General features: G+C 47.1%; 33 protein-coding genes and 1 pseudogene. 9 read left to right on the top strand and 25 right to left on the bottom strand.

Features of this window, described 5'->3' with window-relative positions; translation table 11 throughout:
- The 3 genes from MHH60_RS29515 to MHH60_RS29505 all read right to left on the bottom strand — a co-directional run.
- On the bottom strand, nucleotides 1-1,864 hold a 1,864-nt coding region (locus MHH60_RS29515), incomplete at its 3' end, for a transglutaminase family protein (RefSeq protein WP_341161190.1).
- Entirely contained in the window at nucleotides 1,833-3,191 is a 1,359-nt protein-coding gene (locus MHH60_RS29510) for a DUF58 domain-containing protein (protein WP_076138428.1), read from the bottom strand. The genes MHH60_RS29515 and MHH60_RS29510, both read right to left, overlap by 32 nt.
- A gap of 132 nt (nucleotides 3,192-3,323) precedes the next feature.
- Nucleotides 3,324-4,697, bottom strand: coding sequence for a polysaccharide deacetylase (locus tag MHH60_RS29505; protein ID WP_076138427.1), 1,374 nt, complete (start codon nucleotides 4,695-4,697; stop codon nucleotides 3,324-3,326).
- 107 nt (nucleotides 4,698-4,804) lie between these two features.
- On the opposite strand from MHH60_RS29505, the gene MHH60_RS29500 reads away from it, so the two are divergent.
- Nucleotides 4,805-5,473 (top strand): DedA family protein, encoded by a 669-nt coding sequence (locus tag MHH60_RS29500; protein WP_076106058.1) that lies wholly within the window; start codon nucleotides 4,805-4,807, stop codon nucleotides 5,471-5,473.
- A gap of 14 nt (nucleotides 5,474-5,487) precedes the next feature.
- Here MHH60_RS29500 and MHH60_RS29495 read toward each other — a convergent pair whose 3' ends face one another.
- On the bottom strand, nucleotides 5,488-6,750 hold the full coding sequence (locus MHH60_RS29495) for an MFS transporter (protein WP_076138426.1): 1,263 nt from the start codon (nucleotides 6,748-6,750) through the stop codon (nucleotides 5,488-5,490).
- Nucleotides 6,751-6,900: 150 nt separating this feature from the next.
- On the opposite strand from MHH60_RS29495, the gene MHH60_RS29490 reads away from it, so the two are divergent.
- Both MHH60_RS29490 and MHH60_RS29485 read left to right on the top strand, forming a co-directional pair.
- Nucleotides 6,901-7,842, top strand: coding sequence for a helix-turn-helix transcriptional regulator (locus MHH60_RS29490; protein WP_076138425.1), 942 nt, complete (start codon nucleotides 6,901-6,903; stop codon nucleotides 7,840-7,842).
- Nucleotides 7,843-7,937: 95 nt separating this feature from the next.
- Nucleotides 7,938-8,243, top strand: coding sequence for a zinc ribbon domain-containing protein (locus tag MHH60_RS29485; protein WP_052096752.1), 306 nt, complete (start codon nucleotides 7,938-7,940; stop codon nucleotides 8,241-8,243).
- Nucleotides 8,244-8,329: 86 nt separating this feature from the next.
- On the opposite strand, the gene MHH60_RS29480 is transcribed toward MHH60_RS29485, so the two are convergent.
- The 4 genes from MHH60_RS29480 to bcp all read right to left on the bottom strand — a co-directional run bounded on the left by MHH60_RS29480 (nucleotide 8,330) and on the right by bcp (nucleotide 15,383).
- A complete protein-coding gene (locus tag MHH60_RS29480; RefSeq protein ID WP_076138424.1) occupies nucleotides 8,330-9,841 on the bottom strand; it encodes a DHA2 family efflux MFS transporter permease subunit in 1,512 nt (503 codons plus the stop codon).
- Entirely contained in the window at nucleotides 9,838-10,290 is a 453-nt protein-coding gene (locus tag MHH60_RS29475; protein WP_076138423.1) for a MarR family winged helix-turn-helix transcriptional regulator, read from the bottom strand. Before MHH60_RS29475 ends, MHH60_RS29480 begins: the two co-directional genes overlap by 4 nt.
- 218 nt (nucleotides 10,291-10,508) lie before the next feature.
- Entirely contained in the window at nucleotides 10,509-14,792 is a 4,284-nt protein-coding gene (locus MHH60_RS29470) for a 2-hydroxyacyl-CoA dehydratase (protein WP_081389171.1), read from the bottom strand.
- 123 nt (nucleotides 14,793-14,915) lie between these two features.
- A complete protein-coding gene (gene bcp, locus MHH60_RS29465; protein WP_081389170.1) occupies nucleotides 14,916-15,383 on the bottom strand; it encodes a thioredoxin-dependent thiol peroxidase in 468 nt (155 codons plus the stop codon).
- Between the two features lie 105 nt (nucleotides 15,384-15,488).
- Here bcp and MHH60_RS29460 point away from each other — a divergent pair, with 105 nt between their 5' ends.
- Both MHH60_RS29460 and MHH60_RS29455 read left to right on the top strand, forming a co-directional pair.
- The gene (locus MHH60_RS29460) at nucleotides 15,489-16,535 is read left to right on the top strand and encodes an LCP family protein (protein ID WP_076138422.1); all 1,047 of its coding nucleotides are present in this window, start codon (nucleotides 15,489-15,491) and stop codon (nucleotides 16,533-16,535) included.
- A 124-nt stretch (nucleotides 16,536-16,659) separates the two neighbouring features.
- Nucleotides 16,660-17,976 (top strand): glutamate-1-semialdehyde 2,1-aminomutase, encoded by a 1,317-nt coding sequence (locus MHH60_RS29455; protein WP_076138421.1) that lies wholly within the window; start codon nucleotides 16,660-16,662, stop codon nucleotides 17,974-17,976.
- 552 nt (nucleotides 17,977-18,528) lie between these two features.
- On the opposite strand, the gene MHH60_RS29450 is transcribed toward MHH60_RS29455, so the two are convergent.
- From MHH60_RS29450 to MHH60_RS29410, 9 genes are all read right to left on the bottom strand, one after another.
- Nucleotides 18,529-19,149, bottom strand: coding sequence for a hypothetical protein (locus MHH60_RS29450; protein ID WP_076106047.1), 621 nt, complete (start codon nucleotides 19,147-19,149; stop codon nucleotides 18,529-18,531).
- Between the two features lie 169 nt (nucleotides 19,150-19,318).
- A complete protein-coding gene (def, locus tag MHH60_RS29445; protein ID WP_036679906.1) occupies nucleotides 19,319-19,870 on the bottom strand; it encodes a peptide deformylase in 552 nt (183 codons plus the stop codon).
- Nucleotides 19,871-19,971: 101 nt separating this feature from the next.
- Nucleotides 19,972-21,264: a stalk domain-containing protein gene (locus tag MHH60_RS29440; RefSeq protein ID WP_076138435.1), complete on the bottom strand. Its 1,293-nt coding sequence runs from the start codon at nucleotides 21,262-21,264 to the stop codon at nucleotides 19,972-19,974.
- Between the two features lie 108 nt (nucleotides 21,265-21,372).
- Nucleotides 21,373-21,630, bottom strand: coding sequence for a hypothetical protein (locus MHH60_RS29435; protein ID WP_036679858.1), 258 nt, complete (start codon nucleotides 21,628-21,630; stop codon nucleotides 21,373-21,375).
- 15 nt (nucleotides 21,631-21,645) lie between these two features.
- Nucleotides 21,646-22,530, bottom strand: coding sequence for an inositol monophosphatase family protein (locus MHH60_RS29430; protein WP_036679857.1), 885 nt, complete (start codon nucleotides 22,528-22,530; stop codon nucleotides 21,646-21,648).
- A 268-nt stretch (nucleotides 22,531-22,798) separates the two neighbouring features.
- Nucleotides 22,799-23,806: a UV DNA damage repair endonuclease UvsE gene (gene uvsE / locus MHH60_RS29425; RefSeq protein ID WP_076138420.1), complete on the bottom strand. Its 1,008-nt coding sequence runs from the start codon at nucleotides 23,804-23,806 to the stop codon at nucleotides 22,799-22,801.
- A complete protein-coding gene (locus tag MHH60_RS29420) occupies nucleotides 23,803-24,120 on the bottom strand; it encodes a hypothetical protein (protein ID WP_036679853.1) in 318 nt (105 codons plus the stop codon). Before MHH60_RS29420 ends, uvsE begins: the two co-directional genes overlap by 4 nt.
- A 45-nt stretch (nucleotides 24,121-24,165) precedes the next feature.
- Nucleotides 24,166-25,257 carry a D-alanine--D-alanine ligase gene (locus MHH60_RS29415; RefSeq protein WP_076138419.1) on the bottom strand — a complete coding sequence of 364 codons (1,092 nt, stop codon included), beginning with the start codon at nucleotides 25,255-25,257 and terminating at the stop codon, nucleotides 24,166-24,168.
- A 20-nt stretch (nucleotides 25,258-25,277) separates the two neighbouring features.
- On the bottom strand, nucleotides 25,278-26,309 hold the full coding sequence (locus MHH60_RS29410; protein ID WP_081389169.1) for an amidase domain-containing protein: 1,032 nt from the start codon (nucleotides 26,307-26,309) through the stop codon (nucleotides 25,278-25,280).
- 452 nt (nucleotides 26,310-26,761) lie between these two features.
- Between MHH60_RS29410 and acnA the strand changes: the two genes are divergently transcribed.
- Entirely contained in the window at nucleotides 26,762-29,503 is a 2,742-nt protein-coding gene (gene acnA / locus MHH60_RS29405) for an aconitate hydratase AcnA (RefSeq protein WP_038568617.1), read from the top strand.
- Between the two features lie 1,361 nt (nucleotides 29,504-30,864).
- On the opposite strand, the gene MHH60_RS29400 is transcribed toward acnA, so the two are convergent.
- The gene (locus tag MHH60_RS29400; RefSeq protein WP_036676839.1) at nucleotides 30,865-31,608 is read right to left on the bottom strand and encodes an IclR family transcriptional regulator; all 744 of its coding nucleotides are present in this window, start codon (nucleotides 31,606-31,608) and stop codon (nucleotides 30,865-30,867) included.
- Nucleotides 31,609-31,904: 296 nt separating this feature from the next.
- On the opposite strand from MHH60_RS29400, the gene MHH60_RS29395 reads away from it, so the two are divergent.
- Nucleotides 31,905-32,945: an alpha/beta hydrolase gene (locus MHH60_RS29395; RefSeq protein WP_139329954.1), complete on the top strand. Its 1,041-nt coding sequence runs from the start codon at nucleotides 31,905-31,907 to the stop codon at nucleotides 32,943-32,945.
- On the opposite strand, the gene MHH60_RS29390 is transcribed toward MHH60_RS29395, so the two are convergent.
- On the bottom strand, nucleotides 32,946-33,623 hold the full coding sequence (locus tag MHH60_RS29390; protein WP_256715240.1) for an MATE family efflux transporter: 678 nt from the start codon (nucleotides 33,621-33,623) through the stop codon (nucleotides 32,946-32,948).
- A gap of 400 nt (nucleotides 33,624-34,023) precedes the next feature.
- Between MHH60_RS29390 and MHH60_RS29385 the strand changes: the two genes are divergently transcribed.
- On the top strand, nucleotides 34,024-35,202 hold the full coding sequence (locus MHH60_RS29385; RefSeq protein WP_076138416.1) for a Fe-Mn family superoxide dismutase: 1,179 nt from the start codon (nucleotides 34,024-34,026) through the stop codon (nucleotides 35,200-35,202).
- 118 nt (nucleotides 35,203-35,320) lie between these two features.
- Here MHH60_RS29385 and folE read toward each other — a convergent pair whose 3' ends face one another.
- The 5 genes and pseudogenes from folE to MHH60_RS29360 all read right to left on the bottom strand — a co-directional run bounded on the left by folE (nucleotide 35,321) and on the right by MHH60_RS29360 (nucleotide 38,792).
- A complete protein-coding gene (folE, locus tag MHH60_RS29380) occupies nucleotides 35,321-35,914 on the bottom strand; it encodes a GTP cyclohydrolase I FolE (protein WP_036676830.1) in 594 nt (197 codons plus the stop codon).
- Nucleotides 35,915-35,959: 45 nt separating this feature from the next.
- On the bottom strand, nucleotides 35,960-36,211 hold the full coding sequence (locus MHH60_RS29375) for a YneF family protein (protein ID WP_036676828.1): 252 nt from the start codon (nucleotides 36,209-36,211) through the stop codon (nucleotides 35,960-35,962).
- Between the two features lie 129 nt (nucleotides 36,212-36,340).
- Nucleotides 36,341-37,537 (bottom strand): annotated as a pseudogene (queG, locus tag MHH60_RS29370) (tRNA epoxyqueuosine(34) reductase QueG); the annotation flags it as partial.
- A 35-nt stretch (nucleotides 37,538-37,572) separates the two neighbouring features.
- A complete protein-coding gene (gene lepB / locus MHH60_RS29365; RefSeq protein ID WP_076138414.1) occupies nucleotides 37,573-38,181 on the bottom strand; it encodes a signal peptidase I in 609 nt (202 codons plus the stop codon).
- A gap of 191 nt (nucleotides 38,182-38,372) precedes the next feature.
- Complete coding sequence (locus MHH60_RS29360) at nucleotides 38,373-38,792, bottom strand: GNAT family N-acetyltransferase (RefSeq protein WP_036676822.1); 420 nt, start codon at nucleotides 38,790-38,792, stop codon at nucleotides 38,373-38,375.
- 482 nt (nucleotides 38,793-39,274) lie between these two features.
- Here MHH60_RS29360 and MHH60_RS29355 point away from each other — a divergent pair, with 482 nt between their 5' ends.
- Nucleotides 39,275-39,883 (top strand): superoxide dismutase, encoded by a 609-nt coding sequence (locus tag MHH60_RS29355; RefSeq protein ID WP_076138413.1) that lies wholly within the window; start codon nucleotides 39,275-39,277, stop codon nucleotides 39,881-39,883.
- An 899-nt stretch (nucleotides 39,884-40,782) separates the two neighbouring features.
- On the opposite strand, the gene MHH60_RS29350 is transcribed toward MHH60_RS29355, so the two are convergent.
- Nucleotides 40,783-41,155 (bottom strand): NUDIX domain-containing protein (locus tag MHH60_RS29350; RefSeq protein ID WP_341161189.1); only part of this gene is annotated, 373 nt, incomplete at its 5' end.

Genomic DNA, 41,155 nt, shown 5'->3' with positions numbered 1-41,155 from the left:
GTGCAATCGCCGCGGCCGCAGGCCGTGCCGGCGCGGGGAAGCCAGCCGCAAGCGCAGGACCCGGCGTCGGATCGAAAGGAACCCAACCTGCGCCGGCAAAATAAACCTCTACCCAAGCATGCGCATCCCCTTGGGTGACTAAATACTTCGCCGGCATGGCTTCCTCCTGCTGGGTTCCAGGTCCGTAGCCTTGAACATACCGCGCTGGAATACCTGTGCTTCGCAGTAATACGGTCATCGCTGTGGCAAAATGCACACAGTAACCTTGTTTGGTCTCAAACAGGAAATAATCCACAAAATCAGCCCCAGCTGGCGGAACCATGGTATCCAGCGTGTAAGAATATCCGTTTTGCAAATAATCCCGAATGGCGGTTGCGGAGTCATATCGGTTGCCCGAGGAAGCTGTGAGCTTCTCTGCCAGAGCTTTCACTCGCTCAGGTAATAAATCAGGCAGCTGCAAATATTTGTTCTTTATCTCTTGAGGATCAGCATCACCCAACCCGCGCAGCAGTACTGGATTACTCTCGGGAAGTATAGAATCAACTATATACTCAGTGATCCGAGTTGACCCCACCGAATCTGGCAGACGAAAGGTATCCCTGTCCTTATTCGCCAGAACATAACCAAGCTGGCTGCCATTGGATAGTTGAACTGTCTCAACATCCGTTATGGTGCCCGCATTGAATACAGGAATTCCGCCGGAAGAGGGGCTGACAAATTGTATCCGCTGTTGCAAAGTCCGCCCCCCATTAGTAGTGGTTACCGTCGCCGGAATCTGAGGCAGGCTGGACAAGTTAAGCGGAGTAAATTCCTCACCCCCTCTGATCCAACGGCGTCCGTCATAATAGGCGATGCTCTCCCCGCGCCAATAGGTACGCTGGCTGGTCAATGCTGTGAAGACTGGCTCGGTATTGCGTGATAATGGAGCCCCCAGTTCTCCATCATTTGTACTATACCCTGTTGTTCCTGCAGGTATAGCCTCATTATCTTCCGGCATATGGCCCGAAGCCCATTCCTGCAGCTTTTCAAAGGTGGACTGGAGTGTAGTTTGGTTAGGCGGTCGTACTTCATATACCTGCCCACCAAACCATGCTGTCATCATGACGAATATAGCAGCCGCTAATGCCAAAACTCCCCATCGGGCATACGGCAGGTGAATGCTGCCCACCCGTTCCCGCAGACGGAGCAAACCACTCATTGCTTGCATCCATACAATAAGCCCCACTGATATTACAACATCCGTTGTCGTATTAACGCCAAAGCCAATATCCAGAACCAATAGATAAATGAGGGTCACCGCCGTAAACAGCAGCGTGCTTCCTCTGAAAAGTGCAAGCTGCTGCACCGAAGATACCAGCAGCCCCCAGCCAACTATCAAAATCAAAAGTCTGCTGATCTCGCTTAGCTGAGAGACATGCCCGGAAAAGAGCAAAATCAGATCATTTGGAATTTCTACTGCATAAATGCCCAGCCATCCTGTCCCTACGCTCTCGCTGCATAGATGTAGCCAAGCCGTGCCGATCATCAAACATTGGATACTTAGCAATAGCCACCCGGGAATCTGAAGGATTCCCCACATCAACAGCACGGCAGCAGAAATCATCAGAATCTGCAGCAATCTAGCAGTATCTTCCAATGAAGTCGTTCTATATAAAGGGAGCAGCCATTCTAAAAACAGCCCCAAAACAGCCAAAGAGAACAGCATACGATAATACAGAGGTATTTTTCTCTGTTTACCGGCATGACTGTTCTCCAGTTTTTCCAAATGGAGCTGCTTGGGTTCCTTTCCACTGTGCCCATTCATAGAGAAGCTTGTGTCAACCGGTAACCGCTTACCGTAGCGTTGGTTTTCCGGATGATTCATGGTACTCTACCTCCCTGAGCCTGTAAGCTGGCAATGCATCATCCAGACAAAACATCCGTGCTCCCAGACGACCCAGACTATCCCCGACCGTTCCCCGCACAGGCTGGCGGATCTCCTGCAGCATTACCTCCGCAGGCACCGGAGCTGGCTGATCCCAAGCATAATAGAGCTCAACTTTTACACCTTGCACTAAGAACTTAGCGATAACCTTGGCGGATTGTTCCTCTAACTTTCCTGTCACAATAGCAACCGTCATTCCCGGAATCCAGCCTCTAGAAGCATCCTCCAAAAGCTCGGACAGGGTTCTTGTTCCATTCGGAGAAATATCAGTTAGAATATCCAGCACTCTCCCTGGGATTTTGCCCAGTCCTTCATGCCTAGCCATACCTTCCGGCCAGCCTCCGCTGAATAACTGGACATACGCACCTGACTGCTCAGCAAAGAGCATCAGCCCCATCGCCGTTGACACCGCCTTCTCAAATACCGGAGGCTGCTCCTCCCGACTGCCACGAGGTGTAAGTGCATTGGCTGGAATCTCATAGCTTTTGGGATCATTAGCCAACACGATACAGCTCATTCTTGCCTTTTCACGTTCTGGAACTTTGCTCTGCAGATTCCCTAGCCGGGCGCTGTTCTTCCAATGAATTCGGCTAAGCGGATCACCGGGCTCATATTCCCGCGATTCCATCGTCTCATCATTGCTGCTTCTTCCCCTTCTGGAATAGAGCGAATCACCGCTAATATAGCCGCTGTCCGGGGCTGCTCCGCCATAATATAGGGGGGCTGGCAGCACTTTAACGCTATGCTCTTCAGCAGGCTCAGATCGGCCTGTGAACCAGCCGGGCAAATCTCCCCAGGTTACTCTACAGCCCTGCAAATGATGATGTCCCCGCGGCATATTCTCAAGAAGGTAGGTGTATTCAAAAGAGCGTCTGAATCCCGGAAACAGTAGCTTGTGATGTCCTCTGTCCCCCCAAAAATCAGCGATAGTCAGCCATGGCAGTGGAAGCCGGGCAGAGAAATTCACCCGCACCTTCACAAGCAGTGTACTTCCAGCTATCGGTCTTACTGGAGTGATTGTCCGTTCAATCTTTATCGCCCGTGGACCTGAAAGTTGAACAATCAGTCCGCCAACCATGATAACGCCTACAGCGATCAGCAGAAATAAGAGTGATGCGCCTCCGCGCCATGCATATAAAACACCTATAATTCCAGCCACAGCCAGCATCCGCAACCATTCACCCAACGCACTACGGCTACGCGGATAGCTTCTAACTCTTTCAGTCTTGTTATTTAATTTGTGTTCTACTTTTTTTGAAGAGGACAATGGAACGAACACCCTTCCTTTGGGTCTAGACTTGTTCCCAGCTGAGGAACTTATTACTATCTATTCTTCCCATGAAAAAGGGTGCCCAGACATTGTTTTTTTCTTTTAAAAAAACTGCCTGAGCGCTAAATCTCAGAAGGCTATTACCCGGCGCTCACCTTCCGTCACGCTTATATTTAAAGGAGGATGATCGGCTGTCTCCAGCAGCTCACGCAGCGATACCCAGATAGAACCGCCAATCATCTCCACACTTGCACCGTTTATCTTTTGAACATGATCAGGAAGATTTAACAGGAGTTCCTTGTTCGCCACATCCGCGATGATATCTTTGCCGTTCCAGGCAATCTTCCCACTGCGACTGCCCGCATCCCAGCTAATCTGCCCTCCCAGCCGTTCGATCACAGCGCGGAGTGGCACCATATATTTTCCTTTTTGCAGAGTATATTCACCTGGCGCCAGCTTCGTCTCCAGCTTTCCAACCTCCAGCACCAAAGGTTTGCCGGGCGCAAACAGCTCTGCATTCGGTATGATATTCGAGGTGATCCAAGCTTCGGAAGGTTTCACTCTGCCTAAGCTGTTTGCTTTCGAGGAGACTCTGAATTGTACAGGCTCCACCGTCTCATCTAAAAGGCCAAAGCTGTATCCAGCAGCCTTATAACGCGCAATAATATCAGGCAGTGCTTTAACACTCTCCTGATGGCCGCCGCCATCATGCAGCAGCAGAATAACCCGAGAGGACTTCAGATCCGCGGTTGACTCTTTTAAGATTTCAGACGCCGGTACCCCTTTGCGTTTGGAGTCCCCGCTGTCCACCGTCCAATCCGTAACGATATAACCGGCTTGCTTCAACAAATTGAAGTAGGTATTATCAAAGTGATCAAAGGTTCCGCCCGGGGCGCGGATAAGTTGCGGGCGAATCCCTGTAATGCCCCGAACAATTTCTTCGGTCTTTTTAATCTGGCTCCAAAATTCAGTGAATCCACTATATAAATCATGGTAATTATGATTATAGGTATGATTGCCAATAGCATGTCCCTGTTCCCATATGGCATTAATTAGCTCTGGATGGCTTTTCGCTTGATTACCAAGGACAAAAAAGGTCGCCTTCACACCTTGCTGCTGTAAAATTTTAAGAACGTTGAAGGTATTGTCACTCGGTCCGTCGTCAAATGTAATATAGACCGTTTTTGAAGCTTTCTTTGCGGCCGTAATTGCTGAATATGTTGTCGACACCTTGGATACTTGTGCCGTACCGGAATTCAATTTAACTTCTGGAGAAGCAGTCACAATGGACTCTGCTTTAGGAGGCAATTCTTGCATCGCCACTAACGGGAGATTATTCTTAACAGAGACAGACTCCGCACTTGCGGACTGTAATGAACGATTCATCCAAGAATCTACACTCTCCCCTGCGTTCCATCCCAGCATTACGATGACGATTACAACCATAACAAGCAATCCGCTTATCAAGTTTCGGCGGCCGTGAGTGTTTTTGTTACCTTTCATCTTCTCTACCTCCAGCATTCTATTGGCTCAAAAGCCATTTGGTAGATTGTATGAAGACAAGCTTCAAAATAGAATAAGGCAACTGCCCCTTGGAGAGTGAGAAGCTTATGGAAATGCTGAACTTTATACAAGAATTATTCAGCAAATATGGATATAGCGTATTGTTTTTTGGATTGCTGCTCGAATTCGTTGCCTTGCCGTTTCCCGGAGAAACTACCATGGCTTTTGCAGGTTTTCTTTCCTATACGGGAAGACTTGATTTCATAACGTTGATTCTAGTGGCCTTTGCAGGGACCACAGCCGGGATGACCCTCACCTATTTTGTCGGGCTAAAAGCCGGAATGCCCTTCATCCAGCGATACGGCAAGTGGCTGCTGTTCTCCCCTGCCAAGCTGGATAAAACGCAAAAATGGTTCGAGAAATACGGCAGTATCCTTATTTCCATCGGATATTTTATTCCAGGCGTTCGTCACTTTACCGGCTATTTTGCTGGTATAGTTGCGCTGCCCTTCCGTAAATTCGCCCTCTACGCTTATAGTGGAGCATTATTCTGGGTAGTGCTGTTTCTTGGCATAGGACGGGTATTTGGTCCGCAGTGGATGGGTATTTTCCATTTATTCGAGTTATATGCACTATGGATTATCTCTGGCGGTGTAGCTATAGCTGCCCTTGTAATCCTGTATCGCTACCGCAAAAAGATAAGCATCCGCCTGTTCCCGCGCAAAGCTGCCATAAAGCTACAGACTCAGGTTAAAAAAACTTCCAAAGGACGGTGAAGCCACCGCCCTTTTTAAATGCGTTTTTTCTTGCTGCGTACCCCCGCATATCCTGCAAGCAAAAGCGCAACTATGGCAAATCCCGCTCCCCCAGCAAACCCTACCATTCTTGGTTCCACCCCTTCTAATAGCCACCCGGCGAACAGCATAGATAACCCCAGCAGCGTATTTCCTACTGCAGACAGGAGTCCAAACACAAAGGGCTGCATAGCAGATGGCGTTTCCCGCATAACAAGCGTATCCAGACAGGCATTCCCCGTTCCCCCGGCAAATGACAGCAGAATATATAACATAAATGCTGCCGCAAAATGATTGCTGACACTGATGCCCATCAATAATACACCTTCAAGTAAAAGCCCTCCGATGGCTACAATCAGCAGCCCCTTTTTTAAATAACGTGAGGTGAAAAAACTAAGGCTAAGACCGATGCCAAGCGCCGCATAAAATGCCCCCACTCCAATATCCCCCGCGTGAAATACCTGTATCGCATAGACACTGATCAGTACATTATCCAGACCATTTAGCAACGGCACCAACAGCTCATAACCGAAAATGACCTGCAATGTTAGACTTCCGCCAATTACCATTCCCAGAGCACGCAGTTGACCGTATTGTGCTTCTTTATCGGATTTTTCTAAGTCCCCCTCAGGAGAATATGTAGCCTTCTTAGCCACCGTCGCCAATTCCGTATGTTGTGGAAAATCGATACCGTAAATTAACATCGCCGCGATTAAAAAAGACACTGCATTCATAATGAACGCTGCCTCCGGACCAAACCACATCGACACCACCCCTCCACTGAACGCTCCAAGGATCAGCACGCAGCCGCTCATTAACTGCTCTAGTCCGTTGACGGTCAGCAGAGAATCTTTGGTGACGAGCAAGGGGATAGTGGACTTACGAACAGGACTGTAAATGGCTTCGCCAGCTGCCAGCAAAAAACTTGCCATATATAACAACCACAACTTCTCCTCCCCATCCACCCATAAAAAGGCTAAGGCTACCGGGACCCTCAACATATCAGTAGCTATCATGATATATTTGCGTGGAACTTTGCTGCTAAGTATGCCTCCAAGCGGGGCCAGAAATAAATAAGGAAGCAGTCTCACCCCTAACGAAATCCCTACCGCCATGCCTGATCCCGTCAACTGCAGAACCAGCGCCAGTACTGCAACGCTAGTAAAACGATCACCAATTCCATTGATCAAGCCGGCTGTGAACAATCGTGAATATCCCTTATGACTCCTAAACATCGCAACAGCTGAGTAATTATCCATAAAATAAACCTCATTTCATCTATTTATACATGTATCTAATTAGATATTAATCGAATCATTAATTTATGACAATGCTTTATTTTCAAGGATTTGCTAAAATGAAATACAGCATTACTTCACGGAAATCTCCGGGAAAGAAGGAATTATCATTTGAAAATAGATCGATTGCTCTCTATCGTTATCCTGCTAATGAACCGCCGCCTAATTCAGGCGAAGGAGCTAGCCGATATGTTCGAGGTATCTGTGCGCACGATTTATCGTGATATTGAAAGCATTAACGGGGCCGGAATTCCTATCGTCACCTATCAGGGAGCTAACGGTGGGATCGGGCTTATGGAAGGATACCGGCTGGACCGCAATGTTTTGACGGATCGTGAGCTGGCGGATATTTTCACGGCTCTGCAGAGCGTCTCATCTTATGGAGGAAATGAACATAGGCTGCTCATGGAAAAGATCAGCAGCGTAATCCCGCCCTCCCAATCCGCCGCCTTCCGCAGCAAAACGACTCAGCTCATCATCGACTTCTCCCCATGGGGTCTTCAACGTATTCTCGAAGAAAAGCTTGCCACTCTAAAAGAAGCACTTGAGGAAAGCGTGACCGTAAACTTTGATTATGTGGATGCTGCGGGTCAGACTAGCCAGCGTTCGGTAGAGCCGTATACTTTAGTGCTGAAGGGGCAAGCATGGTACTTATATGGATTTTGTCTGAATCGTCAGGATTTCCGTCTGTTTAAGCTGTTGCGCATGAAAGAGCTTGTTAAGAATACCCAAGTTTTTATTGCAAAAGATGTGGATGCAAGCGAGCTGCCTTGGAGCAACGATTATCAGAGATCAACCGTAACAACAGCAACACCCATCGTTTTGCAGTTTAAGGCTGAGAGCAAACATCTAGCGGAAGAGCGGTTTGATTCTACCGAGCTACTGCCCGACGGTAATGGAGGTTACAAGGTTACCATCAACTATCCTGAGGATGGATGGCTGTATGGTTTCCTGCTAAGCTTCGGGATGCATGTAGAGGTTTTAGAGCCACCGCATATTCGGCAAAAGCTGGGGCAGCTTGCAGCAGGCATAGCAGCAAAATATACAACCTAACAATAAACCTGACGGAATGCCGTCAGGTTTATTGTTCTATACTGAACTTAAAGCGGGCGCTCGAGAGCTTGCATACCTTTAAAGGAGTGTTAAATATGGGACATGAACATGTAGAGCAAGGAGATCTTAAAATTTGTCAAAGCTGTGGGATGCCAATGCCTACGGCGGAATTGCTTGGAACGGACCAGAATGGCAACAAGATCGAAGATTACTGCGTGTACTGCTATGAGAATGGCGCATTCAAACAGCCTAATATCACGTTGCAAGAAATGGCTGACATTTGTACAGGCTATATGGTCGAAGAAGGAATGGATGAGAATGTTGCCCGTAAACTTCTCGCCGAGCAGCTGCCACATTTGAAACGTTGGAGCGATCCTGCAGCTGTGTCTCCAGCTAACTAATAGCAGCACAACAAAAAGAAGCGCCCTACGGAACCATAACGGTTCTTAGGACGCTCCTTTTTCCATTCTTTTTTTGCCCAGTTTTTTTATTGATTATTCTGCTGTGGCTGCACTTCTTCCGTCTTCAGGAAGTCTGGCTGCGGTGAAGTCTTTTTAATAAAGAAAGCCAATACCAAAGCAATTACAGTGATCCAGGTAGCAATGTTAAAGGCATGCGTAACCCCGCTAATTGTAGCCTCTTGCGTAAGCTTAAGCATCGCTGCTTTATCGTTTAACGAAACCGTTCCGCTCATAAGCGTATCAGTGATTGTGCTCTTCGTCTTATTGGTCATTAGACTGACGAACAACGCCATTCCCAGCGCGCCCCCGACCGTCCGCAACGTATTCGACATTGCTGTACCATGCGAGCTTAAACGCTGTGGAAGCTGATTAAGTCCAGCCGTTACAATCGGCATCGATAACATCGACATGCCTAACATCCGAACCGTGTAAGTAATAATCATATGCGTATACGTCGTACTGTCTGTAAGCTGGCTGAATTGCCAAGTCGTAATTACTGTAATAATCAGGCCTACCACAGACAGCCATCTTGCCCCGATTTTATCAAATATAATCCCCGTGATTGGAGACATAATTCCCATTAGAATGGCTCCCGGCAAAAGCATAAGACCAGACTCCATTGGCGTAAAGCCACGGATCGTCTGCAAATAAATCGGCAGCAAAATCATACCCGAATATAAAGCCATCGTAATGATGATATTGATTAATGTCGTGAGTGAATACATATTGTATCTGAAAATCCGGAACTCAAGCAGTGGTGTCTCAGCCTTGAGCTCTCTCCATACGAATAAAGCCAGTGCAATCACACCCACAATGAGGCAGGTAATGACTGTTGCACTTCCCCAACCATCGGTTCCAGCATCACTGAAGCCGTACAACAATCCCCCAAAACCAATAGTAGACAGGATAACACCCGTTTTATCCAGTTTCGGAGAGGTTGTTTGCCCTACGTTTTGCATTGTTTTCATACCTAGCAAGGTAGAAAGAATAGCCAGCGGAAGAACGATAAAGAACAATACGCGCCAAGAATAGTTCTGAACTACCCACCCTGACAACGTTGGACCTACAGCTGGAGCAAAAATCATGGCTACCGCCATTAGCCCCATCGCTTTTCCCCGCTCTTCAATTGGGAAGATGCGAAGAAACACAATATTCATTAACGGCATCAAAATCCCTGCGCCAACCGCCTGAATGACTCTGCCGACCATGATCATTTCAAAGCCTGTTCCGATTCCACAGACAAGTGTACCTAACGAAAAAAGTGACATCGCGGTGATGAATAACTGGCGGGTTGTAAACTTTTCCACCAGAAACGCACTAATCGGTATCAGCACACCGTTCACGAGCATAAATCCCGTTGTTAGCCACTGTGCCGTATTCGTAGCGATTTTTAGATCGTCCATTATGCTCGGCAATGCCACATTAAGAAGTGTTTGGTTCAAAAGTGCGACAAATGCGCCTATTAAGAGCGCTGCAATAATCGGCCCTCTACGTATTCCCTTAGTTGCCGCTGCAGCGTTACCTGTAATTGTACTCATAAATTCTGTTTGTCTCTCCCCTGCTCTAAGATCTGAATGATTTCGGTATGAATCCTAAGTAATTCGCCTGCATCCTCGGCAGGTATATTGGATAGTGGAAGTAAGTGTCTTCTGAGCGATTGCTTACTTCTTTCCCTGATCTCTTTGCCCTTTTCAGTAATCGCCAAGTTGTATATACGCCGATCTACCTCAGAACGCTGTCTTGTGATCAAATCGGCTTTCACCATCCGGTCCACTACTCCGCTCGCTGCACTGTTCCCCAAATGTAATAGCTCGGCAAGATCTGTAATGCCAATATCGGGATTTGCAGATATTTTGCGGAGAACCATCAACTGTGTTGGTGTAATGTCCAGCTCTTCGGCATCCTTCCACAGCAGCTGCTGGAAGGCATGGCTAATCCGGCGAAAAGAGGAGAAAATATCATCTAATTGCTGCTCCTTATCTTCCAAATCTTCACCTCCAAAGAATTAATTAGTTAGACCATCTAATAGTTCGCATGCGTACTATTTTACACCTTAACTAAATTTCGGTCAATATTTTGCTGTAACTTTCTGAAAGATAATTTTATATTGCAGGAAAAACATGAAAATCATACATAAGTGCACAAAGCATAAAAAAAAAGCGAGCCAAGGTAGGTCCTTGGTCCGCTTTTTTGTCTGAACAATGCTCAGGTTAAGCTGTATGAACTTTCAGGTAAAGTCTGCTGCTGAGGCTTATCCTGCAGTTTTAAATTAGATGGCTTAGTCTCTTCCTGGCTGCTGGCAATTGACATCATCAGCTTAATCCGATTCGCTTGGTTGACTACGCTAACTCCAGCATCATAGTCAATCGCCACGATATTTGCACCCGGATATAATTCCTTAAGACCTTTAATCATCCCACGCCCGGTGATATGGTTGGGCAGGCACGCGAACGGTTGAATACAGGCGATGTTGTTCACACCATTATCCAACAAATCCATCATTTCTGCGGTTAAAAACCAGCCCTCACCCATCTGATTCCCTACGGACACCAGTCGGCTGGCCTTCTCGGCAAGACCATAAATATTCTCCCGTCCTTTAGCCAGCCCCGCATCCTCAAGGGCAACCTTAATCGGCTTACGGTAAATTTCCAGATAAGAGATCAGCATGGGATTGATATAGCCGAGCCGTTTGCTTTTGCCGAATTGCTCAGCTTTATAGATCGGATTATATACACAATAGAAAATGAAATCCAGGAAGTCCGGCATTACCGCTTCCCCGCCCTCTGCCTCGATCATCTCTATAATGCGGTTATTGGCATCCGGATGGAATTTGATCAGGATCTCACCGACAATGCCTACTCTTGGTTTAGTAACACCTGTAACAGGCAGCTTGCAGAACTCTGCAACAATCTCACGAATCAGGCGTTTGTATTCTCGGAATGAAAAGTTGGATAAGCTTGCCTTGCAACGCTCCATCCCTTTGCGGAATAGATCTTCGGCACTTCCTGGAACAACCTCATGCGGCCTAAAGTGATTTAACATCCGCATCATAAGATCACCATAACAAGCGGCAGCTATCAACCGATTCGCCAGCTTAAGACTGATACGGAAACCCGGCTGATTTTCCATCCCTGAAGCATTGAGTGAAATCACCGGAATTTGTTCAAGGTCTGAATCCTTTAAGGCTTTGCGCAGCAAAGAAATATAATTCGTAGCCCGGCAGCCGCCACCCGTCTGTGACATAATCACAGCAGTACGATCCGGATCGTATTCCCCACTTTTCAGCGCCGACAGAATCTGGCCAATCGTCACAATTGCCGGATAACACGCATCATTATTAACGTATCTCAGACCTTCTTCTGTCTCTTCGGGTCCGGTCGTCTCAAGTATCTTCAGACGGTATCCGGCATCGCGAAACACCTGTTCAAACAATTCAAAATGAATAGGCGACATCTGTGGTGCAAGAATGGTATAGGTCTCTTTCATTTCCTTCGTAAATAACACATTAGCCTGCACTTTTGGCGGCTTTTGCGGCACTACCTTACCTTTTTCACGCTCACGCATTGCCGCCAGCAATGAACGAAGCCGAATGCGCGCTGCACCAAGATTGCTGATCTCATCGATTTTGATCAATGTATATACCTTGTTATGTCTTTCCATAATATCCTGTACGGCATCACAAGTGATCGCATCGATCCCACAGCCGAAGGAAGTCAATTGAACAAGCTCCAGATCCGAGCGGACTGCAGCAAGGCGGGCTGCACGGTACATCCGGGCATGGTAGGTCCACTGATTAACAACAGCCACATCCCCTTCGCTGTGGTCCAGATGGCAGACAGAATCTTCTGTCAGCACGGCGAGTCCCATCCCGGTTATCATATCCGCTATCCCGTGATTAATCTCAGGATCGGCATGATAAGGGTGCCCGCAGAGCAGGATTCCTTTGGTTCCAGTATCAGCTAGGTACACAAGGGTCTCTTCCCCTTTGGTACGCACATCACCTTTGGCGTTATCAGCCTCTGTAAGTCCCGCCTGCACCGCGGACGCAATCTCTTCTCGCGGAATGCTGGTAAATGTCTTCACCAGCCCTTTGGTCAGCGCAGAAATATCATCAAAGGTCAGGAATGGGCTGACAAGCTTGATTCCATTGTCCTTTAACCCATCCATATTGTTGCGAATGACTTCGGGGTAAGAGGCGACCACTGGACAATTGAAGTGATTATCCGCGGCTTCATCTTCTTTTTTCTCATACACCACCGCTGGATAAAAAATAAAATCGACACCTTTACCGATCAGGCTTTGCACATGTCCATGCGCCATCTTCGCAGGATAACATATCGATTCTGACGGAATCGTATCCATTCCGCTTTCGAAAAGCTTCTTGCTGGATTTAGGGGAAAGAATCACCCGATAGCCCAGTTTGGTGAAAAAAGTGTGCCAGAACGGGTAATTCTCAAACATATTCATGGTACGCGGAATCCCGACGGTCCCCCGCCATGCCCCTGTTTCCGGTAAACTCTCGTATTCAAAAAACCGTTCATATTTATACTGCATCAGATTCGGCAGGACATTTTTCTCTTTTTTGACTCCTGCGCCACGTTCGCAGCGATTGCCGGTCACATAAAAGCTCTTATCCGGAAAACGGCTGATCGTCAGCGCACAGTTGTTCCCACAGCGGCCACAGCGGCCTGAGGAGACCTCATATTTAAAGCTGGCAAGCTCCTCTGGTCCAAGCAGCGTACTGGATCCGTTACCCCCTGCTTGCTCACGCGCAATCAGTGCACAGCCGTAAGCCCCCATTACACCAGCTATATCCGGTCTAACCACCGTCCGCCCCGTCAAGGACTCAAAGGCGCGCAATACAGCTTCATTATAGAAGGTACCGCCCTGAACGATGATATTTCGCCCTAAGTCCTCCGGATTGCGGATTTTAATTACTTTTTGCAGAGCATTTTTGATCACAGAGTAGGCAAGACCCGCCGATAAATCCGCTAATGATGCGCCTTCCTTCTGAACCTGCTTGACCTTAGAGTTCATGAACACCGTGCAGCGCGAGCCCAAATTAACAGGCTGAGTCGCTTCGAGTGCAGTTTTGGCAAATTCCTCGATTCCAAGTCCGAGGGCAGAGGCAAAGCTCTCCAGAAAAGAGCCACAACCGGCTGAACAAGCTTCATTGAGCATAAGGCTGTCTATAGCACCGCCACGGATCTTGATGCACTTCATGTCCTGACCACCGATATCCAGTATGAAATCTACTTCTGGCATGAACTTTGAGGCTGCCTTGTAGTGTGCAACAGTCTCTACTTCTCCGCCATCCGTCCGCAGAGCGGCCTTGATTAACCCCTCACCGTACCCTGTCACATATGAGCCTGCGATATGGCAGCCTTCAGGCAGAACCCGGTAGATTTCCTTCAGCGCATCACTGACCGACTGCAGCGGATTACCTTTGTTGCTGCCATAAAAAGTATAGAGAATTTCGTCAGCGGAGCCGGTCAACACGAGTTTAGTTGTGGTTGAGCCGGCATCAATCCCTAGATAACAGGGCCCACGATATAAGGCTAAATCTGATCTCGCTGCAGAGGCTTTACCGTGACGAAGCCGAAATTCTGCAAGCTCAGCGGCATTCTCAAAAAGCGGAGGCAATTCAGCATCCGCAGCTCGATCCGCAGTAAAATCAACTGCCGCAATTCGCGTGATCCAGCTCGAAAGTGGCAATACGACTGGATCAGCTTCGGAGAGCGCAGCTCCAATTGCCACGAAATACTGTGAGCGTTCCGGGAACAGGATATCCTCCTCCGCCAGCTCCAGCGTTTCCGCAAACCGCTGCCGCAAGGCAGGCAGGAAGGTCAGCGGTCCGCCAAGAAAAGCCACCCGCCCTCGAATCGGACGTCCACAAGCAAGACCGCTAATCGTCTGATTAACGATACTCTGAAAGATAGAAGCCGCCACATCCTCCCGGCGCGCTCCTTCATTAAGCAGCGGCTGTACATCGCTTTTGGCAAAGACACCACAGCGTGAAGCTATGGGATAAATTCGCTCATGCTTCTCCGCCAAAACATTTAAGCCTGCCGGATCGGTCTGCAGCAGCGCTGCCATCTGATCGATGAACGCTCCCGTTCCGCCCGCGCAGGCTGTATTCATACGCTGCTCAATGCCGCCCCGAAGATATATTATCTTAGCGTCCTCTCCACCCAGTTCAATCGCCGTGTCACATTCCGGGATCAGCGCACTGATCGCCTTCGTGCAGGCTATCACCTCCTGAATAAAGGGAACTCCACCTAATTTGGATAAAGACAAACCCGAGGAACCGCTTACAGTAAGCCTAGCTCCCCTCTCTGGGAATCTGTCGCGTACATCAGACAGAAGAGAGAGGGCCGCTTTTTTAATATCGCTATAATGTCTTACATAGTCTTGATAAACAATGATGTCCCGCTCTATGACAACTAATTTAGCAGTAGTTGATCCGATATCAAGCCCAATATGCAGCATTATCACTCCACCACCTCTTCTTGCTCCAAATTTGAAGCAATCATGAGGAAACTATATCATGACAACACCTTATATAAGCTGTTAAAAATGTAATAGACATCAATAAAAAGTAATTAGTAAAATTTATGATTCGCTTATTCCTTCTATCGTGTTTGCGACATGCCCTTTTACCCGTACCTTCCGCCATTCTTCCACTAATATCCCCTGCTCATCAATCAGAAAAGTAGATCGCACAATTCCCATAAATTCTTTGCCGTAAAGTTTCTTGAGCTGCCATACGCCGAACATTTCACTTACCTTATGATCCTCATCAGACAGCAGCGGAAAGGGCAGACTATGCTTCTCTGTAAATTTAGCGTGTGATGCCAAAGAGTCCGGACTAATGCCCAGAACAACCGCACCCGCCGCCGTGATTTGATCAAAAGCGTCACGAAATTCGCAGGCCTCCTGCGTGCAGGCTGGTGTCATATTTTTAGGGTAAAAATATAAGATGACCTTTCGGCCCAAGAAATCACTCAAACTAACCTCATGCCCATTGGAAGAGGGAAGGGTGAAATTGGGTACTTTTTGTCCAATAGCTACTTCGTTCAAGATATATCCACTCCTTCTTAAGATTGGGGAATTATTCCTAAATTGCACGTATCCCCAAAAGAAATTATAATGTAGTCAACGTGAATGCGAAAGGAAGAACGAGAAATGCCACCTAGAAAGAAAAGGCACGCAAAGACTGGTAAGTCAAAAAAGAAACCGCTGCTTTGGACGCTGGCCATTATACTCCTCCTTATTATCGGTGGAGCCATTTTCTACATTACAACCATTTACAATGAGCTTGGTAGCATGTCGAATACTGAAGATTCCCCTTTTCAAAATGCAGAGACCGTTGATGTCGACACCCCTGAGCCTCCTAAGTGGGAAGGTACAGAGCCTGTTAATATCCTATTAATGGGTGTAGATGCCCGAGGTGTGAAGAAAGGGGAAATCCCCCGTTCAGATACAATGCTCGTCGCTTCTCTTGACCCTGTGAAGAAGAAAATCAGTGTATTTTCAATACTGAGAGATACGTACGTTCCGATTCCAGATCATGGCGAAAAACGTATTAATACAGCGATTATTTATGGACCTAATACTGCGATGCAGACCGTCAGCGATCTGCTCGGTATCCCAATTCAATATTATGTCTACACGGACTTCCAAGGATTCATCAAGCTGGTTGATGCCGTTGGGGGTGTGGATTATGAAGTCGAAAAAGATATGGTCTACAAAACCGTTGCAGACGGTCCGGAATATGATATTGATCTAAAAAAAGGATATCAGCATCTTGACGGCAACATGGCGTTACAATATGTTCGCTTTCGGCATGATGCTACCTCCGATTTCACTCGAACCGAGCGCCAACGCGGTTTTCTCAAGGCTGTGGCTGATAAGTTGATCAGCACCACCTCCATTGTCAAGCTGCCAAATATCCTGTCGCAGGTTACGCCTTATATTGAAACCAATATGTCAGTTAATGATATGTGGAAGCTGGCAAGCGTAGGGTATAATAGCAGTATGGGTGGCAGTGAGCAAATTCCGCCAATGGATTTGCTCACTGAGAAGACTACAAGTGACGGATCACAGGTTATCGGAATTCGTAGCGAAAAGAAGCTAAAAGAATTTATACAGGATACCCTAAATGGTCCTGAGCCAACACCAACCCCTACATCGGAGAACACCTCCAATAGCAGTTCTGGCGGGACCAATTAAGGGCCTCACAAGCAAAGTTCACATGTACACAAAGCAGTGACTTGGTATAATACGGGCGGATAACGGAAAACACCGTTGTTCGCCCGTTCCCTTGAGCACCAACAATCGAAAGGATGATCACATTATGAATCGTTCCACATCTGAACAACTTTATCACGAAGCCCTCCAGCATATCGTTGGAGGTGTAAATAGCCCCTCCCGCTCCTTCAAAGCCGTTGGCGGCGGAGCACCTGTATTTATGAAACGCGCCAGTGGATCTCACTTCTGGGATGAAGACGGCAATGAATATATCGATTATCTCCAAGCCTATGGACCGATCATTACCGGCCATGCCCACCCTCATATTACCAAAGCAATTACTACAGCAGCAGAAAATGGTGTTCTTTACGGAACTCCAACCCAGCTCGAAATTAAACTTGCCAAAATGCTAAAAGAAGCCATTCCATCTATGGATAAAGTACGTTTCGTCAATTCCGGAACCGAAGCGGTTATGACAACGATTCGTGTAGCCCGTGCCTATACAAAACGCAGCAAAATCGTAAAATTCGCCGGCTGTTACCACGGCCACTCCGATCTGGTGCTCGTAGCAGCAGGATCCGGACCTTCTACACTTGGCATTCCAGACAGTGCCGGTGTTCCAAGCAGTATCGCCCAGGAAGTAATTACCGTTCCTTTTAATGATCTGGACAGCCTGAAAGAGGCGCTGGAGAACTGGGGCGAAGATGTCGCAGCTGTTATGGTTGAACCGATTGTGGGGAATTTCGGCATGGTGATGCCTAAGCCTGGTTTTCTCGAAGGACTTTGCAAGCTGGCTCACGATAATGGCTCCCTTGTTATTTATGACGAAGTCATTACTGCCTTCCGCTTCCATTATGGTTCTACACAAACCTATGTAGGGCTGGATAATCATGAGGACATTACTCCTGACCTTACTGCACTTGGCAAAATCATCGGTGGCGGCCTACCTATCGGCGCTTACGGCGGCCGCAAGCATGTTATGGAACAGGTAGCTCCACTTGGACCGGCATATCAAGCCGGCACAATGGCTGGTAATCCTGCGTCTATCTCTGCAGGGATTGCTTGTTTAGAGGTTCTGAGTGCAGAGGGTGTATACGAAGAAATGGATCGGCTTGCAATTCGCCTCGCCGATGGTCTTCAAGCATCTGCAGACCGTCATGGCATTCCACTGACAATCAACCGCATCCGTGGTTCGTTTTCCACTCATTTCTGTAATCATCCGGTTACGAATTATGATGAGGCTCAGGATACAGACGGCGAATTGTTCGCCAGCTTCTTCCGGCATATGCTGAACCGTGGCATTAACCTTGCCCCTTCGAAATACGAAGCTTGGTTCCTGACCACAGCACATACTGATGCAGATATCGATGCTACACTTATCGCAGCTGAAGAATCCTTCCGCGCTATGGCGGCTGAGAAATAAGATTGTTTTGAAACGGCAGTGCTTTATAAGCTAAAAAAGCTGAATAGATTAAGGGGCTGTCCCAGTCCCATAAACCGCAAATGTTAAAAGAGCAGCGATTCTCCTATATTGGAGGATCGCTGCTCTGCATTTTTACTCATCCACGGCCTGCATTTGTAGCTTGTGGCAAGCTTAAGCCAGCCGATCTCAAGCGTCAATTTCTATATGCTGCGTAACAGGTGTCGCCGGACATTCTCTGTGTTTAGTACAAGGGTTAGGGAGCTTCGATAGATAATTAGGGAAATTGTACCTTAAATTCAGGGATTTCTGGTCATTAAACTAATAATTAGGGAAATCCTCCCTATAAGTTAGCTAATTTAGTGGAAAATAAAGAACTTACCCCGTTTTTTAGGGAGAAAATCCCTAATTCTGTTCATTTACAGAGAATATAGGTTATTTTCAGGGAGTTTTTCCCTAATAACTCTGTAGCTCACACCGCAAAAAGCTCAAATACACTTTATCTACGGATTTCATCCGCTAACAGCGTTTGGAAGTCCAAATATTCTACTGCTCTCAAGTAAAATCCACCTGCTTGTCCAACGTAATCTCAGTCATTAACGGTCTTAACATTTGCTCGCTCCCGGGGACCAGCGAAAACTCTACACCCTCCAGATGCTCCGGCAGCGTTGGGGCGACCAAGAATTGCATTTGTGTATGCGCTCCACCTCCATGACCACCATGCGGCTGCACTTCATATTCATTCTCACCCGCCACTTCAAGCGTTAAAGCCGTTCGAAGATGAATATGTCCTACAGCCTCTTTTAAATATTTAATTTCCACAGTAACTATGCTGAAGGCTTCATACTGCATAGCATGCGTAAGTATATACTCGCATTCTTCAACGACCGTCCGCTTTACAATCGGAAGCACTCCCAGCAATAAACCAGGCTCTTCCCAATATTGTCTTCTGGGTACAGCTTCATTCAGAAGGTGCAAATGCTGCACAATCTGAGTAGTGTTCATCTCGAATCTAGTTGCCCATTCCTCAAGTAGCTTACTATCAGGGGATAATCGTTTCTTGCCTGTTATAGCTTTACGTTCCTGAATCAGACTCAAAATCTGCTCATCAATCTTTTTAACCTCATCATTATATTCGTTGGCGAATCCTCTAATTGGCATTCTGCTCCAGTTCATTTAACGCCCTCCTCTTATTACTAATTTAAATCCATTAATTGTAAGGGTACATCCTTTCGATTAATTTGTAAAATATTTGAAATATCACAGTCTTGCCGATAGGTAAAAAAAAAGCGACCCTCAGCTTTACGCTGTAAGGTCGCCCGCTTTTTAATTCAGAGTTACTCTCCTACTCATATAAGTTCCGGATCTCCACGCCCTGAGGCAGCTTAAACGGATTCTCCTTGTTAATTCGGTCATAGAACATAATCCCATCGAGATGGTCTATTTCATGCTGGATGATGATAGCTTGGTAGCCCTTAAATTTAAGGACAACCTCCTTGCCCTCCAGATCATAACCCTTCACCTTCACGGTTTCATACCGAGGTACAAAGCCATGCACGGGACGATCAACGGACAGACAGCCCTCGCTTTCTGGTAAGTACACCATAGACAGGGAGTGGCTTATGATCTTAGGGTTAACCCAAGCATGCTCTACAGCCCGCCCTCTCTCGTCTGTAAGATACATCGCGAACATACGCTTCTCCAATCCGATTTGATTCGCCGACAGACCTACGCCAGAGCGCAGTTTGTATTCTTCGGAAATCTCCGGGTCCTGACTGTTCTTCAAAAATTGAAGCATACATTGCAAAGCCTCACGATCTTCTGCCTGTAATGGAAGCTCCACTGGTTGTGCTACGGTACGAAGTACGGGATGGCCCTCCCGCACTATATCATCCATGGTGATGACATATTCAGCATTATATTTTGAACTAGACAATATTCCATCCACCTTTTCCTTACGGGCATAATTTAATTTCTTATGATGTATAGTATGCAGCTTTATGGATTTATGAAAGCAGTTCGCAGTTTGCTGCTGTAATTAACATCGAATCCAAGTCCTGTCGCCAAAGCGGCAAGGGGTAAGTAGGTTTTATCCTCCTTGCCTACCTTTTGCAGAAAAGCTGGAGTATCAATAGCCACGTTCTCTCCATTTACCTTAATAAATTTCGAGCCAATGGTGATCACAACGGTTCTTCCGCCATACACGATGGTAGCGCTGGAGGTTTTGTTATCCCACTTCCCGCTTGCACCCACGGCATTTAGAATATCTTTCAGCGCCAAAAAGTTCTGGCCATTTTTAAGGATAGGCTTATTGGGTGTATTCAACTCCACGCCCTTCACTACAATCGACATCGGTACCGATGCAGTAGCCATTGTAGCTACAGTAGGAACGCGATACTCTCCCCATTGTAACTCCGCAAAGACCTTAGCAATAGTCTCGTACCCAAGCTGCGTCGGGTGAAAATCAGTTTGCCCTGCTCCAATAATATGTGTCAGCGAGCCTTCTACCCCGGCAAACTTTGCCGCAACATGAGCTACAAGCACCTTCGCTCCCTCTTGGTTCACGCTTGCAGCTACACTATCCGCTGCTTCCGTAAATTTGCCCGCAGCCGTCATTAATCTGTTGTACATTTGACCAAGCGCGACCTTAGGGGCAGGTTGATATTGATCGGCCAGTATAATCGTCGTTTGCGGACTTACCGCACGAATATTCTCCAGCACTGCCTTCACATTTGTTTGATAATCCGCTAGCCGCTGGTCCAACTGTGTTTGGAAATCCGCATCCGTCAGCTCCTTGAACTGCAAGAACAGACTGCTTACATCATTCCCACCAATCGTAATGGTAATCAGATCAGCTTCCTTAAGCTCTGCTGCGATCTGTGGAGTTAGCTTCACGAACTGCTCTATTCGTGGATCTGGGAGACCTGCCTGAACTCCTTCAGCAGTAATCACTGAACCATCCTTGATTGCTCCTGTGTAATTACGTAATCCGGCCGTAGTCAGCCCTAGAATACCATAATTAGTAAGTGTACTTCTGCCATGATACCAGCCCTGCTCAAGCAATCTCTCCGCATAGCCATATGGCTTGATATTCACGTCCGTCATTCCTGGCTCGTAGCCAGCAGTAATGGAATCACCTAGAGCTACGATGCGAAAGACATCCTGCCCAGAGTCTTGTATTGCAGTCGTGTCAGCCGCATTTGCCGTGCCTGCTCCCACGCTAATCAGCGCAGATAACAAAAGCAGGCTGCTTATGCCAGCTGCCCAAATTTTTTTCCAATTGCCTAGCATCGTATCCCTCCCAAATTGTTCTAATTCCATTCTACCATCCCAGGGTAGCAACGCAAAAGAGCGGCCTCCTATATTCAGGAAACCGCCCCTCGCAAATCTCACTGGCTATTATTTGTCTGAATCTTCATCTGACTCTAACTTCTGCCCTGCACGCTCCAGATATTTATCATAACGGTCATCCAGCTCATATCCAATCTTACGATAACGCAATGTTTCTTCCACAATAGGATCGAGCGTAGTCTGAATACGAATTTCATATTTAGGTGAGATTTCCCGGATTTCCTTAGCCGTTCGATCGCCTTGTTCCATCTCTCCATCTACCAACATTTCGCTCAGCTTGCGTTCCAAATCATCCTTCTCACTCATGCTGTATCGTCCTCCCTAAAGCTTATATCCTGTTGCTTCAGCATTCTTCAGTGACGAAACCAAATATTCGTGAATGTGGCCATTACTTGCTACTACATGGCGTGTACCAATATCATATGAACGTCCTAAGGTATCCGTAATCTTGCCTCCTGATTCAAGTACAAGCAGTACTCCTGCTGCACAGTCCCAAGGGCTTAAGCCCACTTCCCAATAGCCATCTACCCGGCCTGCCGCCACATAAGCTAGATGTAGAGCAGCCGCGCCTCCGGCACGAATACCACGAATCTGCGGAAGAATACTTTGCAGTCCGGCCATATTCACAGGTTGTGCAAACTCACGATCCGGCGGAAAGCCCATAGCGATCAGGCTGTCCCCAAAATCAGTCTCCGTAGAGACCGAGGTAGGAACACCGTGCATGTAAGCTCCCTTTCCTTTTTCAGCGACGAACATTTCATCACGAGTCGGATCATAAATAACGCCTACTGTTAGTTCACCGCGAATCACCAATGCTATGGAGACACAGTAAAAAGGAAATCCGTGTACGAAATTAGTCGTACCATCTACAGGATCTACAATCCACAAATATTCATGCTCACGAGCTTCTTCCAATGCAGCGGTAGCCGCTGCTGCTCCCGGGGAAACCCCTTCTTCCCCGAGAATGGCATGGTCGGGAAAATGTGTCAGGATCAGCCTGCGAATCATTTGCTCAACGCCTTTATCAACTTCCGTAACCAGATCTTGTGCTGAAGTCTTTGTATTCAGCTCCTTCACGAGACCCTGTCTGCTCTTTATCCATTCTCCTGCTTTGGCAGCCGCATTAATGGCCACCGCCGTATGTCCCTTGCTTGTTACTACATAGGGTTCACGTTCATTCTTACCCTCTGGATTTAAAGGACTCATATCTTCACTCCACTTTCTTGAACATAATCGCCAATGGCTTTAATTCTAAAGCAATCCTATTCACAATACCGTGCAATACGTCAAAACGTTCCCCAAGTTCCCAAAGTTCCGCCAAAAGAGGACCCCATTCTCACCTGCGAGCATAAATGCCCTAGGTCCATATAAAGACGATAAGCGATTAAAGTTTCATTCAACGTACCCTATTTCAAGTTACATATCAAGTCATGATAGGACCCGTATTCGGGACCTATCTCCTTATTTTCATTGTTTAAGGTTCAATATTCACGCTTGCCCCATTTAATAAGGAAATTCCGTTACCAGCCTCAGCCAGCTCCTTCATAGCCTCCATCAGTCCAAATAACGCGCCATCTTTTAGTTTCGCCTCAATCATAACATCGACAGCAGGCGTATCTGCGGCGATACGTTTCAGAAAAGCCAGCAAAGGCGCAGGTTCCACGCCATCCGCATGGCTGCGCGGATCAGACGGGCTGCGCGGACTGGATACATGAATCTTAGGCGGCAAAAGCTCTCCCGAAGGAACATCCTTCTGTGCTAGCTCGCTTCGCCATGTCTGTAAAATGTCAGGCCACAGCTCCCAAGGGAGCTCTCCTTCATTATTCACCCATTGGTGGTGAATATCCAGCACCATCGGTAATCCTACGCTCTGACTGACTGCCAGTGTCTCCGGAGCTGTAAATGTCTTATCGTCATTCTCCAGCGTTATACGCTCCTGCAGCGCTGACGGCAGCGCGCGGAAATGCTCCTCGAATCGCTTCGCCGCTACAGGCTTGTCCCCATAAGCTCCGCCAATATGGATATTGTTCTTCGCCATGGCAGGAAGCCCCATAGCAACCAGCATGTCCACATGGTACTGCAAATCCCGTACGGAGTTTATCAGCACCTCCGGACGGGGTGTACTAAGTACTGTAAAGTGATCTGGATGAAAAGAAACACGCAGCCCGTGCTTTTTCACATATTGGCCCACTTCCGCAAATTCCTCGGCGAGCGCCGCAAACGGATTCCAGTCCTGCAAATCCGGATGCGTCGCCAGAGGAATGATTTTGGAAGTGAGGCGGTACACCATGATGTCCGAAGCCACATTATGCTTCATCAACCGCAGCGTATTATGCAGATTCATTCTAGCGATGTTCTCCAAACGCCGAAGTGCCGCTTCACGGTCATCCAGCTTCTTAAAAGAGGCCATCGTCATTGTCTTAGATGGGGAGCAGTCTTTGATAACGGTGGACATCGCTACATATCCGAAGCGGACAATCATCCCTGTGCTCCAAAAAACATTTCCTCAGCTAAAGCCGTCTGCACTCTGGACTCTTCTTCATTCAGCTTACGCACAAGCTCCATCTCTACCGCGGTAACCTCATGTCCTTGAAAATTAATCTCTGCAATCGAGGCTGAAATTTTGACAATGGCTACAGCTACGTTCTCAGGGGTGTAAGCAATAACCTTTTGACCCGTTGGATACACACGAAAGCCTTGCTTCACCATTTTGGTGCGCCCATATTCCAGCAGCTCGTACAGCTCTTGTTCACTCTTGAATTTGCAGACGGAGTTGAATTCTGTTTGAAAACCCATGTTTCTTCTCTCCTTCCAGTCGGGATATTCCCGCTATAGCTTCTATTACTCGTTGTCGTACTTAAGACCTTGTTTAAAATTATAGCGCTCCAAGGCTAACTCAATCATTCGGTCTAACAGAGCTCTATAAGATACACCCGTCTCACGCCACAATAGCGGATACATGCTGTAAGGAGTGAAACCAGGCATCGTGTTCACTTCGTTAATTAGAATTTTACCATCCGATTTCCGCAAGAAGAAGTCTGCCCGGGTAATTCCACTGCCCTCAATCGCTCGAAAAGCAACTATCGCGGACTCCCGCAAACGATCGGCCACTTCAGAATCCACTGGTGCAGGAATCATCATTTGCGATTTGCCGTCCGTATATTTGGCTGCGTAATCATAATATTCACCAGAAGAAACGATTTCACCCGGAACAGAGGCTTCTGGTTCATCATTTCCAAGCACGCCAACCTCTACCTCACGCGCATCCACAAACTCCTCAATAATAACTTTGGTATCATAGCGGAAAGCAAAATCAATGGCTTTTACAAGACTATCCTTATCTGCAGCCTTAGAAATACCTACACTTGAGCCTAGATTGGCAGGCTTCACGAATACCGGATACCCCAGTTTATCCTCTACACCAACAATCAACTCATGACGTTTTCTTTTCCAAGCGCTGATGTTGAAATAACAAAACTCGCATTGATCCAGACCGGCATCAGCGAACAGCTTCTTCATGACCACCTTATCCATACCTGCCGAAGAGGCAAGAACACCAGCACCGATGTAAGGAATATTCGCCATTTCGAACAACCCTTGAATCGTTCCGTCCTCACCATACGTGCCGTGCAGCAGCGGGAACATTACGTCCACCGTTTGGTCAGCACCGGATAATCCACTAAATACCACGTTCAGGGCTGTGCCCATATCTTCGGTCGCTTCTGCAAGCTTGAGCTGCTCCACATGGCTGTAAGGCGCTGATAACTTCTCTCCAACCTTCCACAATCCCTGTTTTGAAATGTAAAAAGGTATAATCTCATATTTATCATAATCAAATGAGTTCATCACGGCAAAAGCCGTCTGTAGCGATACCTCATGTTCTCCTGATTTGCCCCCGTACACTAGCCCTACGGTTAGTTTTGCGTTCCCCATTCCCTTAACCTCTTTCTGTACTATAAGTAGTCGTTAATATGAAAAAAACGGTATTTCGTTTGATCAGTCCATGCGTAGGAATCACGATAGTCCCAATAGCGATGACGGCTGCTAACGGTACGTGCATTCACAAGCGGCATACCTCCTGCATCAAAAGCTGTGACGATTGTGCTGTGCTGATACTGCCCGTTGCCATCCCAGTCATATTGAATGATATCGCCCAGCATCAATTGCTCCGGCCGCTCCATGACTTCCGCACGCAAGCCACTGCTCCGACTTCCGCTCAAATAGCGTTGCAGACTGTCTGATACAGCCCAGCTATAGCTCCACCATTCTTGTTTGCCTTGGTAACCTTTGTACCACCAGCCCGTTTCTCTTTTACCAGTATAGTTGATAGGTGCCCCCCCTGCAAAGAGACATTGGGAGACATAATTTGTGCAGTCCACCTCGAAGGTTTCGAACTCCGGATTGCCGTCTTTCCACCAGCGGTCGGCATACGCCACAGCTTCTTCACGGTTATAACGAACCTCTCTTGAACCCGCAATTTCTCCGAGAACATTCCGGTTTAGCAGGGGCTGTGATGGCAGCGGTGCCGGCAAAGCCTCTCCCCATTTGGATAGTCTGCCCGATAGCTCTACCTCTGCCCGATGAACCGTATTTCTTTCAGGAACACTTCGTTCCACACCAGCAATCTCCCAGCCCCCACCGTCCCGCACAAAGGTCAGCCGCTCCAGCTCGATAATATCCTCGCGGTGGTTAACGCCGCCTTTTTCATAATAAAGCGCACTATGCAGTGTAACCTCTGCTACTACCTCGGTCGGAGTCTGCCGGACGGTCCGCAAAGTCTTAACCCCTGTCTCTCCGCGCAAAGGAGTTATCCCACGTTCTTTATACCACTCAGCAAGACGTCTTGAACGCTCCCCTTGTTCTACCAGAAAACGCGGATCCTTAACGGACACGGAAACGCTATGCGATGATGACTTAGGCTCCACCCTGGCCTTATTCACTTGATCAACATATACATAAAGACTTTGCTTCCATTGTTGTTCCATTATACTCGCGCCCCTTCTTTCCCTTTTAACTGCTGTTCTATGTATATGAAAGGAAACAGGCCGCTATACAGATCGGTTGAATAGTTAAGGATGTTTCAAGCAAAAACTCTACCCCCAAGTACGACATCTCAATCAAACATCGACAACGAGGACCTTATCACCTAATAACTGAGGAAGAGAAATTCTGCCTGCATTTCCCCTAATAAATAAGTAAAACCAAGGATTCCGGTGAATTCCTTCGTATGATCTCCTTTTCATGGCTTTTTTGAGGTAAAAAGAATATCCCGAAACGATACAATATAACAATGAAAGGGTAGCTTGGCATTTTCTCAGGCATAATTCGGGCTTTAGATGTAGGAAAAAAAACTTTACTCCCCACTTTGTAACCGTTATAATTAAGCTAGAAGCAATTTGAAATTGGGTTTCATTAGACGAAACAAGGAGGCGCATATATGCCAAGCAAGGATCATTTTTCATTGGCTCGGACCCTGGAATCAGGCGGCAAATCTTATCGCTATTATGATCTGAAGTCCCTCGAGGAACAAGGATTGGGCTCTATTTCTTCCCTGCCTTTTTCGATCAAAGTCCTACTAGAGGCTGCTGTACGTCAGTTTGACGGACGGGCAATTACTGAAGAACATGTGAAACAACTGGCCGATTGGTCAGGTGACATTGACCGTAATAAAGAAATTCCATTTATCCCTGCTCGTATCGTACTTCAGGATTTCACCGGAGTTCCGGTAGTCGTGGATCTCGCAGCTATGCGTGATACTGTTAAAAAAGCCGGAGGAGATCCTAAACAGATCAATCCGCTTGTCCCGGTTGACCTTGTAATTGACCACTCTGTCATGGTTGATGCTTTCGGTACAGCAGACGCCTTGGAATACAATATGAACGTTGAGTTCGAACGCAACGAGGAGCGTTACCGTTTCCTTCGTTGGGCACAGACAGCTTTTAACAACTTCCGTGCAGTTCCACCAGCAACAGGTATCGTGCACCAGGTAAATCTAGAGTATTTAGCTTCTGTTGCCACTACTAAAACTATCGATGGTGAAACTGTCGTTTATCCAGATTCTCTTGTAGGAACGGATTCCCATACCACGATGATCAATGGTCTTGGTGTTGTGGGCTGGGGTGTAGGCGGTATTGAGGCTGAAGCAGGAATGCTTGGACAACCGCTCTATTTTGTTACACCTGATGTAGTGGGCTTCAAGCTTACAGGCAGCCTTATCGAAGGAGCTACAGCAACGGATTTGGCATTGACAGTAACTGAAATGTTGCGTAAAAAGGGCGTAGTCGGCAAATTCGTCGAATTCTACGGACCTGGTCTTGCTAACATCAGTCTGGCTGACCGGGCAACTGTTGCCAACATGGCGCCAGAATACGGAGCAACTATCGGTTTCTTCCCTGTAGATGACGAGACACTCGCTTATCTTCGCAGCACGGGTCGTCCGGATGATCTGGTAGCGTTGGTTGAATCTTATTACAAAGCACAAGGGATGTTCCGTACCTCGGATACGCCAGACCCTGAGTTCAGCGATGTGATTGAGCTTGACTTAGCTTCTGTCGTTCCTAGCTTGGCTGGACCAAAACGTCCGCAAGACCGGATCGAACTTACGCATATGAAGGAAAATTTCGAAGGTATTATCCGTACACCTGTAGACAAAGGCGGTTATGGTCTCAGCGATGAGAAAATCGCTCAAGTCGTAGAAGTACAACACAAAAATGATACTACTAGCAAGCTCAGCACAGGCGCAGTCGTAATCGCAGCTATTACTAGCTGTACGAATACTTCCAACCCTAGCGTTATGCTTGGAGCAGGTCTTTTGGCGAAAAAAGCTGTGGAACGCGGCCTGACCAAACCAGCTTACGTTAAGAGCAGCTTGACTCCAGGATCCTTGGTCGTTACTGAATACCTGCAAAAAGCAGACTTGCTGAAGCCGCTCGAAGCACTGGGCTTCTACTTGGCTGGTTATGGCTGTGCCACTTGTATCGGTAACTCCGGTCCATTGCCTGAAGAAGTTAGTCAAGCCATTACTGATAATGACATGACCGTAGCCGCAGTCATCTCCGGTAACCGGAACTTTGAAGGCCGCGTACATGCTCAGGTAAAAGCAAACTACTTGGCTTCACCGCCGCTCGTAGTTGCTTACGCACTGGCTGGTACAGTAAATATCGATTTGCAGACTGAGCCACTTGGATTTGATCCACAAGGTGAGCCAGTATTCCTGAAAGATATCTGGCCAACCACTGCTGAAATTCGTGAAGCCATTGGTCTCTCCCTTAGTCCGGAGATGTTCCGTAGCAAATACGAAAATGTATTCACCGCTAACGAACGTTGGAATTCGATTCCTGTTCCGCAAGGCGAACTGTATGAGTGGGATGATAATTCCACGTACATCCAGAATCCGCCATTCTTCGAACATCTGGCAGACGGTCTGGGAGACATCAAGGATATCAAAGATGCACGCGTTCTAGCGCTGCTTGCTGATTCCGTGACAACCGACCATATCTCACCAGCGGGTAATATCTCTACCTCTGGTCCTGCTGGCGAATATTTGCGCGATCATGGTGTAGAACGTGCAGACTTCAACTCCTACGGCTCACGCCGCGGAAACCACGAAGTCATGATGCGCGGTACGTTCGCTAACATTCGGATTCGTAACGCAGTAGCTCCTGGTACAGAAGGCGGCGTTACTACCTTCTTGCCAAGCGACGAGGTTATGTCCATCTATGATGCTTCCATGCTCTATCAGGATGCTGGACAAAATCTGATCGTCATCGCTGGTAAGGAGTACGGTACAGGAAGCTCACGTGACTGGGCAGCTAAGGGTACGCTTCTGCTTGGCGTTAAAGCAGTTATCGCTGAAAGCTTTGAGCGGATTCACCGCAGCAATCTGGTCGGTATGGGTGTACTCCCACTTCAATTCCAAGAAGGCCACGGCTGGAGCAGCTTGGGACTGACCGGACGCGAGACCTTCAACATTACTGGTCTCGATAACAACGTGGCACCAAGTCAAGAGCTAACTGTCACGGCTACCCGTGAAGACGGCACACAATTTGATTTCCCTGTCATTGCAAGACTCGACAGCACAGTCGATATTGATTACTATCGCAACGGCGGTATCCTGCAGACTGTTCTTCGCCAGATGCTGGCAGATGCTACAGACTCTTCCGCGGTGTCGGTAGAATAGATTTAAAGTAACTTAAAAAGGGACTGTTTCACGGCCATGCGTGGCTGTGAGCAGTCCCTTTTTTATGGGGTGGTTCCAGCAGCCAATTTGTGGCGGGTGGGGTGCCTCTGACTGTTGAAACGTTCACTATTGTTGCGTGAGCCTCAGGGGACGCCTAGGATTCCAGCGCGTTCGGACTCAGATGACACTATACGCTCGATTATCCGACTTTTGGCGTGCGATCGGACTCCATAGTCGCTATTGGCATGAAAAACGCGCTAAAGGTGCTCGTTTTAGTCGAATAGCTGCACTGGGGTCCGAAGCTATGCCAAACTGGCTTTAAATTCGCAAATAGCGTCCCCTGAGTCCGCACGCCTCAAGGGACGCTTAGGATTCAGCGCTATCGGACCCAGATGACCCTATACGCTCGATTATCCGACTTTTGGCGTGCGATCGGACTCCATAGTCGCTATTGGCATAAAAAACGCGCTAAAGGTGCTCGTTTTAGTCGAATAGCTGCAATGGGGTCCGAAGCTATGCCAAACTGGCTTTAAATTCGCAAATAGCGTCCTTTGAGTCCGAAAGCCCCAGGGGACGCTTAGAATTCCGCGCTATCGGACCCAGATGACCCTATACGCTCGATTATCCGACTTTTGGCGTGCGATCGGACTCCATAGTCGCTATCGGCATAAAAAACGCGCTAAAGGAGCTCGTTTTAGTCGAATAGCTGCAACGGGGTCCGAAACTCTGCCAAAATGGCTGTAAATCCGCAAATAGCGTCTTCTGAGTCCGAAATCCTCAGGGACATCTAAATAACAACCCGAGATTACTTGTGTACGAGTTATGAGATACGTGAGTTCGTGGGTTCGTGGGTTCGTGGGTTTGCACGTTCGCGGCTTAGTGTGTTCCTAGGTTCGCGGATTTGCACGTTCGCGGGTTCCTGGGTTCCTGGGTTCCTGGGTTCCTGGGTTCGTGCATTCGTGGATTCTAGCCTCCCCTCTCTATGGCTCTGCCTTCCCGCCTATCTAGACTCTGGGTTCTAACTCTCGAGACTCAGCATTACGAGTTACTGAGGATTCCAAAGAAACGTATATTCACTGAAGCTCACCAAACCAACGCAAGGTGGGGGAGCCGTTAGCCATTAGCTAGCCGTCAGTTAGCTGTTAATTACCCATCAGTTAGCCGTCATTCACTCATCAGTCACTCATCAGTCACTCATCAGTTACCTTCAGTTACCCATCAGCCCGTCAGTTACCCATCGTTTCCTGCCACTTACCCACAATCGGCTAAGCATCTCTCCCCAAAAACAGCAAAGCAGCGATCCTCCAGTAACGGAGAAATCGCTGCTTTGCTATTTAACAAGGTATGTCTCAGCCAGCGAATTAAGGAATCATCATGCCCATTTCACTAGCCGCTTCCTTCAATACCGCGGCATATTCCACTAGCGTATCTCGGGATAGGCGACTAACTGGGCCGGACAATGATAACGCCGCGATCACATTTCCACTGCGGCCCGTAACAGGCACCGCCACCGCGGCCGCGCCGGGCTCGCGTTCCTCAAAACTGGTGGCATATCCGAGTCGGATAATGTCATTAAGCTGCTCTTGATAGACATCCTTCTCAACGTAGTCCGGCCATCCGGAACTCTCCAGCAATTCTTTCAGCACCTCTGGAGGAGCATAAGCTGCCAACACTTTGCTTGATGCGCCTACAGATAAAGGCAATCTCGCACCGATCTGCGCCACTCGCCGGATGGCCTGCTGGCTCTGAACCGCCTGAATCCGCACACGTTCTATTCCGTCGCGTAAGTATAAACTAACAGTCTCCCCTAGCCGATCGCGCAGCCGTTCCATTGACGGCAATAATACCGCTGCCGACTCATCAAAAGCAGGCAAATGCGTAGACAATTCCCAAATTCGTATACCCAGGCTGTATTTCTCAGTGGCCGGATTACGAATGAGGAAGCCCTTTTCCTCCAAGGTTGCCAGCAGCCGATGGACGGTACTTTTATGTAAATCAATCTTTGAAGCGATCTCCGTCAACCCTAAATCTCTGTCCTGGGTAAAACAAAGCAATATATCAAGCGCACGCTCTACCGCACGCACTGTAAGCTTTCGGTCCTCCATGACAATCTCCCCCTCGTGTTTCATCAAATGAAACTCGGTTACATTATAACTAACTCTATCTTAGTGCAAAACTCTATGGAAAGTCCAGTATATTCACTCCACCGGAGTTGTGCCAAAAATGTGCCGGAAAAGGTTGGGCCGCACTTTACAGTTACATTACAAAAGCGTCTAATTCATTGACTTTGTAAGGGCTTTTTCATACGATTAACATATTAAATTATCTACTGATGCTTTAGAATCATTTTTACAAATTCTTCTAGGCACTAGTACTCACATCATTCTTAGGAGGGGACCATATGGATCTGGCAACTCGCCAAACCGGCACAACCGTCTCCCGTCGACCTAAACTACCTAAACAAGGCAGTTCGTCCCGGCTATCACTGCGGATGATTCGTGTGAAGCATATTATCGTTGCACTGCTATTATCTATTTTTTTCTTTTTAGCCTTCTGCTTTGTCTCACTTCATGGCTATATCGCCTGGGTATTATCTAATCCAACGGTCGCACCTCTGTATTCCAATCCCATGCAGGCCAAAGGTCTCGCATACGAGGATGTGACGTTTCCAGCTAAAGATGGTAGTCGGATGATGAGCGGTTGGTATATTCCCTCGGAAGGGGCTACCAAAACTATCGTGTTCAGCCATGGCTATGGCGCCAACCGGGAAGAATCTTGGGTACCTATGTACGATCTCGCTCACTATGCACACAGTCTGAATTTCAATGTCGTGATGTTTGATTACGGCTTTGCTGCCCAAGGCAACAAGGATATTGCAACCGGAGGTAAAAAAGAATCCCAGCAGCTTCTAGGCGCTATTGATTTTGCTAAGGAACGTGGAGCTGAGGAATTAGTGGTATGGGGCTTCTCTATGGGAGCAGGCACAGCACTGCAAACAGGATTAGTATCAGAGGACATTGACGCGATGATTCTGGACAGCACCTTTTTGTTAGAGCCAGATACGCTGTATCATAATATTAAGCAAAATATTGATCTGCCCCGCCAGCCTTCCTTGGCGATTATGGAAATGCTGTTCCCAGTTCTGAACGGTACGGGGCTGAATCAAATTCCTTATGCGAAGGTCAAATCCGAAGATTATCCTTTCCCTATTCTACTCATGCATGGAACCGAAGATGATAAGGCTCCTTATCCTATTGCTGAAAAGCTGGCCGCGAACCAAAGCAATCCGTTCTCAGATTCCTGGGTCGTAGAGGGCAGCCATCATGAATTGCTATTCCGTGAGCACCCGCGTGAGTATTTGCGGCGAGTCTCTGCTTTCTTAGGAAATGTTCAACTAGCCAAAACCTACAATGGCAACCAGCCGGCGATGGCAAGTAACTAGTTAAGCACTACAATCCGCCTCTGTCCCCTGATGGGTCAGCTGCTTCAACCATTTACCACGGCGAATACGCATGTAACCTATAACCAATCGAACGGCCTCTTCCAGGGACAGAAAGAAGTATACCCAGGGAAGAGGCTGTTTCCATCCCCATGACAACAGTAGCCCTAGAGGCACCCCAAGCAACCAAGTTGTGGAGGCTTCCATAATAAAGACGAATTTACTATCACCACTACTCTGCAGGATCCCTCCCGCAATCATTATATTACCTACCTTTATCCATAAAAAAAGAGCGAAAAAGCAGATAACGGAAGTTGCCATTCGGCGTTCTTCCACTGTTAAGTTAAAGGCGGAGACGTAGAGCGGGGCTAGAACAGCAATAAAAACACCAAGCAGCAATGAAATCCCTGCTCCTATTCGAACAAAAAAACAAGCATACTGAAAAGCACCGGCATTATTATTCTCTCCCAGCTTATGTCCGAACATAATACCAGCTGCACCAGAGAGTCCTGCCAGAAGCCCAATCGTCAACCCCTGCAGCGGAAAGGTCACTGTCATAGCAGTCATCTCTTCTGTGCCCATACGGCTATATATTACGGAATAACAAGCTTCACCTAAGACCCAAACCAATTCCGTTAAAACAATAGGCGCTATTGTTCTTAAAAAGGGTATGCACAGCACTTCAGAAAACGAACTTAGTTCCTTAATACCTCCGGCACCCGGCAGCTTTCCACGATATACGGCTCCGACAATCAAGGCACTTTGGATATCGGAACCGCTAATTTTAACAGCTGATTATAAAATTGATTTTTCTCAAGCTTGTTCATACCCTCATCTCATTTCTCAAATTTTTTCTACTACCCCAAAGGATTTCATTAATCGGTCCACACGACAAAAAAGGCACACCCTCCTTTTCGCGAGGTTGTACCTTTCGGTATCATTTCCTTTATTTCCCTGTATTATTTCACCCTATCAAACGATTGTCGACGATATTATTATTGCGTTCTTATGCTCTTCATAAGCTATCATGAGCCCACATATAATGGACTGATGAAGACATATCACGGGAGGTTTTCTTGGAATGTTATATGTATACGGGCCGATGCTGCCAGTACGTATTTTAGAAGAAATCGTATTCTGGAAAACACAAGAGAAAGAGCATACCGAGGTTATCAAAGCAATCGTACCTAACCTGGAGGAGCCCTATGTAAAGCTGCTGGATGAATGGGCGGTGGTCTTCGGTGCCACAGAGATGGCCGCTCAGCAGTTATTGAATTCTGCCCTCTCTGCTTCTCCACCAAGTCAGGCTGAACTCACTGCGGAAACGGAAAAGCTGCTGCACATCTCCTGTACCCAATCCCAAGAATTTGTTCGGCAGCTTTTTGCCATCATGGAAAGCAGCGCAGCCGTCAAAGCCGTCCCCCTTGCTACCACTGTGATCCTGCATATTATTCGCGAATCAGAGTATTTCCTTGCCGTACTACACACTTTGAGCTCGCCCGGACAGCTCACGCAAATTATGAGAGATTATACAGCAGCCGACTATGTCGTAAGAACAGAAGAGGACAATGTCACGCGGAATGAGGGACTTATTCCTTCTACAGATACTATCCTTGATATTCGTGAAATGAGTGCTGTGCCAATTGGCGGGCATACACTGCCTCCATTGCCTTATGCTTATAATGCGCTGGAACCATACATCGATGAGAAAACCATGCGGATTCATCACGATAAACACCATCAAAGTTATGTAGATGGACTAAACAAAGCGGAAAACAAGCTGGCCGAGGCTCGCAAAAAAGGAGATTTCGATCTCGTTAAGCATTGGGAGCGGGAGCTAGCCTTTAATGGGGCAGGCCACTATCTCCATACAATCTTCTGGAACGTAATGTCTCCACAAGGTGGCGGGCGTCCAACTGGAGCCTTACTGGAAGCCATTGAACAAAGCTTCGGCAGCTATGACAGCTTTAAGAAACAGTTCACAGAAGCTGCGAATAAGGTTGAAGGTGGTGGCTGGGCTATTCTCGTCTGGAGTCCACGCAGTCATAGACTGGAGATTTTGACTGCGGAGAAACATCAGAACCTGTCACAATGGGACGTGGTTCCGTTACTGGCTCTGGATGTATGGGAGCATGCTTATTACCTTAAACATCAGAATAATCGGGCCGATTATATTGAGGATTGGTGGAAGGTCGTTAACTGGCCTTACGTCTCAGAACGTTATGCTGCTGCCAGTAAACTGGCCTGGAAGCCCTTTTGATATTATTTCAATTCACAGTGAACATCACTCTTATTCCCACACCCTGACCAAAAAGGACCCATCATTCACATTACGTGAACGATGGGTCCTTTCAATTTCGAGGTATGCACCCCGATATTTATTCCTTAATCAAGCTTAGAAACTCCGCACGAGCGGCGGCATCCTCACGGAAGACCCCTCTAGTAGCCATAGTTACCGTTTTGCTGCCTGGCTTCTTCACTCCACGTGCACACATACACAGATGCTCTCCCTCCACAACGACCATAACACCGTGGGGGCCTAACACCTCCGTCATAATATCAGCAATTTGCGCCGTAATGCGCTCTTGAACCTGTAGACGCCGGCTTACTGCTTCAACAAGCCGAGCTAATTTGCTGAGGCCAGCAATACGTCCGCTCGGAATGTATCCTATATGCACTTTACCAAAGAAAGGAGCCATGTGGTGTTCACATTGGCTGTAATAGACGATATCCTTAACGATCACTAGCTCTTCATGAGACTCATCAAAAGTAACGCCGAGCGCCTCGCGGGGATCTATCGAATAACCGCCGAATATCTCCTCGTACATCCGCGTAACACGTGCCGGTGTTTCCAGCAGTCCCTCGCGGCCGGTATCTTCACCGATTAATTCTAATATTTTCTCAACGTGATACTCGATTTGCTCACGGTTCTCTGCAACTTTACCGTTCACATATTCCTTGATGTTCCCCATGATGTCTCCCCCTTCCGCACCCGTATACATGTTATCCGGACCCGGTTACTTACTTCTACGTTTATTCCCTTTAGCTGCTCCTGGGCGCGCACCTGGCTGTCCCTGAGTCTTCATCATTTGCTGGGCACGCTGCATTTGCTTCCCGTTCAGGTTATAACCCATTTGCTTTGCAACCTTTTGCAGCATTTCAGGATCATTCTGCATGTTTGTCATTTGTTTGCGCAGATAATATACACCGATGAAAAAACCACCGATGAGACCTACGACCAATGTAATAATAGGTAATGCGATACTCATCTAAAGCCCACCTCTACACTCTATTGTCTGCATCGCCATATGGCACGCGAATCTATCATAGCATTTCAGGAACTGGACAGCAATTGGCAATATGCAACCTGTCTATGAACTTTTTCCTCCATTAATATCGCTGTCCTCCCGTGCCTTCTTCCCGGTAAGGAGCACATCCTGCGCCCGGCTTAGCATTTCCCTCACCGTGCCATCCTCCTCGCGCTCTAAACCCGCTTCTACAGCCGCTAGAGCCTCATCACCGCCAATACGTCCAAGCGCCCAAGCAGCAGTGCCCCGCATCTCTGGCCGCGGCTCTTTCAGAACAATTTCTGATAGCTTTGGCACAGCCCCGGCTTCCTTGAAATTGCCTAGGGCAATGATCGCATTTCGCTGCATCGGCTTTTTACCTCTCCAGGCTGCTGAGCTATTGCCGAATTTCTCTTTGAACTCACGATTGCTCAGATCAAGGATCGGCAGCAGCAGCGGCTTCACGATTTCAGGATCAGGTTGCATCTGAGGGCGATGATTCCAGTTCTTACCTCTATTCTTGGGACATACAATCTGGCAAGTATCACAGCCGTATAGACGGTTGCCGATCTTGGTCATATACTCCTCGCTGAGGAACCCTTTAGTTTGCGTCAAAAAAGAAATACAAGCCTGTGCGTTAAGCTGACCCGGACCCACCAGCGCTCCGGTAGGGCAAGCATCAATACACTTAGTACACTCCCCGCAGCCTTCTTCAACAGGTTCATCCGGAGCAAAAGGAATGTTGGTAACCATTTCCCCAAGATAAATCCATGATCCCCATTTGGGCGAGATAATAGAACAGTTTTTGCCGCTAAAGCCTATTCCCGCTCTTTCCGCTACCGCTCTATCTACTAGAACACCGGTGTCCACCATACTTTCCAGCACAGCCTCCGGTACACGTTCGTGAATAAATTCCTCTAGCTTACTTAAGGCTTCCCTCAGCACATGGTGATAATCCCTGCCCCAAGATGCCCGAGCGAGGATGCCTCTACGTGCACCCGGCTCAGATTTAGGAGGGTTCTCCATTTTAGAAGGGTATGCCACTGCAATCGAAATAATAGATAACGGCTTGTCTCCAGAAGACAATGCTGGAACTGTCCTTTTATCCAGATCGGGTTCCTCGAAGCCAGATTCATATCCTTTGTCCCGGTGGTCTTGCAGTATATTTTTTAAATATAAAAAAGGTTCTGCTGTTGTAAACCCGATATCATCAATACCGAGTGATGTCGCAGCCTCCTGAATCTCCGCTTTAAGCTGTGCCCACTTGGAAGGCGGGGGAGCATACGATGACTGAAATGTATTGGTCATTTCCGCCTTCTCCTTTCATATCTTCGCTGACTTTCTTATAATCTATTCAGTTTTGACAGAGGCCACCATATATAATCAGCCCTGCCGACAATCATATCCTGTGAAATAGAGCCGAAGTAACGGCTGTCCTTGCTGGCTGAAGCATGACGGTTATCGCCCATTACAAAATAATTGCCATTTTCCACGGTTAACGCTGCAAAATCCGGATCTTCAATCTCAGTATCGATATAGGGCTCATTCACTATTTTTCCATTTACGTATAACTGATGATTCCGTACCTCTATGATATCTCCAGGTATGCCAATCACTCGCTTCACTAAATACTCCTTATGGCTAGGTCCGGTACTTGGATCATGAAGAATGACAACATCACCATGTTTTGGATTTACGAACAGCAATGAAATTTTATTAATGAAGAGTCTCTCACCTTCCCAGAGCGTTGGCTGCATAGACTGACCTTTAACCGTTGATATATTGAACACAAAAACATTAAGAACAGACATCACAACAAAAACAATCACAGCTGTAAGCAGCCAATCCTTCATTTCCGAGACCAAACGACCGCCCAGGGTAGTCTTGGATCTGGAGGATCTATGTCTTTGTTTCCTATTTCTCGTGTAATCTACTTGGGGCTCCTGATTCAATATGTCACCTCTTATTCTCAATAATTGAAGTTTATACTTGCAGATATTATAACAATAAAAAAGCATATCTCCCAGCCATTAGCAATGGACTTCTGGGAAATACGCTCGAGTATGAATGAAACAGACTATATCGTCAGCTATAGTTCTTTTTTCTAGAAAATGTTTCCGCTTTCGCAGCTGAGTGATCAAAATTACCCAACAATGCTCAGCTTCCGGACAGATTTGAAGATTTGATTCTCGCTATATCCCATAGCTTCATACAATGGCAAAGCAAAAGAATTATGCTCATCGACGGCTACATAGATACCACTGACTTTACGAGCTTGAAACCTGGATTCCATAGCCGATACCAGACTTCTGCCGACTCCTCTGCGGCGATAATCAGGATGTACAGCAATCCGGAAATAACAACCGTGGTTTTTCTCAATCGTACCAATCAGTGCTCCAACAATTTCTTCTTCATCTTCCGCAACTACAATGAGATCTGAATCCCAAGAAAGCTGCCTGGAGAAAGGCTCGATAGTGTTCTCGAAACACTCTTCCGATAATGCGGTTTGCAGCAAATCAGTCACAGGGCTAACGTCGCTTAATTGAAAGGAACGAACGTGCATTCTTTAAAATCTCCCTTGTCTATGGCTTATGAATTTAACAAAAAGAAGGGGTTCCCTTAACATAGAGAAAATAAAAAAAAGCATCAAATACCGAGGAATACCTGCTTTTAAATCTATTAAAGCACACTTTTCTCGTGATATCATCATTTTTCTTTTGAAAGCGCTTAATATCAAGCGTTTACATTTTGAGCTGGGTTCATTTCTTCATTAAAAGGGTATTAATAAGGATATATGTCTATAGATTGGGGACTATTTATTTTAACATTCTAAATACAATTGTAAAACCCATTCCCTCTCCAATTATACTTTATAAACATTTATGTTTGTTTAGTGTTGCATTATTGGTCTAGATACGGTTTAATTAAAGTATCCTATCGGGCGAAACCCTATAGTACATATTTACAATAAAGGATTTTGACGTTAGTTCGCCAGAATTCTTTATCAATAACAAAATTCTAATATAACTCAGGAGGGATTTTTCCATGGCATTTCAATTACCGGCACTTCCTTATCCGAACAACGCACTCGAACCACACATCGACGCATTGACGATGGAAATTCACCATGACAGACACCATAACACATATGTAACTAATCTGAATGCAGCTTTGGAAAAAGCACCTGAATTGCAAAGCAAAAGCATTGAAGAGCTTCTTACAGATCTGAACGCTGTACCTGAAGCTATCCGTACTGCTGTTCGCAACAATGGTGGCGGACACGCTAACCACACTTTGTTCTGGGAAGTTATCGGACCAAACGGCGGCGGCGCACCAACTGGCGCATTGGCTGAAGCTATTGATAAAGAACTGGGCGGATTCGAAAAATTCAAAGAAGATTTCGCAGCAGCAGCAACTACTCGTTTCGGCAGCGGCTGGGCTTGGCTAGTTGTTAAAGATGGCAAACTGGCAGTAACAAGCACACCTAACCAAGACAACCCAATCAGCGAAGGCGCTACTCCAATCCTCGGACTGGATGTATGGGAGCACGCTTACTACCTGAACTACCAAAACAAACGCCCTGATTACATCAAAGCGTTCTGGAACGTAGTAAACTGGGAAGAAGTTGGCAAACGTTACGCAAGCGCAAAATAAGAAATTCCATTTGGCTTATGCCATTTAACTAAAAAAGAAGGTATCTCAGAGCCGAATAGGCTAAGGGATACCTTCTTTGTTTAGGTTGGAGATATAGAGAGATAAAGATAAAGATTGATTGATTGATTGATTGATTGATTGATTGATTGATTGATTGAGATCCTCCCAGACAGTGCATTTCACGCCGCTTACGTCGCTTAAATGGATGCACTGGATCGGTATAGATCAGAATAGCTCGGTATAGATGAGAACAAATCGGAATAGATCGGAATAGATCGGAATAGATCGGAATAGATCGCAATAAATCTATACTCGGCTTACCAGAATCTGCGTTTGGAGTCGCTGAGCAATAGATTAGGGAATAACTCCCTGAAAATCTGCGATATACTCCATAAACACGAGTAATTAGGGAAATACTCCCTAAAAAATCATCCGTTATGGGCATAAACCCGATTTTTGCCCAATTATTAGGGAGGTTTTCCCTAAAATGATCAATTACATGCCAAATCGACCTATTTTTAGGTAATAATTCCCTAATTAAATTTCACTCACTCTCGTAGCATAGAACACCAGAAGAATTTAGTTGGAACAAGACTGAACTAGTCTGAGCCAAATAAACAAAGATTTGCTACGAAGAGACTGAAGCATACGACCCTACTTAGAGCATACGACCCTACTTAGAGCATACGACCCTACTTAGGTGCATACGACCCTACTTAGAGCATACGAAACTACTTAGAGCATACGACCCTACTTAGGTGCATACGACCCTACTTAGAGCATACGACCCTACTTAGGTGCATACGACCCTACTTAGGGCATACGACCATGCTTAGGTGCATACATCAAACTCAGGTTTTTTACAATTAGTACTTTAGCAACACAACACAGCGAATCCCCTACGGCTCTAACTTCGCCCGCTCTTCCTGCTCATCAAAATAAAGGTTCAGTAGCTTCAGAAAAACGTTAGGGAACGCATAGTTCGCCATGTCTTCGCGGCTGATCCAGCGCACAGCTCCGCCGTCCTCTGGACTAGCGGTTCCGTCCTCAAATCTCTCGATAGGCATGCTGCTGTCGATTCCTGAGAACAAGTCCGCGTCCGCGTTGTACACCGCCCGTCCTTCTGCCGCTATCGGCAGCGGAAGGGCGTCCTCTTCGCTGCAGCGGTACACCTGCAGCGTCCACACGATATGGCTGAAGATATGCTCAGCAGCCATCCAGTGCTTCTCAGGCCGGGCAGAGATCCCGGCCTCCCGCAGTGACCGGCGCAGC

The organism is Paenibacillus sp. FSL H7-0716, from assembly GCF_038002705.1.
Taxonomy (GTDB): domain Bacteria; phylum Bacillota; class Bacilli; order Paenibacillales; family Paenibacillaceae; genus Paenibacillus_AQ; species Paenibacillus_AQ odorifer.
This window is presented reverse-complemented; position numbering and strand designations above follow the sequence as displayed.

What these genes read in the sequence shown, in the direction of transcription:
- MHH60_RS29505 (WP_076138427.1), bottom strand. Translation starts at nt 4,697, where the DNA reads ATGAAAGGTAACAAAAACACTCACGGCCGCCGAAACTTGATAAGCGGA.
- MHH60_RS29500 (WP_076106058.1), top strand. Translation starts at nt 4,805, where the DNA reads ATGGAAATGCTGAACTTTATACAAGAATTATTCAGCAAATATGGATAT.
- MHH60_RS29495 (WP_076138426.1), bottom strand. Translation starts at nt 6,750, where the DNA reads ATGGATAATTACTCAGCTGTTGCGATGTTTAGGAGTCATAAGGGATAT.
- MHH60_RS29485 (WP_052096752.1), top strand. Translation starts at nt 7,938, where the DNA reads ATGGGACATGAACATGTAGAGCAAGGAGATCTTAAAATTTGTCAAAGC.
- MHH60_RS29480 (WP_076138424.1), bottom strand. Translation starts at nt 9,841, where the DNA reads ATGAGTACAATTACAGGTAACGCTGCAGCGGCAACTAAGGGAATACGT.
- MHH60_RS29470 (WP_081389171.1), bottom strand. Translation starts at nt 14,792, where the DNA reads ATGCTGCATATTGGGCTTGATATCGGATCAACTACTGCTAAATTAGTT.
- MHH60_RS29460 (WP_076138422.1), top strand. Translation starts at nt 15,489, where the DNA reads ATGCCACCTAGAAAGAAAAGGCACGCAAAGACTGGTAAGTCAAAAAAG.
- MHH60_RS29455 (WP_076138421.1), top strand. Translation starts at nt 16,660, where the DNA reads ATGAATCGTTCCACATCTGAACAACTTTATCACGAAGCCCTCCAGCAT.
- MHH60_RS29450 (WP_076106047.1), bottom strand. Translation starts at nt 19,149, where the DNA reads ATGAACTGGAGCAGAATGCCAATTAGAGGATTCGCCAACGAATATAAT.
- def (WP_036679906.1), bottom strand. Translation starts at nt 19,870, where the DNA reads ATGGATGATATAGTGCGGGAGGGCCATCCCGTACTTCGTACCGTAGCA.
- MHH60_RS29440 (WP_076138435.1), bottom strand. Translation starts at nt 21,264, where the DNA reads ATGCTAGGCAATTGGAAAAAAATTTGGGCAGCTGGCATAAGCAGCCTG.
- MHH60_RS29435 (WP_036679858.1), bottom strand. Translation starts at nt 21,630, where the DNA reads ATGAGTGAGAAGGATGATTTGGAACGCAAGCTGAGCGAAATGTTGGTA.
- MHH60_RS29430 (WP_036679857.1), bottom strand. Translation starts at nt 22,530, where the DNA reads ATGAGTCCTTTAAATCCAGAGGGTAAGAATGAACGTGAACCCTATGTA.
- uvsE (WP_076138420.1), bottom strand. Translation starts at nt 23,806, where the DNA reads ATGATTGTCCGCTTCGGATATGTAGCGATGTCCACCGTTATCAAAGAC.
- MHH60_RS29420 (WP_036679853.1), bottom strand. Translation starts at nt 24,120, where the DNA reads ATGGGTTTTCAAACAGAATTCAACTCCGTCTGCAAATTCAAGAGTGAA.
- MHH60_RS29415 (WP_076138419.1), bottom strand. Translation starts at nt 25,257, where the DNA reads ATGGGGAACGCAAAACTAACCGTAGGGCTAGTGTACGGGGGCAAATCA.
- MHH60_RS29410 (WP_081389169.1), bottom strand. Translation starts at nt 26,309, where the DNA reads ATGGAACAACAATGGAAGCAAAGTCTTTATGTATATGTTGATCAAGTG.
- acnA (WP_038568617.1), top strand. Translation starts at nt 26,762, where the DNA reads ATGCCAAGCAAGGATCATTTTTCATTGGCTCGGACCCTGGAATCAGGC.
- MHH60_RS29400 (WP_036676839.1), bottom strand. Translation starts at nt 31,608, where the DNA reads ATGGAGGACCGAAAGCTTACAGTGCGTGCGGTAGAGCGTGCGCTTGAT.
- MHH60_RS29395 (WP_139329954.1), top strand. Translation starts at nt 31,905, where the DNA reads ATGGATCTGGCAACTCGCCAAACCGGCACAACCGTCTCCCGTCGACCT.
- MHH60_RS29385 (WP_076138416.1), top strand. Translation starts at nt 34,024, where the DNA reads ATGTTATATGTATACGGGCCGATGCTGCCAGTACGTATTTTAGAAGAA.
- folE (WP_036676830.1), bottom strand. Translation starts at nt 35,914, where the DNA reads ATGGGGAACATCAAGGAATATGTGAACGGTAAAGTTGCAGAGAACCGT.
- MHH60_RS29375 (WP_036676828.1), bottom strand. Translation starts at nt 36,211, where the DNA reads ATGAGTATCGCATTACCTATTATTACATTGGTCGTAGGTCTCATCGGT.
- MHH60_RS29360 (WP_036676822.1), bottom strand. Translation starts at nt 38,792, where the DNA reads ATGCACGTTCGTTCCTTTCAATTAAGCGACGTTAGCCCTGTGACTGAT.
- MHH60_RS29355 (WP_076138413.1), top strand. Translation starts at nt 39,275, where the DNA reads ATGGCATTTCAATTACCGGCACTTCCTTATCCGAACAACGCACTCGAA.